Source organism: Haladaptatus sp. ZSTT2 (assembly GCF_037081775.1).
Lineage (GTDB): Archaea > Halobacteriota > Halobacteria > Halobacteriales > Halococcaceae > QDMS2.
Genome location: NZ_JBAMHQ010000003.1, coordinates 1 through 52,063, shown reverse-complemented (window position 1 = coordinate 52,063; position 52,063 = coordinate 1). Strand labels below are relative to the sequence as shown.

Here is a 52,063-nt window from a genome sequence, read left to right as displayed (position 1 = left end):
TTCGACTTGAAGTGGACGCTACCTACTCTAGTGAGTAACTCGGGAAAACCGCTGTGTAAGAGGTAGAACCGTCTCTGGTACCCCCACCTTCGTGTGGGTAACTCAGGAAAACCGCTGTGTGAGAGGTGGGGTTTTCGGGCAACTCAGGAAACTCATGAAACTCGGGAAAGATTAATGTCGTTGGATACGTCAGTCTTTCCTATCATGGACGACGTCGATTCAATCTTCGCCGATGATGTCGAGCTGATCAGGAACGCCGACGTACTCGAAGAAGATTACACTCCCGATGAAATCCTCTGTCGGGACGACGTCCTCCAGCAGTACACGAGTGTTTTCAAGCCAATCTACAAGGGTCGACCACCGCAGAACGCGTTTCTCTACGGCGATACGGGCGTCGGGAAGACCGCGGCGACGAAGTACCTTCGAGAAAATCTCGAACATGACATCGAGCGGAAGAACGAACAACTTCCCGAAGACGAACAGATCACCCTCAACGTCGTTTGGATTAACTGCGAGAATTTCACCACGGGAGACCACAAGACCTCGTCGTACCAAGTCGCCGTGGGGATCGTAAATCGACTCCGAGATAAAGGAAATCGGATCACGGGGACTGGCTATGCCCCACAGGACGTCTATGACATCATGTACGAGGAGCTCGACAACCTCGAGGGAACCGTCCTCGTGATTTTAGACGAAGTCGACAAGATCGGGAACGACGATACACTCCTCTACGAACTCCCACGCTCTCGCGATATCGGCTATGTCGAAAACGTCCGCGTTGGCGTTATCGGCATCAGTAACGATTACACTTTCCGAAAGAACCTCTCTCCGAAGGTGAAAGACAGCCTGTGTGAAACCGAGATCAAATTCCCTGCATACAACGCGACAGAGCTCTCTGACATCCTCAGCGCACGTGCAAAACTCGCTCTCTACGATGATGCCTATACTGAGGAGACGATTTCTCTCTGTTCAGCGCTCGCCTATCAGGAGGCGTCAGGAAGTGCTCGTCGGGCGATCCGACTCCTTCGCCGATCTGCGGAGACCGCTGAAGAAAATGGCTCGGACCTAATCGAAGAGAGTCATATTCGACAAGCCGACAAGGACTTGGAGTATGGCAACATCGTCGAATCGATCGTTGACCAGGACGACGAGAAGCTCTACATTCTGAAGGCACTTGCTCATCTCGATAGAGCTGGCCTTACGCCAGCTCGGACACGTACGATTCACGCTGCCTACTCTCGTGTGGTCCGTTCCTATAATACGACGACGGGGAAGGATCCGCTCACTCAACGCGGGATGTTCAATCATCTCTCGAAACTAGTGATGTTCGGGTTTGTGAATACCATCGATCACAACAAAGGCGTGGGCGGTGGACAGTGGAATGAACACCAGTTCAGCGATGATGTTGACCCGCAGAAGGTGAGGGATGCGTTTGAGGATCGCAACCTCGAATGGCTGAATATCGATGTCCGCGGAATCAAAGAGTAACTCAGGAAAACCGCTGTGGGGACCCCACTGGAGGATCATTCTGAGTATCAAACTCTGGCGGTCGACATTAGCGCAATCTTATTTAACCAACGAAACTGTTGAAAGGCAGCTTTTTGTTGGTTAACTGGATGGAGAGGCACAAATCGCCTTGTAATCGGTGACAGAGGGAGTGCGCGCACCAACGCTATAGTAACGTAGATCCTGATGAATTCATTCTAATCACCTGAATGCAGAGGCTCACCCTATCGACTTGTTCATCGAGACCACTCGTGTACCCATAGTCGCCTTTATCGATTTGTTCTCTCAGGAAAAGGTGGCGCGTGGGCAGTTTGGAACCGGGGGATTTTATGGAATATACCGTGATTAGAAACTCTTCTCGAATTCCATCCTTTTATAACCATCTCTCTGGCATTTTCGAGGGACAGAATCAATGCAGAACAAATCGATAGGGGCGAGGGTGCTGCAGCGGTCTAGTTTTCTCGACATCGATAACAAGTCGATAGGGGTGCGTCTCTAGGGTTTGGTGGTCTCTATCACAACAAATCGATAGAGGTGTGTCCCTTCCAAATCCAGAATTCTGGATGACCGTCGCCTAATGGAAACCTGGTATAAGTAGGCGTCCAGCGCTCATGTTGCCAAATCTCACGAAGTGACTCTCGGAGCAAACAGTGGGTGAAATTTGCACTTCAATGCCCGTAACGCTTGATTTCGATCCCTTAGCGTCTCTTCTTGGTCATGCAAGCGTTTATACGTTAGAAGGGTCAAGATTAGGTTGACCAATGAGTCTTGATGAGGCGGTTGACGAAGCGCTCGCGACGTACAATATGTCGCGCAGCGAAGAGGCCGAGGAAACGGGCCGAACAGTCGCCACGCTTCAAGACTAACAGCGCCGCTTAGTCGAGGTTCCGAATCTTTTCAGCAAACTCTGCTTTCGATAGCCCCGGCGTTTCCTTCAGCTCCGGATAGCCTGCGCGTTCGACGGCCTCCTCGACGAACTCGATCCAGAGGTTTTCGTGCTGCTCCGCGTAGACGACCTTCGCCTCGCTCGGGTACATATCCAGCTCGTATGCAGTCAGGTCGATTTCGACCGCGTGTTTCCGCTCAAGAGTTCTCGCGCCGAAGCGGTACAGGTGCGTCAACTACCCCACCCTACTTCGCTCACCTTGACGGGGTCGCTCGTGGAGGGTGGGGCTTGTCCATGAACTCGGCCTCGAACCCATCAGGGTGGGCGGTGAACCCGCCGCTCGGCGTCACAGTTCCAGACTTCAGGGCAAGCTGACTGTTGCCCGTCCGCCGAGACGACTGATGGCCTCGACGGACGTATCGCATCCCGATGTTCTTTGCCGCGTTGTAATCTGCATTCGCTTCGGCCCCGCACTTCACACACCGGAAATCGTCACGAGTCAAGCGATTCTCGTTCGCTGTGAAGCCACACTCGGCGCACCGCTTCGACGTGTACGCCGACCCGACTTGCTTCACCGAGATACCGACAGCTTCGGCTTTATATTCTACCTGTTCGTACAACGTTCGGAACGCCCATTTGTGACCCCACGACGCACCCGTCCGCTCACGGATATGGGTTAAGTCCTCGAACGCGATCACGTTACATTCGTACCGAAGTGCTTCGTTCACTATCGCGTTCGACGCTCGGTGCAGTACGTCACGGACGTAGCGAAGTTCCCGACCACTCGACTGTTCGAGCGTTCGGTGAGCGCTTCGAGTGCCTGTCTGTTGGAGTCCGGCGCGTACTTTCTCGAACTCGCGGAGGTCGTGGGTCAACTCCCGCCCGTTGAAGAAGAAGGCGGTGCTGGTGACGGCGAGGTTTTCGATACCGAGGTCAACCCCGAGAACCGTTCCGTCCTCGGCGGTGGTCCGTTCAGTGTCGTTCTTGGCTCGGCGGAAGCCGATGTGCAAGAAGTAGTTGCCGTCACGGGGGGTGAGTGTACTTTCCGTGACGCTCCATTTGTCGGAGTCGAGGTACTGCCGTTGGTAGCCATCGTTGGCGTCGGGAAGAACAAGTGGACACCGGACTCGGCTCTCCGTAGTGGAGAGAGACACCGTATCGTCGTCAAACAGCGTCATTGTCCGGGTGTCGTACTTCACCGTGGGTGCGGTGAAAGTCGGCTTGCTGGCCTTCTTGCCTTTCGAGCGGCGTTCGATGCAACCGGTGATGGCTTGGGCGGCTTGGTGGGTGGCGAGAATCGCGTGCTGACTACCGAGGTCTGTGCATTCGCGCACGTCGTCGTAGGCGAGGGGCTGTACGTCGCTTTTGGCGTTGCACTTTCCCCACGCCATATCGGTGGCGAGTTGGCAACCACGCTTCCACTCGGAGATGGTCTCTTCGAGGAGATCACGTTGCTCGTCAGTAACTTCGAGACGAGTGATTGCCGTCCGACGCACGTAGTCGTCTGCCACAGTTTCAATGTAGACGAGCAGCTACTTGTTGGTTGGCGTTTGTAACCGATCTGAACGCGCTCCTCTCCTCCTTACTCACTCCCTTCAGTCGCTTCTTGAGGAAGGACTCCGCACGACCGCTATCGGTTGAACAACACCTTAACCAACATAGGATGTCTACACGAAGTCTGTTGGTTAAGGCTGGTGCAGGGCTTCAGCGGGAGACATCAGCGTACCTGCTTCGTTTTTCTGCGTCCCCAGAACGCAGAGCGTTCTGGTGTGCGAACGAGACGCTTTGCGTCTCGTTAACGCCAGAAGTCGGCGGAGGCGTACATCATGGACCCACGAGACACACCAGGATACCGACTGCATCGCGCACTCAGCAACCTCAACAGCATCGACATCGAGCAACTGGACTCACCCGACCGAGAGCGAATCGTTGAGGCCACCACGCTTCTGGAACAAGTAGGACTGCTCACCCGGCCAGGTGCTTCGGAGAAAGCAAACACCAAGGTCGAATCCTGAGGAAAGGATCGGTCGAACAGCACCGATTTAGCCTCTCTCTCAATCGGTTCTGTTGGAACCCTCTGACTTTGTCGACAGCATTATTTTCTCGGCTACAGCAGTAGTAACAGTGTCCCTTCATACGAGACGCCGACTACTTGCGGCCATCGGGGTCGCCGGTGGCGCCGCCCTCGCCGGCTGCTCAACCGAGCGGTTCGGCGGTGGCTGGCCCCGAACTACTGAGACGACAACCGACCCACTTCCCGGTGAGGAACGCGGCTGGGCGCAGTTCGGACGCACGCCCGGCCATGCGGGGTTCGCCCCCGAGGTCCGGGTCGATGACCCTGACCCGGTCTGGTCGGTCAGCTTCGAGGGGGGCCTGACCTCCCCGGCCGTGGTCGAGGATCGAGTGTTCGTTCACGCCGGGCCGGCCCCGGAGTCGGGCGAAGCTGGCACGGTGCTCGCCCTCGACGGGGACGGCGAAGAACGCTGGCGGCGGACGCTGCCGGGTGGAGGCGGCGGGTCATCTGGGTGTCCCCCGGTCGTCCACCGTGGCTCTGTGTACGTCGGCGGCCTAGATGGGGTGTACGCGCTCGACGCCCGCGACGGGAGTCCGCGGTGGAGTCGGGAAACTTCCGGATCGGTGAACGAGGCAGTCCTCGGCCGCGATGGTCGGGTATTCGCCTCTACTGGCGAGACGCTGCTGGCCCTCGACACGCGCGGCCAAGAGGGCTGGACCTACACCACCGGCGACGACCGGTTCTCGACGGCCGTCCCCGCTGCTGGCAGCGGCTACGTCCTCTACACGACACGGGTGCTTGGGAGCGTCGTCGCCATCCAGCCCGGCACTGTTGGGGACCCGCTGACGGAGTGGCGGTACGCACCCGGAGAGACCGACTTCGAGACCCCAACCGTGGTTGATGGCGACGCATATATCCCTGGCGACCAGCTCCACGCACTGTCGGCCACGACCGGGGAGGTTCGCTGGACGGCCCCCGTACGATCGACAGCCGGCGTCTCGACCGACGGGGACCGGCTCTACCTCCCGACCGATGACGGGGCGCTGGTGGCGCTCGACACCGCGGATGGCACCGAGCGCTGGCGTGTCTCCCTTGCCTCCGAAGAGGGCGTCTTCCTCCGGACTCGCCCGCTCGTGACCGAACGGTCTGTCATCGTCACTACTGAGAAGCCGGGAGTTGATGAGCCGGCAAACACGTTCGCCGTCGACCGCCGGAACGGGGAGGTCCGCTGGCGACGCGAACAGCCCGGGAACATCGGCTACGACGCGGTCGCAGCGGACGGACGGCTCTACGTTCCGGTCCTTTGGGACTTCACCCTCGACAGAGAGAGCGGCGGGACACTAGTGGCACTGGCCAACTGAACCGGGTCTCGCAACAGTGAGTCCATCAGCATCGCACACGAGAATTGGCTGAATCGAAACGACATGAGAGATGGTGAGTCCGACGCGTGCAGAGGATAAACGTTCCACGTTCGCTTCGTTGCTCTTCGACAGCAACGAGGAAAGCAAAGAGCTAGAGCACGCGCTCGCAGATCTCGTCACCGAATAACTAAATCGTCAACCTAAATCAAGAAACGTATTTATACGAATGAGGTTTAGAGTAGACATAGATGCTCACCAAGGCCGGACTCGCCGTCATTGACGCATTGAGTACTGGCCGGGAAGCGACAGCAGCCGAGCTGGCGACAGAAATCGAGTATTCGCAGGTACACCTCTACGACGTCCTCGATGAGTTGCTCGAAGCGGGACTTCTCGCCGAACGTCGTGGGCCCAATAACCAGCGGTGGGTCCATGTCACGGACCATCCGGTCGTCGAAGCGTACCGGACCCTCCAGTCGGAACTCGACCACGTCGAGTGGGCCGACCTCCTCTCGCCGGCCACACTCCGAGTGTGCTGGTACCTCGACGAGCCTCGTCGGGTGTCCGAGATCGCAGCGCGACTCGAGATTACACGCCAGGGCGTTCACAAGGCGCTGTCGCCGCTCAAGCATCGGGCGATGCTGTCCCCGTCCGGCCCGGAGTACGCGTTGAGTGAAGATCTCTCTCCGCTGCTGGCGTTCGCCCGTGCTGTCGTACGACACGAGCACCGGGCGCGAGTCCGGGCACTCGCGCCGAGTGCGACCCTCGAATGGTGTGATCCGAAACGGGCGCTCATCCGCGTCCAGACAGCCGCGGATACGGAGGCACTTGAGGCAGCCTCCGACTGGCAACTGACCGGACTCGCTCGGTTTGCAGCGTACGGCCTGCAGTTCTTCCTCGCGGGCGAACCCGCGTTCTGGTATGCCCCCGACGAGGAACTCACACCTGCCGACGTGGTGTGCCACACGCTCGTCCTCGATAGCGGCTCCCGCCGCGTCAGTTATGCAATGCTCTTGATCGAGAAGCTGGACATCGACCAAGAGACGCTGACGGAGACTGCACAGTGGTACGAGTTGGAATCCACAGTAGCTGCGATGTATCGACCACTTGAGGGAGCGTTCGATGTGTCGGATGACTCCCCCGTCGTCCTCCCGAGTGAAGCAGAATTCATGGCGCTCAAAGAGCAGTACGAAGTATCATGACTGCATTCAGGGGTGGCGAGGCGATCAAAGCGTTTCTCGAGGAGTTCGACAACTGGCTCTCAGAGTCTGTAACTGTGTATCTCCTTGGTGGGTCTGCGATGACGGTTCGGGGCTTAAAGGACCAGACCGAGGATATCGATCTCGCGTTGGGTGTGGTATCCGAATTCGAGCACGTCTACCAGACACTCACGTCGCAGGGATTCGCGGTCGTCAGCGAGCCAACGGAGTCGTTTGAGGGTGTCGGGAAAACTGTCGAGCTGCACCACAAGGAGCGCGGCTTCCAGATCGATATCTTCGAACGGCAAGTCGTCGGGAAAGTGTGGATCACCAACCGGATGCACGACCGAGCGGAGGAGTTCTGGACGGGGAATCGCGCAATGGCATTCGTCCTCGCCGATGAAGATATGTTCTTGCTCAAAGCGGTTTCCGGTGGTGACCTAGCGAGTGGTCGTCGACGCGACATCGAAGACATGCGGACGTACGCCCAGCGGGGGTTGGACTACGATGTGATTCTGACCGAAATCGACGAGCAGCGACCGTTCAACACCGGCGCGACTGAAGCACGGCAGATCCGTGACCGCTCACACCCGCTGTTCGCGATCGAGATGGCGGTGAACTCACTCTCGGGACTTCCAAACACGTTCACTGCTCGTATCGAAGAGTTTGCGACCGAGTTCGAAGTCGAATGCACTGTGCTGGGGGCTGTTGACGATGGGATCAGTGACGTCGAAGCAATCCGGGAGCGAGTCCTCGCGAATGTACGGGCGCTTTCGGACGAGCAAGAAGGTGCCGTCGACGGCGCGATTGACCGACTCATTGCAAAGCAGATTCTCGAGCGCGGCGGAGATACGATTCGACTCCGGTAGCTAGGCACCCCGACCGCGGTTGTTGTTTTTCGTCCCACGAGGGGGTGCGGGGGTAGGAAAGCGCCCTCGAGGACTAACAATGGCAACACTCCAAGCAACGACGACATCGACCGGCGCGACCGTAACCGATGCACAGGCAGTCCGCCAGCTCTGCGAAGCACATTGCTTCGGGACCCTGAATTGGGAAGTAGACGAAGAAGGAGAGCTCATCATCTGGGGCTACGACGCCTTCGAGATCTACGAAACTCGTGAGGATGGACTTCCGGACTACGAAGGTGGTCTCGTCACTCACGAGTTCCTCCGAAAGCTGGCCAACTATCTCGAGCCCGGTGAAGAACTCGACATCCAGACCGCGGGGTACACGAAGTGTCGGTTCCCGGTTCTGGCGAAGCGATACGTGGTTCGCGACGGCGAGGTCCTCTACGCGGACCTCAGCACCCTCAATCCGATAGAGGAGTAGCTGAAAACAGATTTCACTACGGAATGTAGAAATCGGGATATTTTGAAGCATTTTTCAAGATAGGACAGCCGGGACAGGTGAGCTATACCAGAGACCTATACGCTTTGCCGACAGTCCGAATGTATGCACGTCAACGGTGTCCATCACCTCGTTCTGCTTGTTGACGACGTTCCAGGCGGTGAATCGTACTACAAAGAACTGTTCGATCTTGAGCTACTATTCCGCGAGGCAGCGCTCGATGGTGAACCTGGAACCGTTCCAGACGACCTCTCTTGGGACGAAGCTCTTAGAGAGGGAGTCACACCGTATATGTCGTTCCTTGGGCGCGATGAGTTTTATCTCGCGGTCGCCGGTGCATCAGATCAACAGGGAACTGGCCGACTCGACCACATCGCGCTGGCCGTTGATGAGGAAGCATTTGACGCGATTACTGAACGTGCCAACACCCTTGGGTGCAACGTAGAGGAGAACGCTCCTCACCACCGGATCTTTCTTGACAGGTACGACGTGGAGTGGGAACTGAACGCAAAACCCCGACCACCTGGACAGGCATTCGACGAATTGGACCTATAGTGGCGCTGGCCTACGCTTCCTGACCCAAACAAATCCCAGGCGTCTGATTCTCACTGCTGTGTATGCAGCACGGCCTCAACAAACCACCAGCAACAGAGCCAGATATCCTGTTTTTCGAGGGCTGAATGACTGAGCCCTCAGGGCTTCGTGATTCAATGTCTGAACAACCATCGAACGATCCGTTTGAGGAGTGTGAACTGAGCCCCGACGCGATCCTCGGCACTCACACCTTCGAAGACGTACTATTCACAGACGAGACGGAAACACCCGTGAATGTGTTGACCGGTGAGACACCAGCACATTCGCAAGCAAGCGTCGACGAAGCTCGAGCCTTCGCCGCCGGAATCGACAGTGACACGCCGCACATCGCACTCCCAGCATCAGTCGAAGCGCAAATCGAAACAGCAAGCAAACCCTACACAGCTGCTGCCTTCTTCCACTTCAAGGCGACCGGGTCGCTCAAGCGACATCGTGCGTACCACGCCGCCTACAACTCGGATACGTTCTCAGTTGAGTTCGAGGCCGACTACGAGAGCGGAGACCTGACGATCACCGTCGAGGAGGAGGATTGCCAGTCGGAGTTCGAGAACGTCTAGCCAGCGTCGTCAGCACTATTTTTTGAGCGCCGGCGATGGGTGCCGGCGCATCACGTAGCGAGGCAGTGTGCAGTCGCGTGCGTCGGCAGACGAAGGTGAAAACCGATGCACATGGTCATTTACGCACTGGTAGAGGCATCGACACAGAACGACGCGTTGGCCACTGGGAAGACGGTGTTCGACCGACTAGTGGGAGCGGATCCACATTCATCCGCCGTGTTCGACTACTATGTGTCCTTCGACGAGGAGAACACGACGGTTGCGGGCAAGGCTCGATGGGGTGAGTTACCGACCGCAGCCCCCGTTGACTCGGACGATGGGCAGGACCTACTCGACCAAGGGTGGGAAGCGACGAAAGAAGAGTTCGAGCGCAATCTCGAACGCGTAAAGGAAGCCATCAACGAACTCTCCGACGAGGAAATCATGCGCGATGAGAACCTCTCTCGGCATGCGTTCCACCAAGTCGGTGCGTACGACGGGCCGTCGGTGTTCCTGTACGATCAGCATGCGAGCGGCATCCGGCATCGTGGACAGCTGGATCGACTCCTCGAAGAGAGTGAAGACCTCTGGATCGTCCCCGCCGACGTTCATTATTGACGAATTAATAAGAGTGCAGTAACCTCTCCGTTTTCTCAGAGTAGGTGTGACTTCCGTTGTCAACGACAGCAATTGTACGTAATTCGTAGACAACATCACAGATGCCGATAGATATCGGGATTATCCTATTCACTGGTCTATTTTCTATTCTTAGACCCATGCTTCAAACGAGTTTTAGTTATGCTAACAGTCATCTACCTAGGCATCCTTACCAAATAATATTTTAAACATCAAAATAGAAATTATTATATATTTAAATTTTTAATATTATATTGTATGGACATTACAACAAGACGAAGCGTTCTCGCAGGATTGGGTCTAGCCATTGGGAGTAACACAGTTGGAAAGTTGCCACTGGTACTTCAGGCGGGGGCAAGTGAGAACCTCCTCATCAAAAATATTGAATTTGTTAAACTAGAGATGCGAGCAGATGACAAAGCGTATCAGGGTAGACTCTTGTCAACATGTACTGATTTTCCGCAAGTTCAGCCGCTGCATGGAAATGTTGAGGATTCGCAAACTCTCGTGATATCCTCGTACGATTCTGCGTCTCAACAACTCCAACACGCAGATGTAGTTCTTGAAACGACAACTGGAATCGAGGCTGTTTCCCGTAACAAAGTTATTCGAAATCTCCCAGTCCTCCCACTAAATCCAGCCTATCACACCCAATTAGATGAGATCGACGCTCCGCCAGTTTCAATCAAGTATGCTGGAGCCGACATTGAGCTGTCGGTGGACGGCGACACTAAGCGTATTCCTGCCGGAGAAAGTGCTCAAACTACTCGTACAGACTTGGGAGTTGAAGCACATGTGCGTAACTACGGTCAGAAAACCATTCTTGCGCATCCGTCTCAAACGCTATTCCCAAAAACGCCCACCTCAATTAAATCATTAGACATTATGAAGAAGAACTTCACCGACGAATCTGTCTCCACCTCAGTCACTGGAAGCGCGACACACAGGTCACTCGAAATTACAGAGTATCCAGACCAAAACGTCTACGGGATTCAAGTAGTTAACGGAGGTAAATAAATGACCAATTTACTCGTGCTCCCGACTCAAGAGTATAAAAATGACGGATACTCAAGCGGGCAACTGTCGGATGTGGCAACCCATATCGAAACGAACTGGAACAGCTACATTAAGGATTCCACAGGAAAATACCAGATGTTCGCCACGTCCGATTATTCCTCTCCAGTTGTACTCAACTCACCATCTGATATTAGTGATGCAAGGAGGCAAGCTGTGGATTATATGGACACCAATTATCAATCTGAGTTGCACACGTACGATGCTATACTCGTAAGAGATTCCCGTAATTTCCCCGGTGCTACTGCCGGACTTGCTCCGGGCGGTGGACCAACGCCATTTGATTCGCGTATATGGTTTGCTGCAGGTAGCATTGATGCAGATGATTGTGTAGCGTATAGCTCATTCACACTTTCTGCAGACTTAGAAACTCATGAGGTAGGTCATTTATACGGTGGCCGACATCCTCGACATGAAATTTGGGGGGTCGCTGAACACACTGTTATGGGGAACCGAGGGAACGAGACTTGCTCGGGTGGAACCAGCGACTATAGAACCCGTCGAGGTGATTTCCATAGTTGTTCAGTAACCGACATCCGGTATTATATGGATTATTGGGGTTTAGACTAAGCACATTATGAGAATATTTTACGCATGCTGATCTCATTTTCTGAGAGGAATATTTCGATATAACACCCACTATCACCTTGCCGGCAGGCCGTAAATGTATCTGTTTCTTTCAATCCAAGATTTGTTTCAACAATAAACGTATACTCAATACCTCTTTCAAGAATTCCGTCAAACCGTTCATCTTCTTCTGGAGAGATAATCAATTGCTCTTCAAAAATTGGAGCATCATTACCGGACTTAGAGGGAGTAATTTTGATATTTGCCGTAATGCTCTTATCAGTTCCGTTAACAACGATTAATCGAGCGTATTCGTCGTCGTTTGTAGAGGAAGTGAATTGGGAAACACACCCGGAACTAATTGCAATAAGTCCGGCAGTAGATCCAAGGAATGTGCGACGGGATAATTCCATATATTATTTTTTGAATTTATCACAACATGAACTTTTTGGTCATCTATTCAAATATCGTAATTTTCAGGTATTAGTGGGGAGAGTGTCTCGGTTGAGGTGATGGAACTGGTAGTGTTGTTATTATTTCTGATGTCAAAAATTACGAACGAGACTCGGAGATAAAGCCGTACTCCCTTTACCAGAACTCTCCGGATCGTGCCCGCCGACGTCCACTTCTAACCGATGCCCCGAATCACCAACTGGACACGGGAAAGTCGAACGCCGTCGTTCGCGTATCGAAACACCGAGACTGAAGCCCGAGCCGTTCTCCATCGTGCACCCGGATCGTACCGGTACACGTGGCGGGCAGCAATCCTTGTCGACGGCTACCCGGTCTGGTCACGTGGCTTCGAAACCAAGCAGGCGACAGTCTTTCGGGACGCTCTTCGAGACAGACCACTCCCCGAGTTGAGCTGCCCTGAGTGCCCGAACGGCGACGTTCTCGTCGGTGAGAAGGCATCTGACGGGGCGAAGGTCCAGCGTTGGTTCGACTGTCCCGATTGTGGCTACGAAGCTCGCTCGAAGATCGTCTACGGCGCGGAACGATGAAACCCCGAACCGCCAGCGAGAGTGTTTTTCTGGGGCCAGAAGGGGTGGCCTGAGTCACACGGGCCCGATCTACAGATGAGTCTGGACGTCATCAACCGTCACAGCGAAGCACTGTTCGAGTTCCTCTGGTGTCCCGTCTGCGGGCACGAGGTGTTCAGCCACATCCCCTTCGAGGGCGTGTTCTGCCAGGACTGCAACACTCAGGTGGAACTCCAAGAGTCGCAAGAGGCTCGTGGCTACGAGGAAGCTGTCCTCGCCTGCTTCGATACCGACACGACCTGGAATCTCCACGTCGACGAGAAACTGCGCCGCAACCTGCCTGATGGGTCGGCGCGGGTGAAGATCTTCGGCGCACCGGGTGCCTACGAGATCGACTGGTGGAGTCCAAAACCGGACGAGGACTGGGAGCCGGTCGAGCGCGGTGAGTTCGACAACATCGAAGAACCTGCTGAGGTGTCTCACTTGGCGTGAGGAGAGGGGTTTCTGTGGAAATCCTCAGATCTTGATAGATATGGCGTGCTGAATAGAGAGGTTACATTCATCATATCAGATGAATAAGGGATATTATGAGAGCAGCCGAGAGGTGGGCACGGAGGGACGCCGATACGCCGCCAGTATCGAAGACTCCTGACTGTGTAATCCGATGACTCGCCTCCCGCTACTGTTCGCTGTCTTCGCCCTCATCGGACTTACCGCTATTTCCGGCTGCACGTACCCGTCGGCGAGCGAGAATAGCGTTGAGTTCAGCGGCGACATTGAGCGCATTGACGGGCAGTTCCGCATGGCGGGTACCGTGTTCGTCGATGGAACGAATAGGCGGGATGTAACCGACGTGGCCGTGGTGCTGTATGACGAGAACCAGACGGTCATCGACCGCATGCCCGTAGGGTCGATTTCGAGTCACTCCGAAGGACCGTATCCGACCAGACAACCGGTCAACATCACGACCGACCGCTTGCCAACTTACGTCATCATCGAATCGCCCGACATCTGGACACCCAACATCTGGGGGAACAGTGTTCCATCAAGGGCATCCCGCTGGACTCGGTACGGATACTACCAAGATTACTGGGTCGCGAGTGAGGACGAACGATTCCCATCGGCATGAGCCACATAATTCGAACCATACCTACGCTCTGCAAGATATGCGCGCTGTATACAGCACAGCCTCAACAACCTACCAGTAATTAGGGAGTTCAACAGAGCCAGATAGCTGTTCGTTGGGCAGTTTTTCACCCCCAGAGGGGTGCGGGGGTGCTCAAACGAGCATCTCGCGAACTGAACTATGACGAACACGGAAACACCGTGGAGAGATGAATCGCTCCTTTACGAACTCTACTGGCAACAGCATCTGAGTACGAATGAGATCGCCGACGAGTTGGGGTGTGAGCAAGCGACCATCTGGAGTTGGATGGAACGCTTCGACATTCCCCGTCGCAGTTCGTACGAGGCAGCCACGAATAGACGTCTTCACCCAGCTGTTTTCACCGACCGCGGATACGTGATCTGCGCGTCGAACTACCGTGGATCGACCAAATCAGTCGGCATCCACCGGCTGGTTATGGTTGCCGAGCACGGATTCGACGCCGTCGCCGGGAAAGACGTCCACCACGGAAACGGGATTCGGTTTGACAACCGTCCGGAAAATCTCGAACTCCTCACACGGGGCGAGCACGCCCAGCGACACGGCTTTGGGACGGATATTCGCCCCTCAAAAAGGAATGAGGGGATCTTCAACGAGAACGCGATGAACGGGGGCGGTTCAAATGACACCGGAGGCCTACGTCGGCGAACGACGCCGAGGACAGCTGATTGTCACGCGAGTGCCTGAAGGAACACGGCTGACACCAGAGAGAAGCCTTGAACTCGCCAATCACAGTCCGAGTGGGTTCGAGTCAGGATACTGTGGCAGTGGCCCAGCGCAACTCGCGCTCGCCCTCCTGCTCGATTACACCGACGACGAGGACGTCGCACTGGCGGAGTACATGGCGTTCAAGGACGAAGTAGTGAGCCGATTGGAGTGTGGTGGTCCCAAACAGCGCTGGGGACTCACAGGACACGAGATAGATGCGGCGCTTCGCGAGACAGTCGACGAGCCAGTCGCACCGTCCGTCAACTAACAGTCAGAGAGTAATCTATGTCAGACCACACCCAGCGGTCCCGTACGAACGTAGAATCGACCGAGAACAATGCGCAACAGACTCCTACTGAATACGTCGAGCGAAGCGATGTCGGGGTCTCCCTCACCGTGAAGCTGACTCGCGGTACTGGGACTCGCGATCAGGACAAGATCACTGCCAAAGTGAAAGCGAAAACGCTCGAAGAGGCTCGCGAGGACATGGAGACGCTTCGGAGGTACATCCACGACCTCGCCGAAGACGCCCGCCAAATCCAACCGGGGGAAGACGACGAGTAGCGGGCAGGTGCGGTCTATTTCGCCTCTATAGGAGCGGAGGCGATCATCAGTGAGCGACACAGGAGAGCAAAAACGAGAGTCGAACGAACTGTCGCCGGCACAGCGACTCGAACCGCCAAACTCGCGACTCATCAACGCGGGAATCGTGACGATTCACGATATGGAGACGCTGCGAGCGTGTGTCGCCTACGAGAACGCGAATCAGCAGCGTGTTCGGATTCTTCGCCAGTTCAAGCAGCAGGCCGACGATATCTGCTCAACAGACTGAATCTGTTATTGGGTTGTTGGTCAGCGTTGTTATGGGTGGAGACTCAATCAAATTAGCGACCGGCCGAGATCGAAATCCAGCGACAGGTCGCGTTTGGAGTTGATGGCCAAGTCCAAGTCACAGAGACGAGCGTCGAAACCTCACTCGAATCACCAACAACTAACACTTGAATTGATACCAGTCGTGACATACGGAAATATAAATATTTAAATAATTTAATTTAATAACGAAATTTTATTTTTGTTTTCCATTAACTATATTAAAACTCCCACAAATAATTACCAGAAATTGATTAAATATTGGATATATGGTCTAAAAATCAAATTTAGATATAAGTTGGATTAGACACAATAACTTCAAATAAACAATATATTTATATGTAAGAATATATTTATTAGGTCTTAATCATATTTTCTGAGGTATGACGAAGGAACGTCTGGAGATTGGAGAACCGGTCCATTTGAGCCAACTGTCACGTCGACACTTCCTCAAATTCCTAGGGGCAAGCGGAGCAGGTGTAATTGGACTGCAGCAAGCAATTACTGAAGTCTATGGAAAAGAACCAGAAGGAACGCCCATCGTTCACACGTACGACACGAAGGGGAACCCCAATCGAGTTCGGATAATCCCCGAAGAACGTTATCGAAGGATTATGGCACTGAAAAACTTCCCAGACCAGTTCCTACAGCGAGAAGGAATTAACGGCGTCGGAATCAAGCCGCTTTCTAACGACGCCACTGACCTCGCGATTGAAGTGTTCGTCGAGGAAGATCACGAGGATGAGATTTCACAAATTCGTCAAGCCGCGAAAGCGAAGGTTACGAACATCCCCATCGAAATGACTACTGAGCAAACTAAGACCGGAGATGACTGTTCCAGCCGGAACAATCAATATACCTACATGCAGGGTGGAATCAAGGTTAACGGAGACAGTTCGACATCGGCTGGAGGGACACTCACTCTTGCCTGTTACAATTCAGATGGGGATGAAGTATTAGTAGGGTCCGGTCACGTGATGGATGGCGCATCCGAGATGTACCAACCTGCGGGTAGCAGTAGAACTGTCGGGAGTTTCCATCAATGGAGTCCCAAAGACACCGGAGAAGACGTCGCTTCATACATCTTGGAAAGTGGCATTAGCGCATTCTCACGAAGCATCATCTCTGTTCCCAACGCCACGGGAACGTGGGACTTCTTCGGATTGGCTGATGAGATCTACAATAATGGTCCCGTCGGATGTACCGTTTCTGGCGCTGGGAGCTGTACTGCTAACAACGAAGCAGTCGGAACCCGGCGAGGTGGCCTCAGAGTATATCATCAGGTGAACATGGGTAGCCGAAACGCTACTGGTGGAGACTCAGGTGGCCCGTGGATGGATAACAATGGAAATCTAGTCGCCGTACACAGTGGATGGGTTGATCCGTGGTTAGGTAGTATATACGATGTGGGTTCAGCGGGCCACCAGGCCCTTAGCGCCGTAGATGCACAACTCTACCCATAGGTGAGTAAAGTCTCTACCTATCTTCAGCCATTGAAGCTGGTTTTAGAATACTTTGTGGGGGTCGTATTGAGATAGCGCTGGAATCCTCAAAGAATTCACAACCGAGTCTCAAGAAACAGAGAGCACAACTAATGAGCCGACATTAAATACATGTATGGCGACAATGATGAATGTAGAGAAGACAACTCGTATCACGAAATCAACTAAATCTCAAGTCGTTATCGTCGAAGCACAGGAGCATGAGATTGGGAATAGTGCATCTGTTATCGATACAGCCAATCTCTCGGGAAACGTGAAGGAGATTATCATTGAAGCGATCTTACAAGGAGAATTACAAGTGGATAATGTTTCTGAAGAACTTAAAGAGGTTCTTGCAAACTTCGAGTACGTGACGTGTGAATCATGTGGAGATAGATATAAGGGTTACTTCAAACTATCAAGCTACGATATGACGTCATGTGATGACTCCGCACTTAATTTCAATATAGATATTCGAGAGGGGAGTTTTGAGGGTGAGGACCCTGCGATAATAGATTTTACTGTGAGAAATCAGCTTGGAGATCCTATCATGATTAAAAGCGGGCCACCTGCACCGTTCGGTGTTCTTTCAGCGGACGCGCCAGATAATCGTCATATTCCACTTTGGAGTGAATCATACACAGAAAGCGAATATGTCGAGATTAGTGAAGAAGGAATTTCAAGTGCAGATATCGAGCTAACAACAAAACTCGATGGGGGTGAGAGTATGACGGAACGGTACGAGATCCGTGAGAAATGGCCAGGAATTTCTCAGAGTATTGAGTTCCCCATCGGAAAATACCACCTTGTGATAGAGATGCCCTATGTAAGAGGTGACGAAAGCCTGGAAACTCTGCGATGTACCGTAACTTGGGAGATCATCAATTAAAATGGTAACACGCTGGAACAAGACATCACAAGCCATGATTTAATTACATTAGAACTGAAAAATTGAGTATGAACCAGAAATGGAGGGGGCGGTTGGCAGTAGTAGGAATTCTATTAATTCTACTTGCCCCTCCATTTTTTTGGAGAACGTGCGATGATTTGGGGGTCGATGAGCCTACAACGGAGGGGATAGAAATTATCGGCTTTACAGGATTCACCATCACATACGCAATAGACGAAGTGCGCGTCTGTACAGTAGGAATGGGGCCAGTATTCTTTATTGTTGGAGTAGGGACTCTAGGGTATCTATTCATTAATAAGCCACAATAATCTATTGATGATTCGAGAACGAAGCAAAAGAGCAGTTGGAACACCTAAGCTCCCAATCGATACTGAATAGAGCCTTCTTGACACTCTTATAGCACTGGGATGTGAAAATGCCAAGATTACCTATACTTCAGAAAGTCAGACAAATATCTGTTTCAGACGTCGAACACTCTCGCAAAGTCGGATTGGTAGTAGATAGATTAGTTCTTCGGCGTGAAGCACGTCGACGCGGGATTCGACTCCTCCTGACGTTCGTTCGCGCCGATTTCGAGGGATCGATGGTGAAAGCACTCCGGGCCAAGGGCTGGCACTGTACGAGAAAGACGGGGACAGGCCAAGCAGGGAATCGACCGGACAAGCAGATTCGTGAGACGCCAAAATGGCGATTCGTGTGTGAGGTGCCCGCCGGTCACGACCGGAGGCAGACGACAGTTGAGCAGTGGTCAGCATGACTCAGAAAGCGACTCTCGATCACTTCGCGACGAGTGCGGCCGAGGAATCCAGCTCGTTCGCGTTATAGGAATTCGCAGAAGTCTTGCATACTCCTCGTCATTGCAGATTTCCTATCTGTTGAAATCGGCGTGCTGAATATAGAGGATGTATGTTGCAGAAAAATTGGGCTGGACGACGTGGTTTCTATTGTGGTATTGATATTTTATATGCGGCAGAGAATATACACGTATGATTGATCGCCGTACCTATGCACGAATTGCTTTCGTAGGACAACTAATTCGCTTGATTCACGAGGTGAGTAAGCAACAGACAGCACGGAAAGAAGGAATCCCGTTGCGAAGAGAATGGCTTGTTGCTGGTGTAATATACGCTATCAGCAGTTCATGGGCCCGTGACCGTGACGTGAGAGGGATTCGATCAAACTGGAAACATCGTGGATTGCTTGGGTTATTGCTAGCTATCGTTGGCGTGGTATTAGGCTCATTGACATCGAAATCGACGTTCCATGATTTCGCACTCGGCGATAGTCTTGGAAGACTTTGCTACCGGTTCTGGTATGGCGTACTTCGTCCACTTCCAACTGATGGTCAATGACCGACTTGCGCTCTCTATTCAGCACGTTCGCAGAAACCTCACCAAACACTGCCAGAAGTCGCCTGCAAGACTCAGAGAGTGTATCGGTCATGATCAACTTCGGGATGCTAGCAGATTTGTGCGAATTACCAGAGATTATATTTTCACCGGCGCAGTAGACTTGGTTCTCCTATGCCGCTTCCTCCACAGCAACGAATCTCATCCAACAGGGTTGGTGATTGAGTAACAATGTTCTCTGACCGAGTCAATGCTGATGACCCGACACACAAGCTCGTTACTCGGAATCTTTCCGGAGTTAAAGACTGGGACGAAGCCGGAGGGGTAACCGTTGAGAACCAAGTCATAGCGATTCTGCTGGAGTATGGCACTACTGTCCACCTCTGTCTTGACCCAAAGCACAGTCGGTTCAAGACTGTCCAAAACAAATTCACACGGGTTCCAGAGTCGGAGCGAACCATCATTGGGTCTGATCAGGAGTATCAAGTGTCGATTCGAAAAAACCGTGCGCTCGTCGAATCCTTACTGGAAATTTCCACTGGTGAAACCGATGAATGGGTTGACCGCACCTTCTACCTAACCGAATTTGCGATTCTGAACGGGCGGTCATGGGTGTATCGCTCAGTTCCACATGAGGCTCACACTCGAGAAATAAACGCCACAGAACACGACGGGGTGATACAGAAACTGAACGAGGCGCTGGAACAAGTGAGAGGATCGGCCGTTGTGCCATTCGATGGGCTCGTCTCGTGGACAACTGAAGCCAAAGAGTACAAGCTAGATTGGAACGCTCTCTACCAGCACACTGGAAAAGATGCTTACGTTGGGTATGATTTGGAGCGACTACAACACGTTGTCGTTCAATTCTCGGAAAATGCCCTGTACCTTGATTGGAGACCGTCGTCTGAGGAGTCGCTAGTTCGTCGAACAATCTGGCGAGTTCTCGATTCCGAGGCAGCAACTCCACCAGATCAAATTGGACTGCCTCACGGGGAGCAGGGGAAGAAAGTGGTTTCTGCACTCCATTGGCTACGTGTGAACCTCGATTATTCATACGACATCAAAGACTAGTTCTTCAGTGTGCAGCTATCTGGGTGGAGTTACAGAACTGTATTTTCATCAAAAAGGACAGCATCTGAGCTTCGACGGAACCGGTGAGTCACCCCCACTGACCGATTTGCGCGCTGTATTCAGCACGGCCCATTTATCAACCACAGTGAAGCACGTCAATCGATTGTATGAGAACTTCTGCTTATAGAAGAGCAGCTTCGCACGCTGGGAGACCCATCCCTGGGTGCCGAATCCGGAGTAGGTACGCCGACGACACCCCTCCAGCGAGTAATCGGTGAAGGGCAGTCTAGCTTTGGCTTCGTTCAGGTTGTTAACCAATAGACACCCCATCTCTACCGCTTGTGTTGGTTAACATCTTCTAGTAACCCAGTTATATATTCCCCGGAAGGGGGTGCGGGGCGGCCAGAAGTGGCCGTTCCGGGCCCTACTCATGTCGCTCGATATCAGTCCCAGCAGCAGCACTGCACGTGAGATTGACGCTGCAAAGCAAACTGACTACGTGGCGTTCCTCCATCGGGGTCCACAAGCAAATATAGGGATAAATATTGCCACTATATTCGTTTTTATTACAATTAGTTAGATAATATACATTATGAAGAGAAGGGCTGCATTAAAGTCTCTTGGTGGAATTGCACTCAGTAATACCCTCTTTGGAACCGCAAACGCCGCTTCTACGAAAGATGGTGGGTTAGTGGATTACGAAAAATACTGCAAAGAACTAGTTCACAGACACGGCAGAATTCAAGATCAGGATGGAGCAATAAGTAGAAGAGGTGACGTTCATATCGTCGATGAAATGCCGGAGATGGGTGACGTTTCTAAACTGTATGATCCAGATCTAGATTTGGTATCTGTCGAGGAACAAGAGTTCGACGATGGAACCATCATCCCTCAATCCCTAGTTAGTGACGACGGCTCTGTAATCGAGATTCATATCGATGATCGTCTATTCAAGATGGGCTGTGCTGAAGTTGAGAGAGTGTTGAACAAACGTATGAGAAAGGCAAAAGAAGAAATCGGACTACCCCACTCAATTTCTGAATTTCAAGATGAATCTAACTCACCTCAAACCACTATGTGGTCGGAAACTAGTGAAACAGACTTAGTTACCAGTGACGTGAGTGCCCAGTCTACCACGTATTGGGGGTTTGATGATTCATACGAAACGAGCCTATCAATTCCATTCTTGGGTGGCGCGTATAACGATGCAGGGTATGACTACGCAAATACGGCCGCTGATGCTTCCGTAGCTGGGTACGGTTCTGGGTACGCTCAGGCATGGAGTAGCCATCAATGGTCAAATGGCCCTCTGGTAATAAATTTCAAAGGAGAATATGATGCCGCGGCTTGGAACGCACTAGCCAACTCAGAGATTGAATTACAATTCTATATTAAGTCAAACAACCAGACAATCGCTCAAACATATGCGTTAAAAAGGAGTACATTCCTCGGTGACTATTGGCATGTGGTAAAAGAGTATGAAAAAGGGATATACCTCTCTAATCCTCCATCAACCTTTGATGTTTATATGCAGGGATCTTCACTCGCAGCAGCGATTGGAACCTCTCAAACCGCAATTTCTGCGGCGGATATGCCTGGTGGCGCTCATAATGGCCATTTCAATCTATTAAATTACCAACTAATAGAAGTATAGTATATCTTGAAATGGTAAGGAGGCGAATTTACGAAGAAGTGTTAAATATTCGTGGGCTGACTTGATATATCCAGAGATACCCGACTACTACACCTACAGGAGCAAGATACAGCATAGAGTATGCCGCCGAAAACGGGTCTAGGGGAGTTAAAGACTGCGCTAAAAGTACCGTGAATATACTCCCAACGCCAAGAATACCAGCGACTTTTTGAACGAGTTTGATTTCAGTAGTACGTGGCCCGATTCTATTTCTATAGAAGAGATACACCAGAATAGCTGGTATAAATACTGCCACAATTGCAGCGATAATCTCTGCGTAGACGGCATTGCGGCTATCTGCGTCGAGATACGTCCAAACACCTACTGAGATTCCCATTAACACCGTGAAAAAAATCGGGATGGCTAGAATTGAGCCATTCATTGTACGTTAAATAAATTCGTTTATTTACTATCAACTTTTCCCTTGCTCAGTAGTCGAAATAAAGGAGTGGGATAATGATAGAAACAATCGAAATATGTTGTGTCGGAATTATCTAATCTGTTGGTTTCATTGATGATTTCAAAATGTACTAAATTCATCCAATTTTCCAAGGCAATACAAGCACATCAGTAGTCTAGACTACTCTAATTTGTCAATCAATCGTATTATTTTTCTCAACGGTCTGTTGCACGACATCTCACCAAGATGTTTGTAAGCGTTCCTGCATCGGGCCCCGTTCGCGCTGGACGCCTTCACACTCGGCTTCCTGCCCGGCTATCGTGAAGACTGTAGTTATCAGCAATCCCAATTTCAGGGGTTAGAGATTCCCGTCGGGATGCTCGATAACGACTTTCGAAATCCCGACCTGACTCGATACGTCGACCGGTTTTTCGAACACGATCCGCGAGTCGGCGTTATTGGGGACGCATACGAGCCCGACGATGTCGATGACTACGTCGCTGCCCCTCGCGAAATCCAAGCGAGCTACACCGATGCAGAGCTCGTCATCGTGCCCAAGTGCCAGGAGGTGATCGAGATGATTCCAGACGACATCGTGCTCGGCTACTCCCGGGGCTACGCTGATCGGTTGGCCCACGAGTTCTCCGAGCCGACCGACTGGCGTGGCCGACGCGTCCACATCCTCGGGGGGAGCCCGCCGAAACAGCTTGACGTCATTCAGCAGTTGACCCGACCGACGCTCACGAATGACCCACCCGCAGATATCGTCGGCCTCGACTGGAATGGTCTGCATCGCGGGGCGCAGTTCGGAGAGTTCTGGACAGCTGCCGGATGGGACGACAGCGGCCGGGACGCTGACCACGTCACGGTTCGGAAGACCGTTCGTCACAGCCTTGGTCGACTCCGAGAGTTCTGGCAGCAACACGGCGTCTGGCCAGATTCGACACCGCAAGATGCCGGTCTGGATGTAGAGTACGAGGGGCCGTCACCGAGTGAGCTCGACGGTGCTGCCTGTACTGGATGCGGGGCGAATGTCTGGCGAGCCCCTCGTGGTCCCTTTGTTGCCGAATATGATACGGGAGATGTCTGTGGATACTGCAGCTACGACTGCTACTTCTCGCATCGCCATCGGAACAATCTCGAGGAGATTGCCGGTGATCAGGGCACCCACTTCCCACCGGCGTGACTCGGAGAGTGTTTTTCGAGCCCCTGAGAGGCCGAAGGCTCCATCGAGAGTCTTCATCCAGAGGTGAATCAAGTGAGTCAGCGATAGCATGCGAACGACGTTTCGGTCGATGAGATTCCAATCGATATCTCGAACACACAGTCCGGGGAAATCGATCCAGGTGATGTTCCTGCGGAGATCGAATCCATCACTCGCGGACTGGCGAGTGAACAGCCGCCGACGAATCCACTCGTGGTTCTCAAAGCAGCTCGGTGGTGGTACATCCACGGCAAAGGTGGGTCCGATCCCGCGTTCCGGTGGGCCATCGAGTGGACACGGCACCTCGCGATAGACACGCCGAGCGACGTCGAGCGGTTCGACGCGTATCTCGAATATCTCGTTACAGTCGGATTCGCGGACGAACCATACGAACTCCGGTAACTCTCAAGGGGAGTTGTTTTTCGCGCCCTGAAGGGTGCGGCGCGGACTGAATCGAAGCGATCGCAGTAAGGCGAATCTCAGAACATCATGGCTACGACTAGCGACTCGTCGGCCTCCTTCGAGGAGACCGACACACGAACAGACGAGATGCACAGTACGATTAAAGCATGGATCGACGAACTCGTTGGCGACGTTGATGCGGCACAGACCAGCGATGAGTTCCAAGAGTGGCTCGACGTCCAGAGTCGGTTCCACGATTACTCCCATCGCAACACGCTGCTCATCAAACTCCAGTGTCCCGAGGCGACGAAGGTCGCTGGCTTCAACACCTGGCGGAATGAGTTCGACCGGCACGTCCAGGAGGGCGAACAGGCGATCTGGATCTGGGCACCGATCATCATCAAGCGATGTCCAGAGTGTGAGAATTCGCCCAGCTACCACGAGAACAGCGGTTGTGAGTACGACGAGACGCCACCCGAGGAGTGGTCGAAAGGGCTCGTGGGATTCAAACCAGCCGCTGTCTTCGATGTCTCGCAGACCGAGGGAGAGCCGCTTCCCGAGCTAGAAACGGAGGCGACAGGCGATGCTGAGGACCTCGTACCAGCACTCACAGCAGCAGCGGATGAGCTCGGCGTGACGGTTCGCATCGTCGACGCTGACGAGTGGGAGCACGGCGACGCAAAGGGGGTCTGCAAACAGCGGGATATCCATGATTTCACGCCGATCGTTGAGGCGAAAGGACGGACGAACCAGGCCGACCTCGCGGTCACGCTCATTCACGAGTTCGCGCACGCGCTGCTCCATTTCGACGTCGACGATGAGGCCGAACGGGCAAAGCGCGAAGTCGAAGCAGAAGCCGTCGCGTACATCGTTGGTCGGTATTGCGGCCTTGAAACGAGCGGCTCAGCGTTCTATCTCGCCGCGTGGCAGGATGACGAACCAGAGTCGATCCAAGATCGTTTCGGACGGATTAGCAGCACCGCAGAGGAGATCATCGACGTGATCGATGGGTAGGTCAGTATAGCGCGTCGATGAACGGCTCTCCACATCGCCGTGAGTTTCTATTGCGCCGCGGAAGGGTGGCGGCGCGCGTGATCGTGCGTCGACCGGGATAGAACGAATCCATGACTCAACAGTACCTCACGACGGTTCTCAACGAAGCCCGCCAGACAATCGAGAGCCATCCGCAAGTCGGCTACGGAACCGAACAGCCACTCCACGAACACCTGCGTTTCGCGGTACTCCGGCTGCTGGAGAACGAGGCTGAAGACACCCATACGGGCGAATCACGTGTTCCAGGGATCACGGTCGGGTATGGGAACGATGCGGCGATGTTCGATCACTGGAGAGACGAGGTTGAGTGGTGGACCGACATCGAACCGCAAGAGCACTGTACTCGGTTTCGCATCTTCTACGAGCAGTTAGACCAGGACGAGTTGCCGCGACGGGCGTTGGAGGTGATGACGGCACTCGGCGCGTGGCGCGTCTGGGAGGGGCCAGCTGCAGCGTGTGGCTCCTACGATCATCGCGGTCGACGCGAAGCACACTTTCTCCTCCACTACAATCACCCGATTGAGGAGCACCTGGCTCGCCTCGTGGAACCAAACGACCCCGATCTCGCCCCGGACGGTGGATGGGTGGCAACTAGAGACACCCAAAGCGCCATCAAACCAGAGACAGATACGGTTTCGGCAGAACCTTCAGCCGATGAGCTCGCACCGCGAACGCGGCGAGCATGCGACGAAGAGATGGACGTCTCACTCTTGAAGAAGGGCGGCGTGTACGAGGTTCATTCAGAGTCCGGGAATTTCTACGATGTCGATGTCGCCGCTGAGACGTGTACATGTCTCGACTGGCAGCGACGCGAACCTGAGGGGGGCTGTAAGCATATGCGCCGCGTCGATATCGAAATCGATGCAGGGCACGTTCCCCGACCAGACGGACGCCTCCCTCGCACAGAATCGGAACAAAAGCCAAATTCGATACTGTAGGATGTCAGCAGTACTTAATCTTATTCTTAATGTTAAGAATGGGCTAGACCAAAGCCCTGGGAAGCTAGCGTTGCGTCAGCTGCTCCTCAATATCACGCATGAACGTGTTTGACCAGCGGATTACCGATCTCGTGGAACTCGCTGATGCCGCCTCTTGGGAAAACGACCGGCCACGAGTTCCAAACCAAGCAGTGCGTTAACACTATTTCTGGGACTCGTCGCTCATACGAGTGAACTCCGCTGTCCCATACGTCGTCTTTTGGCCATCGCCTTGCTCCGAAGCACGGGCAGGCCCAGTGTAGTAATAGCCCACGAGTCGGTCGTTCGATTCCCGATACGTGAACCGTGTCGTCCCGTCGTATGGTCCTTCGTCTGCCGCCTGCTCGTCAACATCTGCACCCTCGTTCTCGAATAGGTATGAGAGCTTTGGATGGAGCGTCCCCTCGGTCTGGAAGTTGGCCGCCGTGCTGACCGACTGAGAACGATCTGTTTCGAAGTGGATGATGATCTTGCTCCACGTCTGCTCGATGTCCAGTGTAGCCGTCATCGGCCGATGGCCTCCGTCGGCGAGGTAGTCGTCTGAGATTTCACCCTCGTAGCTGGTCTTGATTCCGCCCTCCCAGTGGCCAGTGAGATCGGGAACGGCGGCAATGAAGTCTGGCATCCAGGCCTTGTTCCACAGCCGTCGGTCGAACACTCGGCGAAACAGGCCGAACACAACCCCGAAGGCGAGACCGGGAACTATCAGTGATGGAATTTCGAACGGGATTTGCTGGTAGAGCCACGGGAAGACGTAAGCGTTCAGTGCGATCACGACGACGAACGCGACGACGCCCAGGGTCGCTAGGAACGTCGGGCGGAACTCGTTATCGCTAGAATAGACGTGCATTTATGCTGTTGGTGCTGGCGTTCTCCCAGTACGTTTCCAAAGCATCGACGAACAGCTTGGCGTGCCAGGTGTCCCACTTCGTGCGGCCACGCCCGAAGAGATCGGTCACACCATTTTGGCACTTCCACCCGGAGAAGTCCGCGTCCTTCAGGTAATCGACGATCTTGACATACCGTTCTTGCAGGTCGTCCACGTACCGGCCCGGTGGGACGTTGTACAGGAGACACTCGATGAAGTAGGACGCTACGATGTCGTCGGTGATGTACCCGTCCGCGACGATCTCCTTGCGGGCGTTCTTGAACATCCGCACAGTCTCTTTATACAGGTCGTCGGTGTCGTCCTGCTTGTCCGATCCGTGGTCCTTGTGTCGCGTCGGATAGTTCACGACCGAGGAGATCGAATCGGTCGGCCAGAAAAGGATCCCATCGTACCCTTGGGGATAGTTGTAGTAGTGCTTGTACTGAACGCATACCAGCACGTCGGCGTCGAGTGGTAGACCCGGTGCCGAAATCTCGATAGCGTTCCCGGACGGGTCGAACGTCCCCTCAGGGTAGGTGTCCTGCAGAACGCTCAGCACGTCGTCTCGGAACTCGTCGTAGTCGTAATCGTAATCTTCGACATCTACATCCTCCTGGTCTTCCGGGTCGAGGTCGTGGAGGTTGAAGTACTGGAACTCGTCGAGGCGAACGACGATATCGACGTCGCTCGAATCGCGGATGATCGTGTGGTTCGCGTACGACCCTTGGAGGAAGTCGTGGAACTCGACGTCAGCGAGCGTATCGCTGTCGTTGAGCGCGTTCCGGATCTTCTTGTGAGTTTTCTCCGCTGATTTCACGGCGGCTCGCTTCGGGTCGGTCCAGCTTTCGAGGGTATCCTCATCGATTGCCATAGCCACCACCAAGAGAAATTGGCAGAGTTTCGATAGGAGACGGGACGGTCACGATTCTAATTGCCTGCTACGGTCCCTTAACGGTTCGCAGAGCACGGTGGAAGTGGAATCGGGGGGGTTTTAGCGGTCGGTCAGAAAGAGGCGTGTAACTCCCATTAATGCCGATAGATACAGGGACACTGGAATCGTGGGCGCAATACGAGAGCGCCCCCATCGATTCCGCGAAGCGGACCCACAGCCGAATCCAGAAGGAATTGCAGTCCAGCGAAACGCTCGCCCACGCGGACTTCGACACCTATCTGCAGGGCTCCTATGCGAACTACACCATCGTCCGGGCCAGTTCCGATGTGGACATCGTGGTCCAGCTTACGGACATGTACTACGTTGATCTGTCCGGGCTCAGCCCCGCCGAGCGGGATCATTGGCGGCGCAACTCCGGCGACCCGGACTACAGCTGGCACGAGTTCCGGTCCGATGTCGTTGACGTACTGGAGTCGCGCTTCGGCTCCTCGGCTGTCGATCCGGTCGGGAAAGCAATCGAAGTGGAAGCGGGTAAACTGCCGCTGGACGCCGACGTGCTCGTCTGTGCGGACCACCGCGACTACTACCACTATCCGAACGGCTACCACTCGGGCATCGCGTTCTTCAACCTCAACAACACGAAGATCGTAAACTACCCGAAACAACACATCAACAACGGCAGCACCAGGCAGTCAAGCACCAGCAACCGGTTCAAAGAGACCGTGCGCATCTTCAAGCGCGCACGGAACTACCTCGTCGATAATAACGAACTGAACAAGGAGAACGTCCCATCGTACTTCATCGAGAACCTCCTGTACAACGTCCCAGACGGACGATATACCTATAACAAACAGGACCGAGTCGCGAAAATTCTCCGATACCTGAATTCGACGGACTATAGTGACTGGACCTGCCAGAACGGCATCACCGACATATTCGGGTCGGGCCCCGCGGAGTGGAACACCCGGTACGCGGGCCGGTACATCGACGCGATGGTCACACTCTGGGACAACTGGTAACCTATGCACACGTACTCCACGGACAATGATCTCCGCCCGAAGATATACGGCGGCCTGGCTTTGCTCGCCTACGGCATCACGATCCTCGTCGAGCTGGTTACCTCGGCGCTCTCAACTGTCCTTCCATTTGCGGCGGGATTCGTTGTCTCATGGGGACTCGCCTTCGCTGCTGTCTGGAAGATCCACGACCGGTGGTTCTGGAAGACTCGAATCGCCCAGGCGCTCGGTATCACTTGCGTTCCAAATCTTAACGGGAAGTGGGAGGGGTGGATCGTCACATCGTATGAAGGAGAAATCCCCGACGAGGCGCTTCATCCCGATAACGACCACAGCCAGGATGGCCAGAAACTGAAGGCCTGGCTTGACATCGATCAGACGTGGCGAAAGATCAACGTCCACTTCGAGACGACGCAGACGCCTTCAGACAGCAACGGTGCGACGATGCTGACTGACGAAGGAAAGTGGCCAAGTGTCAGTTACCAGTACGAGAACGAGGGCTCGCCACTCGTCAAGGGGCTGAACATGCACTTCGGAACTGCGTCCCTCGAATACCGTGATGAGAGCGACACAGAGACCCTCGAAGGGCTCTACTACACTGGCCCTGGACGTGAGAACAACGGTCTCATGTACTTCGAACGGGCCGACTGACCGGAACATCTTTGCCATCTTGACAGACACTACCGATTATGACTGAGACGAAGAAGTGCCCCACCTGCAACGGGAGTGGTGCAACGGCTGACCCGCAGACAGGCTACGGTGACTGTCCCAAGTGCAACGGATCGGGGACTGTCAGTCGCGGGATGCACGAGAAGTTGACGCAGGGCCAGCGCCAGACACTCGGGGGTGCGGGCGGGGCCGCGGCTGGTTTCGCCATCGGTGGGCCAGCCGGTGCGTTGATCGGCGGTCTGGCGGGTCTCGTCCTCTCGACTGACGACGATGACGATGGCGTTGGCGGTGTCTGACCCTCTGAGTCTGGTTCGAAGCCCGACCGAACAGTACGATTTTTGTGTTTGAAAACCACGGCGAGTGATAATGGATACGTATTTGGAAGATATCGCGGCTCAACTACGTTCTAACTCGCCAACTCAAATAGAACTTTCAACAGACGACGCGGAGATTTGCGATCTCTGGCAGAACGGTGACCCCGATGTGGCTCTCGACCACCTCGTTACCGTGTTTAACCGGCGGGGGCTTGGAACGGGTGATGTCGTTATGCTTCCGGTCCATGAGACAGACCACCCCGAGCTGACGGGTGAGTATATCGCCTATCGGAAGGACGAGTACGGCGAAGCACTGCATTACTACGACACAGAAGGAGATCTCGACGAATTTATTGAGTTCGAAGAGGCTGCTCGGTCGGGATTGGCTTACAGACTCAGATTTTGGGATCGCCATTTCGATCTGCCAGACGACGTCGAGTTGGATTTGATCGATGATCGACCTCCGTACAGATCTGAGCCGATTACCGCTCAGCAGGCCTTGGACGACGAGGACTACACCGATTACGTCAACGATACGCTTCAATTCGTTCGGACTGAACTCCTTCGAACCCATGAAGAGGAGTTAGACACGGTCGTTAGCCGAGGGGTAGAAGTTGAGAGTTCGGGTGGTGGGAAGATCCAGTCCGCGCGACCGAGAGTCCAAGGTAGCGAAATCTCCTGTAGCGTCTACGTCCCACCTGCGAATTCGCCCGGGCAGAGGTATAATCAGGTTCAAAGCGAGTACGGTGTTTTCGAAGGGAATACCGTGCTACTTGTGTGGGAGTCCAATACGGGTGAGGAGACGTATCTCGATGGACTGGTAACGGCGATTGGATCATCGTCTATTACTATCGACCCTGCTTTCGGTGCGGTTGACTTCAGTGACGTCAACCTTGGTGGAATCGATGAGTGCTCTCTTCGTGTGATAACGAAAGGGATCGCCGAAAAACGAGAGTACGAAGCATTTGAGTCGATTGCGGCCAACCACCGTGATCTTCTCGCTGGGAACCGCGAGATCTCGTTCTGCTCACCTCTACGGGAAAAGTTCGAGTCGTTCCTCAACTTGAACACGTATCAAGAACGCGCCGCTGTGGACGCACTACGAACGGATGACGTCTTTTGTATTCATGGCCCACCGGGGACGGGGAAAACACGGACGCTTGTCACGGTTGTCGCTCATGCAGTGAAGCAGGGCCAACGAGTGCTTGTCTGCGCTCATTCTAACCAGGCAGTCGATAACATCGTAGCCGGGGAAAGCACTGAGAACGAAATTGATCGGGCGTCGCTCCACAACGTGGTAGAGGAATTTGACGATCTCGATGTATCGATGGCTCGAGTCGGAAGTTCAAGGCGAGATGTCAATAGCTTCGTAGGCAGGCGGTATTTCCAACAGTCAAACCAGTTGAATGGGAACCTTGGTGATACTGATATCATTGCTTCAACGACCAATACTGCTGCGACGCTGGAAAACCAGAGCGAGATCGCATTCGACTTGGTGGTGATTGACGAAGCGACGCAAGCTTCAGGGCCTGCAACGGCAGTTCCATTCGGTCGGGGACGCCGACTAGACGAGGATGAGGAGTACCCCCGTCCATATGGTCTCCGGACCGTGCTTGCGGGTGATCACAAACAACTCCCACCATTTGTGTCTGACCCTGAGATGCGAGATCAAGAGCTACACACGTCGCTTTTCGAGCACCTCTTGAACGTATACGGGGACGACCTCGCGCAGACCCTCCATCGGCAATACCGTATGCATGAGGACATTGCAGCGTTCGCCAGTCAGGAGTTCTACGACGGGAACCTCGAACATGGAGAAGCAAATCGGGCCGAGACCATTGATGGGCTCACACCGCTGCTTGGGATCGATGATTCTGGCGATGAGCAACAGGACGATTATTCCTACTACAACCCTACAGAAGCACAATACGTGGTTGCGCAAGTGAACAAGGCGCTTCAACATGGTGTGGCTCCATCAGATGTCGGGGTGATTACTGGGTATAGCGCGCAACGGGATTACATTCGTAGTCAAATTCGGACGGAACTTGATAGCGAAGTCGGGAACGGTGTTGACGTCGAAACCATTGACAAGTTCCAGGGTGGTCAGCGAGAAGTGATTATCGTGTCGTTTGTCCGGTCGAATGCAAGCAACGATTCTGGATTCCTTGAATCACCTCGGGATGATGGCCGCAAACGGCTGAACGTTGCCCTCACTCGTGCGAAAAAGCGACTTGTGGTGATCGGTGATTGGGACACGCTCTCGAACACCGCAGCGTTTCGAGACGAGGAAGACAGTTGTGCGGACACATTCGCCCGTCTTAGTGAGTACTTTATCGAAAAGGACGTGCTGGTATCGAGATCACGTTGATCTCTCAGCGCCCATAGTCCGCCAACCAGGGGGAGAAAGTATATACGAGCACATTTTGTCGTTCGATTTGATGGGAGATATCCTGACAGAAGCGCAAATTCAGCTCGAAGACGCGTACGAAGCGTTCGAGAACGTCCAATCCGTCCACCAAGTCGTGTATGTATCGCAGGATACCATGTCGGCGCTCTTGTACTTACAACTCGTCGCAGCCCATCACGACGAGAAGCTGAAAGCAGACGTGACTGAACTCAGTCAAAACCTCATCAGTAACATTTCAGCGCTAACAAACACCGAGATCGGCAACCACGGCGAGCTAGAGAATCCGACCGCTGTTGACGACGTCCGGTTGACAATCGACGAGGCTCGCAGTGTGGCGTGGGAACTTCGAGACTACCGCGATGACCCCGACTTCGATCTAGAAGAGATACGAAACTGGACCACGGCTGACGAACGCTTCCAAACAATCGGCCGGGCGATGTACCGCCACCCAGAAATTACCAAAAGCACATTGGAAGAATTATTCCGCTTAGAGTCCGATCTAGAACCGCCGTTCGGCCGTATTCAAACGGATTGACCGCATTCCAATACTCTCGAAAAGGTTGTCTCGGCAGCCAAATACCACATGTGCGGGAATCGTGACCGACTGGAGGCTGTATTAGGGATTCACGTCGTCTTCATCAAGGATGAATCCGCCAATCCCTCGCTCCCTACCGATTAGGCGTCTTTTTCGCAGCCAGTCGGCCATGATGATGATGATTTGTAGCTACGAATCCTCCGAATCTGTGGCCTCAGCCCACCCGGCATTTTGTATAGCCACATACAGTTCATAAAATAGAATATCACCGTTATAGCCTGTGTACCCTTCGATATAGGAAGAATTTAAGAATTTAGAATTGCTGTGTATTATCCCAGTTGTACACAGTAGATTTACATGGGTCGCCGCCGTCGGTCGAGCACGAACCATGGAACCCGACGAGGGCGACGCTACACCCGGGGGAACACCGGTCGAGACGGCCATCCAGCAGTACCTCGACAGTGTCGAGGCTGGTAACTCCAGGAAGAACTTCGCGTCGACCCTCGCGACGTGGCGAACCTGGCTGCGCGAGGAGCGCGGTGTGACGGACCTCGAGGACCTGGACGTCCTCGACTGCCGCCGATACGCGCGTCATCTCAAAAAGCAGGCCCGCGACGGTGATTTGAAAGCGAGTACCGCGACCACCTACTACGCGTACGTCCGCGCGTTCCTCACGTTCTGCGTGGCAGACGAACTCCTCGATACGAATCCGGCCAAAGCGAAGCGTGCCACCGACGAGCTCCCCGAGGATCTCGGTGACGCCGACCGGCAGTTCTGGCGGGAAAAGGAGCGGCGGGCGATCATGCGCTATGTCGACGAACGTGTCGACCACGCCCTTGACGAGGAAGCGGACGTGAGTCGTGAGCGGGCCTTTCGCGACCGAGCAATCGTCTATCTCCTGGGACTCTCGGGCGTTCGCGGCGCGGAGGTGTTCGCTGAACCCTCGGACGACAAGCGCAACGGCATCACCTGGGGAGACGTCCAACTCGACTCCGGTGCCGTCCGCGTCCTCGGGAAGTCACGAGAGTACGAGTACGCACAGCTTCCCGAGCGGGCCGCCACGGCATTAGAGCGGTACAGGACTGTCCTCGATCCACCGACTGACGAGTGGCCGGTCTTTCCCAGCGGCCACGTCCCGTCGAAATATCGCGCCGTTCGCGAGCAGCTTGCCCACGAGGGAGTTTCGGACGACGAGATCGAGACCATTCTCGAGCGCAGCGATATCGAGACGGTGCTCCGAGAACATGGGATCATCCCACCAGCGCTCTCGACGAACGGTGCTCGCAACCTGATGAAGCGGCTGTGTGATGACGCTGACCTCGACGTCGACGGTGACTACCTGAAGCCACACGGTGCCCGTCGAGGGCTTGGTCACGAACTCTACGCGAGCGGCCACGCCGAACTCGCCCAATCAGCACTCCGACACGCGAGCATCGAGACGACCCACGAGTCGTACTCCGACATCCAAGCAGCTGAAACCGCGAAGCAAGTCGACGACCTTCTTGGCGAGTGACTCAACCAACGCATGGATGCAGCAGTAGGACGTTGGTTGAGGAGGCGTCATAACCCTAATGTTAATCCTAATATTAAGATTACGGGTATTAGCTGCCTTTAGAGGGCCCCGAGAGAATCCAGAGACGCACCTGGGAAACCCCTATATAAAACACAGTGCCCGTATTATCTGAATCTGGCTCTACTCCTCCTAGAAATCGATAACACAGGTTTGACCCTATATGTCCTCCCGGGTTTATAGCAAGCATATGGGTCTCAGAGACCTGATCAAACAGCGTCGGAGTAGAGTTCTCCCCGAAGAAGTGGGAGACGCAGCAGCAGACGTCATTCCGGGATTCTTCATTGAGGGCCGAGTTGCTCCGAAGTACAGAGAACACCTGCTAGAGAGCTACCGGAAACGCGATGGGAATCCACCGAGGCGAGATGACAACGGACATCTCCGCTCGATTGATGAGACACGAATGGACAGAGCCTGGAACGATGTTGCCGAGGCTATGGATCGGAGTGAAGGTGATATTCGAGCCTGTGTTCTCAACATATACGAGGATGCTGGCGAGTATGAAACCAAACCGGCCCGCCTCCGTCACGATTTCAATAGAATACTGAATCGTGCCGCGACTGAAATCGAGGATTGAGCCTGCCACGGCGTCCATCACTGTCGAGCCTTACCGGATTCCTATTCACCTAGCCCTTCGGACAGAGGATCTCCGTTTGAGCGGGTATGGTTAATCTTAAGAATAAGATTAAACCTTTGAGATTAGTAATCCGGTGATTATGGAGTAGACTGAATCGTCAGTAATTCACTACTAGTCGCCCATGTGAACGACAGACCTGTATTGGGGCTACAGGATCACAAAGTAGTAGATAGCTGGTTTAATCTTATTCTTAAGATTAGATTCTGTGGTTTACGTCGTCTCTTCTCGCAGTCCCACTTGAGACTCACCAAAATCTACAAGAGTATTGGTAGCTAAGAGCGACCATGGTAGCCCTCAGCGAACAAACTTCAGGGATGGAGCTTACAATCCCAGTACCGGTGCCGAACAGCCGGCTATTCCGATACGCAGCAACAGGCGACATCCTCACACTGCTCGCAAACAACCCACATACACGGTTCAGCATCAGGGACATCCGACGGGCGACCGATCATAGCCCAAGCAGCGTGACCGATACAGTCGACCTGTTAGCTGAAACCGACCTCGTCCATATTACACGAGAAGGGAACAGGAAGCTCGTCCAGATCAATCGCGAACGCCTCACAAAGCCAGACGACCCAGTTCTCCAGATCCCGCAATCCGAGTTCCACGATCCGGTTCGAACCCTCGTGGACAGGTTGCGCAGCCGGATTGACAACATTGCTGGCATCCTCGTCTTCGGCAGTGTCGCTCGTGGCGAGGCTGACCGGTCGAGCGACGTCGACTGCTTTGTTCTCGTCACCGAGGAGAAGGCGACTGCCCAGCGAATCGCTCACGAAGTCGCACGCGACTTAGAGGAGGAGCGATTCGCTGGCGACCGCTACCAGTTCCAGGTACTCGCCGAATCAGTAGAGAGCGTTACCAACATCGGCGATCGACTCCGCGAGATCTTCACCGAGGGTATCGTTCTCCACGGAACTGAGGACCTCCAAACCGCCAAGCAAGAGGTACTGACGAATGGACAGTAGTTACGTTGAAGATGCACTCACGGACGCTCAGCGAGCGTTCGAGCGTGAACCAGTGCGCAAAGAGTCCGGACTCGACACCGACGACGATGCACTCCTGCAGCTCCGGAAGGCATGTCGCCTCCTCGATGCAGCCCGCTTCCTGCGAACACAGAACGGGTACTACACCGTCGTCATCGAAAGTTCATTCATCGCCATCGAACGCAGTATTCACTTCTATCTCCTTCACGCAACTGGGATGGACAGCACGGAGTTCGTCACCCATTCGGACGTCTACGAACGGGGTGCCGAGGCGAACTTGTACAGCGAGTCGCTGGGAGACCAATTCCTCCAACTCTGGCGGGAGAATCGTTCGAAAACCTACTATCGACAGGCCGTCGGCGGAGAGACACAGGCCGACGCCATGCTCGAGCTCGCGACCGCGGTTCACCAGTATATTCTCGACTATCTCTCGATCGGCCACGAGTGCATCTGCACACGAGGGTGACAAGCTTAAGTCTAATATTAAGGTTAACCCATCAGCTACGGTCTCTTTTATTGGCTCTGAGTGAAAGTAAGGTAAGGGCAAGGGTCGATCACGTGACGGTCTCGGGGTTGGATGAAGAGGAATTGGACGGAACCGCTCTACTAGAGGTCGGTTGGCGGGAGGAGGTCACAGAGGATGGGCGCTTGTTCAAGCAGGGAGTCAAAGAGGCGCTCAGTGGGCCGATATAACGCATGATGTTCATCAACGGTGCAGGTGGCCTCCTCATCGTCCGTCCACGAGAGGAAGCCATTGTCGAGAAGCGGAGCTAGCGTCGCATCTAGCGCGGCACCGGTACGCCCAGACTCGACCTCGAGTGTATGACGTGGAAATTGGGAAAGAAAACTGCGGGTACAGCAGCTTAGCAAGTGGGCGCGTCGAGCAGCGAATAACTCATCGAGCGCAATACGGTGGGTGCGTGTCCAAAAATCGTCGAGCTTGACGTAGGTGCGAACAATCGGAGAGAGATCATTGAGGGTACCATTTGCGTGGACGATGCCGAGGTCGTTGAGGGCGTGCCGATCGTGGGTCTCGAGAGACTCACCGAGCGGATGGAGGACAGTTTGAAGGGCGTCGTGGTACCGTGACGTGAGAAATTCGCCAGCGACGACGTGGGCGTTGCCGATATTCCGGGTTGGGTGGAGTGCCTCGTGGTGATCGGGATTGCGATGGTCGACATGAGTGCGTGGGCAGGTCATGTTGCACCCCCACAACGAGGCGTCGAGGATTAACATTCCGAGCGTTCAGGAACTGCTTATCGAAGTTCCCGCGTAAAGTCGGGTCAAGTTGAATTCGTTCTACCTTTTCGAAATCCACGAGCGGTGTCATCCCTGAACAACTGAGAACGCGTAGCTCGCTAAGACGGACGAGGTTCCAGGGCTCCGAGATTAAAACGGAGAGAGTGGTAGCAATTTAATATTAGGATTAAGATTAAGTGGCAGGTGGAGAACGCCAGAGATACAATCGGTCTGCTTCGCTGTGATCGGGTCTGCCGGTGGGCGCTATCTTGGCTATGATAGTCCCTGTCCAAAATATCGCACTGTCTCTTCGACAGTATGTTTAAACACTCAGGATTGTCAACATCAGATATGGGAATATTTGACAAGATATTTGGTAAGCGCTCTTCCTCCAAATCGGAAAAGTCAGCGGAGCCGAGTCCCGATATAGTAATCGAGGATTCTCTGAGTTCTGAGTTTATCTCCGGTAACTTCCGTGGATCAAGAGTGATGTTCCAGTCGGTGGAATCTCCCAACGGTGAATGGCACTGCCTCTATGCCAGTTCTGGATCAGATGATGGCGCACCAATTGTGCTAGTGAACTCTTCCAGCCAAGTTGCACACGCCTTCAGCGTCACTCGTGTAGAGGATGCTGCTGTAGCCAACAATGGAACTATAGTAGTAACTGACATCGGTGACGCTACCGACCAGGATCTACGTGGGACACTTGTTGTCGTCGATTCTAATGGTGAGCCGATCGTTGAACACGAGTTCGACGCAAACATCTGGAGGTGTGCGATCACTGACAACGGACGATACGCTTCAACGGCGACCCACAACCCAGATCGGACGGTGTACATCTTCGACACTGATACGGGCGAAGTTGTGACGGAATACGAGACGCCCAATCTGAACGGCCCACAACAGAAGTTTGGAAGTCACGAAGGCGAAGAGGTATTGTATCTGCTGGATGGTGACTCTCGGTATCGTGCAATAAATCTCGACGGTGAAACGGTGTGGCGGAGCGAGGAACTTGTACGGAAGGATCGTTATGAAGAACTTCGAGCAAGTGGGGAAGAAGCTGATCTGGAGGAAGCTCTAGAACTTCTTGAGGAGGCCTACGAACTTGCGAACGGCGAGTACGAGAAAAAGCCGGTGGCTCGGGAACTCGCAGAGACACACTGGAAGCTTGCCAAAGAGATATGGAAAGAAGAGGGTGACACCGACGAGTGGTGGGCAAATCTCAACCAAGCCAAGATGTACTACATGGAGATTCTTCCATGGCACGATGGGAAAAAAGGCGTTGCCAAGGTTCAGCGGAAGCAGGCCAAGTACCACCTCAAGAAGGGTAACGAAAACATGGCCCTTGAACTCCTCCAGAACATTGCTACGATGGAGGACGAATACGACGTCCAACTCCTCACAGACCACGACAAGAAGACGATAAAGGAACTTTCCTAAGTGGCGCTCGTTCGATATTTTCTAACGAAGCAATGGATTTGAAACCGATATTGCAATTGCGGCTAAGCTGGCGTCGACAACAATAGCGAATGACCAACTCGAGGTGAGTCGAAAAAATCGACAGCAGCTTAGTGAGTTTGGCTGCAGGACAGGCTACGGTGGGGACACCACTGGCAGTGATCGCCCGCAGTGTAGTCGTCAAAGGTCGAGTCTTCAGCCGCTTGTAACCGTGTGAGGAGGTCTTCTCGGCATTGCGCTAATTCATCATCAGAGAACGCACGAGTACTCATGTCGGGGCCAACCGACCCGACATAGACATAGCCAGCTTCCTCGATTCGTTCGTCGAAGAGCTGTTGGCAGGCGAGCAGATAGATCGGTAACTGGAGGTTGTCATCGAGCGAGCGCTGCATCGTGGTCGCCTTGTAATCGAGGACGACGAGGTTGCCAGCCGAGTTGCGACAGACAGCGTCAATTTTCCCCGTAATCGTATGACCATCAATGTCGAGCGTGAACGACCGTTCTGCACTGAGGATCTCCCACGAACTTGCCCCAGTGCTGAAGTACCGGTCGATGCAGTCCTTGGCCTGATCAACGATATCAGCAGAGTAACTCTCCTGGCGGCCGAGTTCGTCGCAGACATCGTTCCATTCCTCAGGAGATGTCAGACTCCGTTTCGCAGCTAGCTCAGCCGTATCGTGGAAGAGGATACCCGTATCACGAATCGACACGGTGTCGGAACCGGTGGCACCTCGCTGGGGATCCTCGAACGCACGAACCAGATAATCGAGATAGTGACGCCGGGAACACTGGCTGTACTTCTCGAGCGAAGTATAGCTGTGCCGGTGACTCAGCGCAGGACCACCATCCGTCGATAGCGCTTCAACGGCAAATCCAGCCGTTGCAGGTGAGACAGAGTCGAGGTCCCCGTTCAGTAAACCACGAGCAAGTGCCAGGACGCGGTCCCGGGCCGCTGACTGGGGTACTGGTTCGCCGTCCACAGAGATAGTCGGATCGACGCTGCCATCGGTCGGAGCAACCTTGTCCGTCCAATCTGTGGCTGCCGGTGGAAGTCCAGCAGTGACCTCTTGCCAGATGGGGAAGGATGCGCCGGTGGCCCGCCAAGGGATTTGCTCGGGGAGCCAGGAGTCGATGAACGATAGCGAGAGATCGCTGTCATCAACTCCGCCGTCGTCGGCGTGCCGACCAACGAGTACGAGTTGTTCTTCCGCACGCGTCATGGCGACGTGGAAAATGCGGCGCGCTTCGTACTCGTCGCGCTTTTCGAAGTCTTGGTCGAGCGGGGTAGCAGCTGTCTCTTCGAGCGTGTGGCCGAGTGTATCGTACGAGCGCGTACTCGGTTCCCACTGGTCAGCAGAAAGGTTCGGGAGGAAGACGACCGGGAACTCCAGTCCCTTGCTCTTGTGCACGGTCATGATGTTGACCGCGTCACGCACCGTGTCAGCCTGGTCTTGGACGCCAGCGATGCTATCGTCGAGTGACCCCATGAGGGAGAGCAGTTCGAGGAACGACTCGTCTAATGCTGGCTGGAGCGCGCCCTCTCCGAAGGAGTCGATAAGTGACTCCAGGGTTCGTAGGTCTCGTCGTTCTTGTGGCGACAGGTACCAGTGGATATTCGTCTGCTCTTTCAACTCGCGGAACAGACGAGCTACGGAGTAGATCTCTCGCTTGGCACGTAGCGCCTGGAAATCTTCACGGGCACGACGAACGCGCTCAGGTTCACGAAACTGGTCGAGTGGAAGCGACTGCAAGGCCTCCGATAACGAATCAGAGGCAGTGTTGAGTAGTCGTATATCAGCGTCGTGAAGCCGATAGCGCATCGTCAACACACGATTCAGACTGACCTCGTCCGTTGGGTTCGCAAGTGCTTTGAGATACGCGAGGACGGTCTCAACACCAACCGAATCGGCCGCGAGTCCACCAGCGAGTTGATACGGGATGCCGCGCTCTTCAAGCGCCCGTACGATCGGCTTTGCATGGCGATTTTTCCGTACGAGAAGTGCGATGTCGCCCGCATCATACGTTTCATCGACGTCACCGAGTGACCCTGAAAGGAGGTGGCCGATTGCAGTCGCAATCTGTTCAGCCTGCACTTCATCGTCCTCAGCTGCCGTTATCGTCGCAATGCCATCGCTCGCATCCGCAGCGTCACCGACTGCGGTGAGTTCCTTCTCGCTTCCACGGGCCTCTAGCTGTGCAATGACGTTGTTCGCGACATCCAGAATCGGTTGCTTGGAGCGGAAGTTCTCCTCAAGCGTTTCTGGAACCAGCGTCTCGTAGCGTTCCTCGAGTCGGTGCCCGATGTTCTCGACTGCCGCCCCACGCCACTCGTAGATCGCCTGGTCATCATCACCGACCACGAACAGTTTGTCATCGTCCGCGAGCTGGTCGACCAGCTCGAATTGGACAGCATCTGTGTCCTGGAATTCGTCACAGAACACGTAATCATACTGTCCCGCAATCTCGGCACGGATGTCCGGATCCTCAAGGAGATCGAGCGTCGCACCGATCAAGTCGGCAAAGTCGACCAGCGATGCCTCGCGGAGGCGTTGCTCGTACGCGGTATAGCCAGCGACCAGATCGGCTGCTTCCTGGCATTCCTCGACGAACGACCGAAGTTTCCCGGTGAGCGTGACGGACATCGAGTCGGGGATACCGCTCGGTGGACTGGAGTACGTCCCGAACAGATAGGCCGGTAGACGGAACGCGGGCTTGTGCTCACCATCGATAATCGACGCCTCCTCCGTTTCTAATAGCTCGTCGAGGGAGGTACAGGTCTCCTCCATGCCGCGCAGATACGTCGCGACCGACTGTTCGACACCGGTTTGGCCGAGCGCGGTTCGTTCGGATGCTATCGATTGCTGGAGGTCGGCGAGGCCGTCACGCATCTCCTCGAGGCGGTCTGTAGACGGGGCCCGCCAGCTGACCCGGACTGTCTCATTCGCCCGGTCGACAATTCGGTCGACGAGTGCCTCCAGTTCCAGGAGTCGGTCAGCGTCACCAAGGAATGTGTCGATGGTGCCTGGCGAGATTCCTTTGCTCTTCATCGTGGAGATGAATTTGAGCAGGCTACCTGCTGCCCCATCAGCATGTGAGTCGGGGCCATAGACTTCAGGGCTGGTGAATCGATAGGTGATTTCGTCGAGCGCTTCGTGAATGAGGGCGGTTCGATCAGCGTTATTCACGACATCGAATTGCGGATCGATTGCAGCGTGATACGCATACTCTCGAAGGATATCGTGACAGATTGAGTGATAGGTGTATGCGTTCACGTCGTATCCCGGTGCGCCAAGCTTCTCATTCAGCTTCTCGCGCATCGAGTCTGCAGCCTTGTTCGTGAACGTTAATGCGAGGATTCGATCCGGTGAGACGTCGTGTTCGTCGATCAGGTGCTCGATTTTCCGAACCATCGTGAACGTCTTCCCGGTCCCAGCTCCGGCCAGCACCCGCATTGGGTATTCTCCAGACTCGATGATACGCTGTTGGGGAATCCGCGGCGACGGCTCATCGTCGGGGTCGTCTTCAGCGGGAGGAGGCGACATCAGAACTGCACCTCCTCTGCGAGTGCATCGGTACACATAGAGCGGTAATCACACCGGTCACAGGCGTTCTCACGAATTGCGTCCCACCGTATGGGTTCGTAGTTGTCCTCACGGATCCCATCGTGTGCCCGCTGTATCAGCCCCCAGATCGTTTCTTCTTCGCTGTAATAGGTTTCCTCGACATCGCGACCGTAGCCCGAAACACGGGGTTGGACGCCGGCAGTACTCTTTTCGAGATCCGTGTTGGCGATCAGTCCATAGTACGTGAAGACGACCTCCATCCCCGGTTCGTAGACGGTTGTATTCTGGATCCCCTCGATGTAGGTCGCTGCCTGAATTGCGCTCTTGACGATACGAGGGTGGTAGTCCTCGCCGGCAAGGTGCTCGCGGAGCTTCTCCTTTGCGCGGTCGCTCGTCGAGAGCTCGTATCTGACGGATGGTTTGTAGTCGATGATCTGAAGGCCGTCGTCAGTACCGACGACGTTATCAGCGTATCCGTGGAGGGAAATCCCATCTCGTTCACATTCGAGTTCGACCTCAGTGAGAACGGATCCACGAACGTGATCGAGCCCTGGACCGGTCGAGAAGTAAGCCTCAATAGCGGCACGGGCGAGCTGTTTATCGTACTCGTAGTGGGCAGCAGTGGCGTACTCAGTGCGACTCGTACGACCGTCCCACTCGTCGGCGAAGGCATCGAGCGCGAGCGCACGAATCTCTTCATCCGACTCTCCTGCTATGGTCTCACAAACATACTCAATAGTGCCGTGCAGCGCCAGCCCACGGTCTAAATATCGGCGCGTTTGATCGGGGTTCGCGACAGAGAGGTCGTGCTTATATTCGTACTGACGCGGACACCGAGTGTACGTTCCCAGACGGGAGGGAGACAACGGTCGCGACCGGCCAGAATCAGTCACGGCGAACCCTCCCTTCAGCGAAGTCGACATGTGCTTCGAATGCGGCTTCAAGTTCGGGGTCATCCGTCTCATCCAACAGCTGCTGAATCGCTCCGAACTGCGTCTCAACCGCGTCCAGGTCGACGTCGTCGCCAGTGACGGGTGCTGTCCGTACGTCCTGGAGAGCACGCTCAACGCTGGAGAGGACCCTCGTTGCAGCACGACCCTGGCTATGGACGTCCTCGTGGGTGATCGAGTCGAACTCGAACTGGTCCCGAAGTTGTTGCAAGAAGCGGGACGGCTGTTTGTACTTTCCTGGATCTGCTGCGTTCTCTGCATAGGTACAGAAGTACAGTTGATCCGTCGCCGCGTTGGCGCCAACCGCGAGGAGCCGTCGGCTCAGCTCAGTATAGTACGCCGAGAACGGATGGATGATGTCGTCGTCTGCGGTCGGGAAGGTCTCACGAACCTCGTTCCGAGTCGGACTCGTGACAGCAGGATATTCGGGAAGCGATTTGAGCTGCGCAATCGGAAAGAGCGACGAAAACCGTGGGACTGCAGGGTACTCCTCCTCGACGACGTTCAAGACGAACACCGCCTTCCAGGAAGCGTTTTTGACCACGCGGGCAGAGTCGACGAGGACCCCGCCCTCCTTCACGTCGACCTCACTGTAGAAGTCGGGCGCGGAGTATCGGAATGCTCGCTCCAGTGCTTGACAGAACGCGTCCCACGAAGAGTCCAGCAGCGGGCAGTCCTCAACGAACCGTGCGAGGTCGAGAACACGCTCGATGTGCTGGAACTGGATGCGAGCCTCCAGCCGTGATTCGTTCGAAGCGACCCGTTGCTTGAGGTCTGTGTCGAGAACCCAGGTCGTCAAGGCGTCCGAAACCGATGCAGTCGCCAGCTCGTCGTCGAGAATCGTCGTGAAGTCCGGGACTCTGGCTTCGAGCAGCGTTCGGGATTGGTCGTCTCCGCCCGACTCGAGATATCGAGCAACGTGATACAGCTCCCGAGCAGCGGGGTCATCAGAGAGCGCACTCGTGGTGATGGACGCCGTCGGAATGCCTGCCTGCTGTAAGATACGGACAGTCTCTTGGATAGGCGAACTCGAATCTTTGAGGACGACCGCGAACTCATCGTACGACCACCCCTCTGTCGTTCGCCGGCGTTCGATTTCTTCTGCGACGGTCTGTACCTGATCGGCGAACGTTCCCTCGATTATCTCGAAGAGACCGTCCGGAGCTTCCGGTTGTGGCGCTTCGCCGGTCGCGAGATGCGCTGCTACCTGGGCAGGGCCCGAGATGGGAGACGAGGAATCGTGGACGACGGTTTCCATCTGGAGATAGTCGGTGATGTCTCCAGGTTCGTTCCTGATCCGCTGAATACTCCCATGTCGTTCTCCGACACACACCAGTTCAGTGTCCGTCGACGCGGCTGCCAAGAATCGGCGTTCCAGAGCGGAGAACTCCTCGACCTCTACTGTCAGAATCACGTCGAACCGATCGAGAATCGGTGGACTTGCGGTCTCCGTCTCCATGTACTCCAATGCTCGTGGGATGATGCTCGCACGTTCAGCATACCCGTTCGTCGCAAGAACCTCCTGCAGATGCGCCGTGAAATCGAATAATTCGGCGAGCGACGAATCGGTCGCGTCGACATTCTGATTTTGCCACGCTGCTGCCAAGGTAAAGCGACCGACGTCGTCTTCGAAGGCATCGAATGCCGACGCTTGTTGCAGAAACGAGTCGGTCCATTCGTACTCGGAGAGGACCGACGCGAGAACTGCAGCACGTTCATGCTGGGAGACGAGCGTCGGGTTCTCTGGGCTCGCTTCGAGGATTGTCCGTGCGAACCGCGTGAGCGACATCACTTCTGGTCGTTCAACCGAGTCGACGTGAGTGGCCAAGACATCCGTAAACGTCTCGATGCCAGTCGGGAACCGCTTCAACACGAGGATATCGCCGACATCGTGTTCATGCAGACACTCGGCGAAGATAGGTGCGACTCGCTCCTCAATCGGGGGGCCGGTTGGAGAGAACAGATGAAGCTCACCGGGAAGCTCCGTCATTGTGTGACCAATTGCAGACATAGTACTGTCGTCTGCATCCCATTTGATAAATCTTCAGCACGCGACTATACGATGACGGAGATATAACGCGAGAAACCATGTTCCGCCGATTACTGCGTGCCCTCGGAAGCAAAGGAGATGCTAGCCCAAAGAAGGATTCAGCGACGGCTTCCTCGGTTGGTTCGTTCGATCACTACACCGGTGCAGTCGATACGATCAAACAGCTAAAGCGCGAGCAGCGCCACGACGAGGCCGAATCGTTGCTCCTCTGGTGCATTGAGCAAACTGAACAGGAGGAGTTTGGCGATCCAGCGCCGTGGTATTACAAACATCTCGCAATCGTCTATCGGAAGGAGACCCGATACGACGACGAGATTCAAATCATCGAGCGTTACCTCAACAACGCTTGCTCACCCCGAGACGACCTACAGAAACGACTGCATCGGGCAAAAGAGCTAGCAGAGAACAAATCGGGATAGCTACGACCAGGTTGGCTCCAGCAGTTCGCAGGGTTTGTCTGGCTCAGAGTAAGGCCCATCGAACTGACCATCGTCAAGACCCCAGTACTGGGCGCTATCTGTGTGCGTATCGACTCGTTCAAGAAGTTCCGGGTGGCACGTCAGCAGGAAAACCTGGTTCGTATCCGCCAACTCGGAGATCGTCTGCAGCGTTCGAACGTGGTGAGCGGGGTCGAAATTCGTCATCGAGTCATCGAGCAACACAGGGAGCGACGATTCATGGCGACGAATCCGAGCAAGGCGAATCGCGAGGAACAGCTGCTCGGCGGTGGCTCGCGATAATTCCGCGGTACGTTGTGTCTGGCCATCAGCGAGCACCGACTGGAAGTCGAGATTGTCGAACTCGTTAGTGGAGTCAACCTCGGTATAGGCGTTGTCAGTGATTCGCGCGAAAATCTCGCTGGCTTCGTCGAGGAGTGGACCTGTCGTCCGGTCAATAAAGCGTTCGTGGAGTTCGTTCAGCAGGTACTCGGCGATGCGAGACGTCGCATACTCCTCGGCTAGCGGTTCGAGCCGACGTCGTCCCGCCTCGATCGTCGCATGTGCCTCGCGAACATCGTCATCAGAGGCGAGCTCTTCGAGCTCTCTCGTGAGCTCAACCCGGTCTTCAACACAATCCGATCGTTCCGTTTCAAGGCTCTCGATGGTTTCCCCAATCGTATCAAGTCGCTCCTCGATCGCCTCTCTATCAGCGTACGCCTCAACGACACGCTCGAACGCGGCAAGCGCCCAGTCGTCATCGTCGTCCTCTGAATCGCGGTACGACTCAAACGCTGGTTCGATGGCTGACGCCGTCAGTCGGCGCTTGAGTCGGACGCGAATCTCGTCGCGCTGTTCCCGCGCTTCTACGAGCTCGGTGACGCTCTCACCGCGTTCGAGGAACTGGTCGGCCGTACGAACGACAGTAGCTGAATCAGCAGTGGTGAGATCTGGTGCATCGTCCCACTCGGTTAAGAGATCACGGAGGTCATCTTTGTGACTGGTGACGGTCCGTTGGGCTGTCGTGACCGCCTGTGCGAGGTCGAGGTCGTCTTCGGTATTTTCGATCGTCGCGAACAATTTCTCTGCGTCTTCGAGCGGGTCGATATCGTCAGTATCGAGAACACCGAGTTCGGACATGGTATCGGCGGCTGCTGCGAGGTCTGAACGGAGGGTTTCCTCCTTCTCATCGAGGGCTTCGACGTCTCCTTCCAGCGTCGTGAGATCGCCTCGGAGCGAGGAGATGTCAGCATAGAACTCTCGTACGGCAGCAGGACTCGTATCGTTTGAGAGTCCGAGCTTCTCTCGGAGGGAGTCCAATTGCTCGGTCGGGGTCGAATACTCTGTTTCGAGATCCGCTTTTCGAGAGCGCAGTCCTTCAATATCGGCAGTCAGGCTGCGTTTGTCTGCTCGAAGCGTCTCGACAGATACGCCATCGACTCCAGGGGACTCGAATTCAAGCCGTGACGCGGCATACGCGCCGACGATCAGGGTTATCACGAGCGTGATGACGACACCAGGAATCGCGCCACCAACAACGCCCACCGCACTCCCCACAATCAGCGCGACTACCGTCCCACCCGCAGCGACGGGAAGCTGGTCACGAAGTGTGTGAGACGCCTCAGATGATGAGTCGGTTGCAGTGTCGATTTCCTGTTCCAGCTGTTCGTGACGAGCCGTTTTCTCGTTCAGGTTGCGCTTGACCTCATCTAATTCGGATTTGAGATCCTCACAGGAGCGCGTAATCGACCGAACCTCATCGCGAGAGAACAGGTCGGTCTCAACATCACGAACCCGGTCAAGCAAGGACTCGCCATCCCACCCAGGTTGCAAGTCCGCAGCCTGGGAGCGAAGTTTTCGACGCTCTTTCGCAAGCTCAGACCGTTGCTCTTGTAGTGAATTTACCCGCTCACGCCAGCCAGCGATTTCCCTGTTGTACGCCCGTATCGTAGACGTGGCATCCAGTAACCGGTCGCGATACGCTTCGTGATCCTCCGCACTAACCTGTCGAGCGAACGCTTCTTCCGCAGTCGTCAATTCCTCCTGCCCTTCCGCTAGCTGACTTTGCAGTTGCCGAGCGCGGTCAAGTTGGTCTGTCGGGAACGCATCGACTTTGTCAAGGTCGGCCCCATCAAGTTCAAGATTCAGCTCCTGAAGCGACTCGAACTCCTCGTATTCCGTGAGGACCGTGTTGAGACGGGTTTGTTCCGTTGTTAGATCAGCAATCTCCTCATCAAGTTCCGCGATGCGGGAATTCACATCGTCACGAGCAGCCTGTTTCCGGTCGTGCTCGTCGACCTGGGCGACGGCGGCGTCTCGTGCATCGACCCCCGACTGAATCGCATTAATTGGTCCTTTGAGGTCATAGACCGATCGTCCGTGTTTGCCTCCGATCGATTTCGCCCGATCACTGAATGCCTCTTGAATCTGTGGGATTTTGAGGACGTCACCATATGCTGCACCGAGTAGGATTGCTGACAGGCTAACGTCGTCATCAAGACTCGTTGGCAACCGCCGGAGTTCGTCGAGACTAATGGTGAAGAGCTGCTGGTACTGTGCGGGCCCTAGATTGCCGAACACATCCGAGAGTGCTCGATCGGGGGCACCATTGACAGGCGCTAGTGCAGGATCACCATAGCCAGTGAGTGCCAGTTCGTATTCAGCGCCGTCGACGACGACGTCGGCCGTGAGGTCATACTGGTCCGTTGCTGGCGGGAGACCATTGCCGCGAGGAATCCCATAGCCGAGATGGCGAACCGCTTCCATAAACGTCGTTTTCCCCGCTCGTTGCGGGCCAGCGATGACGGTCAATCCATCATCGACATTTTGGAGTCGAGCTCGCCTGAAGCATCCGAAATCGTCCAGATCGAAGTTCTTAATTCGCATTGTCCCTCCGCGTCGCAAGTTCGTCGATTGACCGAGTGACGGCGCGGTCAATCAGGTCGTCTAGCCGTTCCTCGTCCAACGCAATCCGGTCCTCTGAAACGTCTTCGTGTTCTTCGTCCGTCCGCCACTCCCAGACGTCACCTGTCCTCGCTCGCAGCGCAGCTCGTGCCGCGTCGTCCGCTCGTATCTCGTTGGAAAGCTCAACCAATTCGCTGATGATCTCGTCCGACTCTACTAACGTCTCAAGGTCTGGAAGCGGTGGCGCAGAGTAATCACGGACGGACTCGGTCCACACAAAGGGTGAAGCGCTACTGCTGCGCTCCCGCAGACGGTTGGCAAGCACATCCGTCGCTTCCTCATCAAGCGCTTCAGATAGCTCTCCACGGCCACTCAGCGTCCATCGACACACGAACCCCTCTGGCATCCAGTCTGTCTCAGCCACCGGCATCGGAAGGGTGTCAGTGAGAGAGTCCTGGTCCGCTACCCGAAGGTCTAACATACGCTCCTCGAGGTACCCTTCCGCATCTGCAAGGTTGCGAAGGGGAGTATCGTCGTCTGTGCTCGCAGTGCCGAGGTCGACTACGATTTCCTGCCAGACGATCGGGCTCGTCGGAACGAACTCGATGTCAGGGTCGCCACCTGCATCCACGTCGACGAGCAAACACCCGCCGATGGCAGTTTCACCAATATTTCGTCCTTGTGGTATCCCAGCGTACGCCGCTGGCGCTCCGTCGACGAGCCGTGGCGTATGGATGTGCCCGAGCGCCCAGTAATCGATCTGCTTTTGTGCTAAGTCGCTGGGCCCACAGGGGGCGTACCGCCGACCATCCGGATTCAGGCCCGTGTGGAGCAGGCCAATATTCGGGATTGCTGTATCCGGCGGTGTGTAGTGATAGTACAGAGAGTTGCTCTCCCACTGGCTTCCATAGGATTGTCCCATGATGCGGGCCTCCGGCTCGTCGTCGTTGGGGTACAGAACCGTCTCGACGTCGTCTGCACCGAACACGTGGACGTTATCGGGTAAGGGGAGTTTCTCTGCCCCTGCTCCCAGTGGATCGTGATTCCCGTGGACAACATAACACGGGATATCGGCGTCTTCGAGCCGTTCGAATTGATTGACGAGAAATTCATTCGCGTAGACTGAGCGCGCTTGCTGATCGTAGAGGTCGCCAGCGACAACGACGAAGTCGACGTCCTCGTCGAGGGCGACCTGGATAACTCGACGGAGGGCTTCGTGCGTCGCTCGCTGCAGGCGCTCAGCCAATGATTCAGATGCCGCTTCCACAGCGCGGAGTGGACTTCCGAGATGGAAATCCGCGGTGTGGAGGAACGTAACTCCCATTCAGTTGACTGTCATGTGAAGCTCATATCAAAGTTTCCTGTCTATCGAGACGACAGAACAAGTCCAATCGTATTAACCAACAGAATTATGCGAACCCCCCGATATTGTTGGTTAAGTCCTGTCCGGACGGTGAGTCCGATGCCGTACTCCGAACCGACAACCCCACCAGAACTGCCAGCCCAACTCGTAGAGCAACTCGACAACTGTGATATTGAGACACTCCGCGCAGCTGGCAGCTACGCCGAGGCACTTGCAGAATATCGAGAACGTGAAGCGCGATTACGCGACGCTGAGGAGGGCAACGCAGAAGGCGTCGACGAGCGTCCTGAAGATCTTCCGAATGACGTTCCAACGAAAGCCACTCTCACGGTAAAGGAGATCAACGACAACCAGTACTACTACTGGCAATGGAGAGATGGAGAGAAGATCAAGTCGAAGTATAAGGGGCCGGTGAGTCAGAGCGAATAATTAACCAACAAAATTGATGTCGTGCGTGGGTTGTTGGTTAAGATGGTGGCATCGATTGTCGGCCGAAGTAGGTCAAAAACAGTTATAGCTTAATCTTAAGATTAATCTTCAGCTTAGATTTAAGTCGGAGCAGTATGATGAGCCACTATGAGCGATCAATTCACCGACGCCCTTGACCAGACGGAGGAGGCACAAGCGGCGTACGCGAAACAGCTGGGGATTAAGCCAGATCGGATTCCCTTCACTGCCGAAACCCTTCCGAACGCCAGTATCGCCGTGCGAGTCAATCAAGATCTGCTCAATGAAGTAGCGAGTCACATACTCAATCGTGCTGGCCACATCTCGATCATCGATGAACGGGGTGCTGGGAAATCTCACTTCCGTGATCTCGTGTACGACGCTCTTTCAGATGGCCCTCGGAGCGAAGACTTTCGAGTCGCTCGAATACGCGAAGTGGAGTCCATCACAACACGTCGCTTCTATACACGCCTTCTCGACGAGCTCAATGAGTACGATGACCTTGAGATTCCAGAGTCCTACCCGCACGCCACAGACGAAGTTCGACAGATCGTCGAGGGGGTTGCCGACCAGCTCGAAGCCCTCGATATCGCGTGTATTATTCAGGTCGATCAACTCGAGGATGCAGCTCGGAATACACGGACCTTCGAGCAGCTACTAGCCGCGTTGCAAAGCGTTGGTGATCTCGGAGAAAGTGAGCCTGTATTCATTCTCTTCCTGTTCGGAACGGAACGTGCCGGTAATCGTATAGACGAACTGCGCGAGACACTCAGTTCGCGACTCGTCGCGAAGGATCGGACGCTGGAGCGGTTCGGGTTCGCAGAAACAGAAGAACTCATTGCCAGGTGGCTTGCCTGGGCCCGTGAGGAAGAGTACGATTCTGGATATCCGTCTGACCCCTACACGGCGAGTGCTATCGAGACCGTCGTCGAAGTCAGCGATGGGACTCCGCGTAATACTCGACAGAAGTGCTATCACGCATTCCGGGCTGGTGCGCAGCAATTCTCAGCCAAAAAGGACGTCGAGATTACGGATGAGACGTTAGACGAATATCTTTAATATTAAGCTTAAGAATAAGAGTGTATGAGCAACGACAATCCATTCGGCGAAGCGATGGATGACGCAGCGGAGGAAAAAGACCGAGTGGATCAGCAAGGTTCGTCGGACTTCGATACAGAACCCTACTACGACGCACTCAACACTGGCGTGAAGGACCACACGATTGGCGTCTCCGTAAGCGAAGAAATGCATCAGTTCTGGCGTGAACTCCAGGACACAGATGATGTCGACCTCAATCCGGCCCAGTCCATTCGGAATCATCTCGAGAATCTCGCCCATCGTCACCCGGACGTATTCGAACGAGCCATGCGGAAGCTCGAAATCGATCGGGAGATGTGACCGGACGGGATGACGAATATCTAACCGAGGTCGCGATTCCGCCCCTCTCACACAGCGGTTTTCCTGAGTCAACGTCAATTGTCCGTACGGTGGTGAATGTCTCCAACTCCCCTACACATATATAAATGAGCGGTGGACCAGCAACACCTAACTCAGGAAAACTGCTGTCAGACGACTCCAACTCTATCAGTTTCTCTCTAATCACCTAGCGGCAACTACTACTACTACCGTTACAGTTATGATAGCTAGTAGTAGTACCGCAGGTTCGACTTGAAGTGGACGCTACCTACTCTAGTGAGTAACTCGGGAAAACCGCTGTGTAAGAGGTAGAACCGTCTCTGGTACCCCCACCTTCGTGTGGGTAACTCAGGAAAACCGCTGTG

General features: G+C 54.6%; 52 protein-coding genes and 1 pseudogene. 41 read left to right on the top strand and 12 right to left on the bottom strand.

Annotated features, from left to right (window positions below; genetic code table 11):
• The first annotated feature begins 204 nt into the window (after positions 1 to 204).
• A complete protein-coding gene (locus V5N13_RS16955) occupies positions 205 to 1,488 on the top strand; it encodes a Cdc6/Cdc18 family protein (protein ID WP_336361783.1) in 1,284 nt (427 codons plus the stop codon).
• 893 nt (positions 1,489 to 2,381) lie between these two features.
• On the opposite strand, the gene V5N13_RS16950 is transcribed toward V5N13_RS16955, so the two are convergent.
• Together V5N13_RS16950 and V5N13_RS16945 are read right to left on the bottom strand one after the other, a co-directional pair.
• Positions 2,382 to 2,627 carry a hypothetical protein gene (locus V5N13_RS16950; protein WP_332900400.1) on the bottom strand — a complete coding sequence of 82 codons (246 nt, stop codon included), beginning with the start codon at positions 2,625 to 2,627 and terminating at the stop codon, positions 2,382 to 2,384.
• Positions 2,628 to 2,646: 19 nt separating this feature from the next.
• Entirely contained in the window at positions 2,647 to 3,903 is a 1,257-nt protein-coding gene (locus V5N13_RS16945; protein WP_336361782.1) for an RNA-guided endonuclease InsQ/TnpB family protein, read from the bottom strand.
• A 315-nt stretch (positions 3,904 to 4,218) separates the two neighbouring features.
• On the opposite strand from V5N13_RS16945, the gene V5N13_RS16940 reads away from it, so the two are divergent.
• Complete coding sequence (locus V5N13_RS16940) at positions 4,219 to 4,407, top strand: hypothetical protein (RefSeq protein ID WP_336361781.1); 189 nt, start codon at positions 4,219 to 4,221, stop codon at positions 4,405 to 4,407.
• 181 nt (positions 4,408 to 4,588) lie between these two features.
• Here the strand turns inward: V5N13_RS16940 and V5N13_RS16935 are convergent, their stop codons facing one another.
• Positions 4,589 to 4,807, bottom strand: a complete 219-nt coding sequence (locus V5N13_RS16935) for a hypothetical protein (protein ID WP_336361780.1) — start codon at positions 4,805 to 4,807, stop codon at positions 4,589 to 4,591.
• Between the two features lie 36 nt (positions 4,808 to 4,843).
• On the opposite strand from V5N13_RS16935, the gene V5N13_RS16930 reads away from it, so the two are divergent.
• The 9 genes from V5N13_RS16930 to V5N13_RS16890 all read left to right on the top strand — a co-directional run bounded on the left by V5N13_RS16930 (position 4,844) and on the right by V5N13_RS16890 (position 11,720).
• Entirely contained in the window at positions 4,844 to 5,767 is a 924-nt protein-coding gene (locus V5N13_RS16930) for an outer membrane protein assembly factor BamB family protein (RefSeq protein WP_336361779.1), read from the top strand.
• A gap of 248 nt (positions 5,768 to 6,015) precedes the next feature.
• A complete protein-coding gene (locus V5N13_RS16925) occupies positions 6,016 to 6,966 on the top strand; it encodes a MarR family transcriptional regulator (protein ID WP_336361778.1) in 951 nt (316 codons plus the stop codon).
• Positions 6,963 to 7,832, top strand: coding sequence for a hypothetical protein (locus tag V5N13_RS16920; protein WP_336361777.1), 870 nt, complete (start codon positions 6,963 to 6,965; stop codon positions 7,830 to 7,832). Before V5N13_RS16925 ends, V5N13_RS16920 begins: the two co-directional genes overlap by 4 nt.
• A 79-nt stretch (positions 7,833 to 7,911) precedes the next feature.
• The gene (locus V5N13_RS16915; protein WP_336361776.1) at positions 7,912 to 8,292 is read left to right on the top strand and encodes a hypothetical protein; all 381 of its coding nucleotides are present in this window, start codon (positions 7,912 to 7,914) and stop codon (positions 8,290 to 8,292) included.
• Positions 8,293 to 8,415: 123 nt separating this feature from the next.
• Entirely contained in the window at positions 8,416 to 8,865 is a 450-nt protein-coding gene (locus V5N13_RS16910) for a VOC family protein (protein WP_336361775.1), read from the top strand.
• 155 nt (positions 8,866 to 9,020) lie between these two features.
• On the top strand, positions 9,021 to 9,461 hold the full coding sequence (locus V5N13_RS16905; protein WP_336361774.1) for a hypothetical protein: 441 nt from the start codon (positions 9,021 to 9,023) through the stop codon (positions 9,459 to 9,461).
• A 105-nt stretch (positions 9,462 to 9,566) separates the two neighbouring features.
• Positions 9,567 to 10,058 (top strand): hypothetical protein, encoded by a 492-nt coding sequence (locus tag V5N13_RS16900; RefSeq protein ID WP_336361773.1) that lies wholly within the window; start codon positions 9,567 to 9,569, stop codon positions 10,056 to 10,058.
• Positions 10,059 to 10,334: 276 nt separating this feature from the next.
• Complete coding sequence (locus tag V5N13_RS16895; protein WP_332900343.1) at positions 10,335 to 11,093, top strand: hypothetical protein; 759 nt, start codon at positions 10,335 to 10,337, stop codon at positions 11,091 to 11,093.
• Positions 11,094 to 11,720, top strand: coding sequence for a hypothetical protein (locus tag V5N13_RS16890; protein ID WP_332900342.1), 627 nt, complete (start codon positions 11,094 to 11,096; stop codon positions 11,718 to 11,720). It abuts the gene before it with no gap.
• 5 nt (positions 11,721 to 11,725) lie between these two features.
• Here V5N13_RS16890 and V5N13_RS16885 read toward each other — a convergent pair whose 3' ends face one another.
• Positions 11,726 to 12,130: a hypothetical protein gene (locus V5N13_RS16885; RefSeq protein ID WP_332900341.1), complete on the bottom strand. Its 405-nt coding sequence runs from the start codon at positions 12,128 to 12,130 to the stop codon at positions 11,726 to 11,728.
• A gap of 222 nt (positions 12,131 to 12,352) precedes the next feature.
• Between V5N13_RS16885 and V5N13_RS16880 the strand changes: the two genes are divergently transcribed.
• The 16 genes and pseudogenes from V5N13_RS16880 (at position 12,353) to V5N13_RS16805 (ending at position 25,941) form a co-directional block, all read left to right on the top strand.
• Entirely contained in the window at positions 12,353 to 12,718 is a 366-nt protein-coding gene (locus tag V5N13_RS16880) for a DUF7568 family protein (protein ID WP_336361772.1), read from the top strand.
• A gap of 75 nt (positions 12,719 to 12,793) precedes the next feature.
• A complete protein-coding gene (locus V5N13_RS16875; RefSeq protein ID WP_336361771.1) occupies positions 12,794 to 13,189 on the top strand; it encodes a DUF7567 family protein in 396 nt (131 codons plus the stop codon).
• A gap of 172 nt (positions 13,190 to 13,361) precedes the next feature.
• Positions 13,362 to 13,826 (top strand): hypothetical protein, encoded by a 465-nt coding sequence (locus V5N13_RS16870; RefSeq protein ID WP_276274594.1) that lies wholly within the window; start codon positions 13,362 to 13,364, stop codon positions 13,824 to 13,826.
• Between the two features lie 177 nt (positions 13,827 to 14,003).
• A complete protein-coding gene (locus tag V5N13_RS17210; protein ID WP_442905111.1) occupies positions 14,004 to 14,549 on the top strand; it encodes an HNH endonuclease in 546 nt (181 codons plus the stop codon).
• On the top strand, positions 14,485 to 14,838 hold the full coding sequence (locus tag V5N13_RS16860) for a DUF6166 domain-containing protein (RefSeq protein ID WP_336361769.1): 354 nt from the start codon (positions 14,485 to 14,487) through the stop codon (positions 14,836 to 14,838). The genes V5N13_RS17210 and V5N13_RS16860 overlap by 65 nt, the downstream gene beginning before the upstream one ends.
• Positions 14,839 to 14,855: 17 nt before the next feature.
• Positions 14,856 to 15,134 (top strand): DUF7389 domain-containing protein, encoded by a 279-nt coding sequence (locus tag V5N13_RS16855; protein WP_336361768.1) that lies wholly within the window; start codon positions 14,856 to 14,858, stop codon positions 15,132 to 15,134.
• 49 nt (positions 15,135 to 15,183) lie between these two features.
• Entirely contained in the window at positions 15,184 to 15,402 is a 219-nt protein-coding gene (locus V5N13_RS16850; protein ID WP_336361767.1) for a hypothetical protein, read from the top strand.
• A 421-nt stretch (positions 15,403 to 15,823) separates the two neighbouring features.
• Entirely contained in the window at positions 15,824 to 16,903 is a 1,080-nt protein-coding gene (locus V5N13_RS16845; RefSeq protein ID WP_336361766.1) for a twin-arginine translocation signal domain-containing protein, read from the top strand.
• Positions 16,904 to 17,057: 154 nt separating this feature from the next.
• The gene (locus tag V5N13_RS16840; RefSeq protein WP_336361765.1) at positions 17,058 to 17,810 is read left to right on the top strand and encodes a hypothetical protein; all 753 of its coding nucleotides are present in this window, start codon (positions 17,058 to 17,060) and stop codon (positions 17,808 to 17,810) included.
• A gap of 68 nt (positions 17,811 to 17,878) precedes the next feature.
• Positions 17,879 to 18,139: a hypothetical protein gene (locus V5N13_RS16835; RefSeq protein ID WP_336361764.1), complete on the top strand. Its 261-nt coding sequence runs from the start codon at positions 17,879 to 17,881 to the stop codon at positions 18,137 to 18,139.
• Between the two features lie 1,272 nt (positions 18,140 to 19,411).
• Positions 19,412 to 20,251 carry a hypothetical protein gene (locus V5N13_RS16830; protein WP_336361763.1) on the top strand — a complete coding sequence of 280 codons (840 nt, stop codon included), beginning with the start codon at positions 19,412 to 19,414 and terminating at the stop codon, positions 20,249 to 20,251.
• 592 nt (positions 20,252 to 20,843) lie between these two features.
• Positions 20,844 to 21,905 (top strand): hypothetical protein, encoded by a 1,062-nt coding sequence (locus tag V5N13_RS16825; protein WP_336361762.1) that lies wholly within the window; start codon positions 20,844 to 20,846, stop codon positions 21,903 to 21,905.
• A 695-nt stretch (positions 21,906 to 22,600) separates the two neighbouring features.
• A pseudogene (locus V5N13_RS16820) lies at positions 22,601 to 23,530 on the top strand (DUF6610 family protein); the annotation flags it as partial.
• Positions 23,531 to 23,644: 114 nt separating this feature from the next.
• A complete protein-coding gene (locus tag V5N13_RS16815; protein ID WP_336361784.1) occupies positions 23,645 to 23,950 on the top strand; it encodes a hypothetical protein in 306 nt (101 codons plus the stop codon).
• An 87-nt stretch (positions 23,951 to 24,037) separates the two neighbouring features.
• Complete coding sequence (locus V5N13_RS16810) at positions 24,038 to 24,964, top strand: DUF955 domain-containing protein (RefSeq protein WP_336361761.1); 927 nt, start codon at positions 24,038 to 24,040, stop codon at positions 24,962 to 24,964.
• A gap of 110 nt (positions 24,965 to 25,074) precedes the next feature.
• Positions 25,075 to 25,941, top strand: coding sequence for a hypothetical protein (locus V5N13_RS16805; RefSeq protein ID WP_336361760.1), 867 nt, complete (start codon positions 25,075 to 25,077; stop codon positions 25,939 to 25,941).
• Positions 25,942 to 26,143: 202 nt separating this feature from the next.
• Here V5N13_RS16805 and V5N13_RS16800 read toward each other — a convergent pair whose 3' ends face one another.
• Both V5N13_RS16800 and V5N13_RS16795 read right to left on the bottom strand, forming a co-directional pair.
• Positions 26,144 to 26,830 carry a hypothetical protein gene (locus tag V5N13_RS16800; protein WP_336361759.1) on the bottom strand — a complete coding sequence of 229 codons (687 nt, stop codon included), beginning with the start codon at positions 26,828 to 26,830 and terminating at the stop codon, positions 26,144 to 26,146.
• Positions 26,814 to 27,719 carry a nucleotidyltransferase domain-containing protein gene (locus V5N13_RS16795; RefSeq protein WP_267623133.1) on the bottom strand — a complete coding sequence of 302 codons (906 nt, stop codon included), beginning with the start codon at positions 27,717 to 27,719 and terminating at the stop codon, positions 26,814 to 26,816. Before V5N13_RS16795 ends, V5N13_RS16800 begins: the two co-directional genes overlap by 17 nt.
• Positions 27,720 to 27,877: 158 nt before the next feature.
• On the opposite strand from V5N13_RS16795, the gene V5N13_RS16790 reads away from it, so the two are divergent.
• The 9 genes from V5N13_RS16790 to V5N13_RS16750 all read left to right on the top strand — a co-directional run bounded on the left by V5N13_RS16790 (position 27,878) and on the right by V5N13_RS16750 (position 36,337).
• A complete protein-coding gene (locus tag V5N13_RS16790) occupies positions 27,878 to 28,759 on the top strand; it encodes a nucleotidyltransferase domain-containing protein (protein WP_336361758.1) in 882 nt (293 codons plus the stop codon).
• A gap of 3 nt (positions 28,760 to 28,762) precedes the next feature.
• On the top strand, positions 28,763 to 29,407 hold the full coding sequence (locus V5N13_RS16785) for a hypothetical protein (protein ID WP_267623135.1): 645 nt from the start codon (positions 28,763 to 28,765) through the stop codon (positions 29,405 to 29,407).
• A gap of 38 nt (positions 29,408 to 29,445) precedes the next feature.
• Entirely contained in the window at positions 29,446 to 29,721 is a 276-nt protein-coding gene (locus V5N13_RS16780) for a hypothetical protein (protein WP_267623136.1), read from the top strand.
• 70 nt (positions 29,722 to 29,791) lie between these two features.
• Positions 29,792 to 32,107, top strand: coding sequence for an AAA domain-containing protein (locus tag V5N13_RS16775; protein WP_336361757.1), 2,316 nt, complete (start codon positions 29,792 to 29,794; stop codon positions 32,105 to 32,107).
• Positions 32,108 to 32,177: 70 nt separating this feature from the next.
• Positions 32,178 to 32,681: a hypothetical protein gene (locus V5N13_RS16770; protein ID WP_336361756.1), complete on the top strand. Its 504-nt coding sequence runs from the start codon at positions 32,178 to 32,180 to the stop codon at positions 32,679 to 32,681.
• 388 nt (positions 32,682 to 33,069) lie between these two features.
• Positions 33,070 to 34,194: a tyrosine-type recombinase/integrase gene (locus tag V5N13_RS16765; RefSeq protein ID WP_336361755.1), complete on the top strand. Its 1,125-nt coding sequence runs from the start codon at positions 33,070 to 33,072 to the stop codon at positions 34,192 to 34,194.
• Positions 34,195 to 34,441: 247 nt separating this feature from the next.
• On the top strand, positions 34,442 to 34,828 hold the full coding sequence (locus tag V5N13_RS16760; RefSeq protein ID WP_336361754.1) for a hypothetical protein: 387 nt from the start codon (positions 34,442 to 34,444) through the stop codon (positions 34,826 to 34,828).
• A 344-nt stretch (positions 34,829 to 35,172) separates the two neighbouring features.
• Positions 35,173 to 35,853, top strand: a complete 681-nt coding sequence (locus tag V5N13_RS16755) for a nucleotidyltransferase domain-containing protein (RefSeq protein WP_336361753.1) — start codon at positions 35,173 to 35,175, stop codon at positions 35,851 to 35,853.
• Complete coding sequence (locus V5N13_RS16750; protein WP_336361752.1) at positions 35,843 to 36,337, top strand: hypothetical protein; 495 nt, start codon at positions 35,843 to 35,845, stop codon at positions 36,335 to 36,337. The genes V5N13_RS16755 and V5N13_RS16750 overlap by 11 nt, the downstream gene beginning before the upstream one ends.
• 140 nt (positions 36,338 to 36,477) lie before the next feature.
• Here the strand turns inward: V5N13_RS16750 and V5N13_RS16745 are convergent, their stop codons facing one another.
• Positions 36,478 to 37,071: a hypothetical protein gene (locus V5N13_RS16745; protein WP_336361751.1), complete on the bottom strand. Its 594-nt coding sequence runs from the start codon at positions 37,069 to 37,071 to the stop codon at positions 36,478 to 36,480.
• Positions 37,072 to 37,461: 390 nt separating this feature from the next.
• Here V5N13_RS16745 and V5N13_RS16740 point away from each other — a divergent pair, with 390 nt between their 5' ends.
• Positions 37,462 to 38,550, top strand: coding sequence for a hypothetical protein (locus V5N13_RS16740; RefSeq protein ID WP_336361750.1), 1,089 nt, complete (start codon positions 37,462 to 37,464; stop codon positions 38,548 to 38,550).
• A gap of 128 nt (positions 38,551 to 38,678) precedes the next feature.
• Here the strand turns inward: V5N13_RS16740 and V5N13_RS16735 are convergent, their stop codons facing one another.
• From V5N13_RS16735 to V5N13_RS16725, 3 genes are read right to left on the bottom strand one after another with little or no spacing between them, the layout of a single operon-like run.
• Complete coding sequence (locus V5N13_RS16735; RefSeq protein ID WP_336361749.1) at positions 38,679 to 42,110, bottom strand: ATP-dependent helicase; 3,432 nt, start codon at positions 42,108 to 42,110, stop codon at positions 38,679 to 38,681.
• The gene (locus V5N13_RS16730; protein ID WP_336361748.1) at positions 42,110 to 43,024 is read right to left on the bottom strand and encodes a RecB family exonuclease; all 915 of its coding nucleotides are present in this window, start codon (positions 43,022 to 43,024) and stop codon (positions 42,110 to 42,112) included. The genes V5N13_RS16735 and V5N13_RS16730 overlap by 1 nt, the downstream gene beginning before the upstream one ends.
• Positions 43,017 to 45,092 carry a hypothetical protein gene (locus V5N13_RS16725; RefSeq protein ID WP_336361747.1) on the bottom strand — a complete coding sequence of 692 codons (2,076 nt, stop codon included), beginning with the start codon at positions 45,090 to 45,092 and terminating at the stop codon, positions 43,017 to 43,019. Before V5N13_RS16725 ends, V5N13_RS16730 begins: the two co-directional genes overlap by 8 nt.
• 77 nt (positions 45,093 to 45,169) lie before the next feature.
• Here V5N13_RS16725 and V5N13_RS16720 point away from each other — a divergent pair, with 77 nt between their 5' ends.
• Entirely contained in the window at positions 45,170 to 45,550 is a 381-nt protein-coding gene (locus V5N13_RS16720) for a hypothetical protein (RefSeq protein ID WP_336361746.1), read from the top strand.
• Here the strand turns inward: V5N13_RS16720 and V5N13_RS16715 are convergent, their stop codons facing one another.
• Both V5N13_RS16715 and V5N13_RS16710 read right to left on the bottom strand, forming a co-directional pair.
• Positions 45,551 to 48,454, bottom strand: a complete 2,904-nt coding sequence (locus V5N13_RS16715) for an AAA family ATPase (protein WP_336361745.1) — start codon at positions 48,452 to 48,454, stop codon at positions 45,551 to 45,553.
• The gene (locus V5N13_RS16710; RefSeq protein ID WP_336361744.1) at positions 48,444 to 49,796 is read right to left on the bottom strand and encodes a metallophosphoesterase family protein; all 1,353 of its coding nucleotides are present in this window, start codon (positions 49,794 to 49,796) and stop codon (positions 48,444 to 48,446) included. The genes V5N13_RS16715 and V5N13_RS16710 overlap by 11 nt, the downstream gene beginning before the upstream one ends.
• A 138-nt stretch (positions 49,797 to 49,934) precedes the next feature.
• Between V5N13_RS16710 and V5N13_RS16705 the strand changes: the two genes are divergently transcribed.
• The 3 genes from V5N13_RS16705 to V5N13_RS16695 all read left to right on the top strand — a co-directional run bounded on the left by V5N13_RS16705 (position 49,935) and on the right by V5N13_RS16695 (position 51,680).
• A complete protein-coding gene (locus V5N13_RS16705) occupies positions 49,935 to 50,264 on the top strand; it encodes a hypothetical protein (protein ID WP_336361743.1) in 330 nt (109 codons plus the stop codon).
• A 147-nt stretch (positions 50,265 to 50,411) separates the two neighbouring features.
• The gene (locus tag V5N13_RS16700) at positions 50,412 to 51,341 is read left to right on the top strand and encodes a hypothetical protein (RefSeq protein WP_336361742.1); all 930 of its coding nucleotides are present in this window, start codon (positions 50,412 to 50,414) and stop codon (positions 51,339 to 51,341) included.
• Positions 51,342 to 51,365: 24 nt separating this feature from the next.
• Positions 51,366 to 51,680, top strand: coding sequence for a hypothetical protein (locus V5N13_RS16695; RefSeq protein WP_336361741.1), 315 nt, complete (start codon positions 51,366 to 51,368; stop codon positions 51,678 to 51,680).
• Positions 51,681 to 52,063 lie beyond the last annotated feature (383 nt).

Excerpts from the sequence above, each read along its gene's own strand:
- V5N13_RS16955 (WP_336361783.1), top strand. The coding sequence starts at position 205 with ATGGACGACGTCGATTCAATCTTCGCCGATGATGTCGAGCTGATCAGG.
- V5N13_RS16940 (WP_336361781.1), top strand. The coding sequence starts at position 4,219 with ATGGACCCACGAGACACACCAGGATACCGACTGCATCGCGCACTCAGC.
- V5N13_RS16925 (WP_336361778.1), top strand. The coding sequence starts at position 6,016 with ATGCTCACCAAGGCCGGACTCGCCGTCATTGACGCATTGAGTACTGGC.
- V5N13_RS16920 (WP_336361777.1), top strand. The coding sequence starts at position 6,963 with ATGACTGCATTCAGGGGTGGCGAGGCGATCAAAGCGTTTCTCGAGGAG.
- V5N13_RS16915 (WP_336361776.1), top strand. The coding sequence starts at position 7,912 with ATGGCAACACTCCAAGCAACGACGACATCGACCGGCGCGACCGTAACC.
- V5N13_RS16910 (WP_336361775.1), top strand. The coding sequence starts at position 8,416 with ATGCACGTCAACGGTGTCCATCACCTCGTTCTGCTTGTTGACGACGTT.
- V5N13_RS16905 (WP_336361774.1), top strand. The coding sequence starts at position 9,021 with ATGTCTGAACAACCATCGAACGATCCGTTTGAGGAGTGTGAACTGAGC.
- V5N13_RS16900 (WP_336361773.1), top strand. The coding sequence starts at position 9,567 with ATGCACATGGTCATTTACGCACTGGTAGAGGCATCGACACAGAACGAC.
- V5N13_RS16895 (WP_332900343.1), top strand. The coding sequence starts at position 10,335 with ATGGACATTACAACAAGACGAAGCGTTCTCGCAGGATTGGGTCTAGCC.
- V5N13_RS16890 (WP_332900342.1), top strand. The coding sequence starts at position 11,094 with ATGACCAATTTACTCGTGCTCCCGACTCAAGAGTATAAAAATGACGGA.
- V5N13_RS16885 (WP_332900341.1), bottom strand. The coding sequence starts at position 12,130 with ATGGAATTATCCCGTCGCACATTCCTTGGATCTACTGCCGGACTTATT.
- V5N13_RS16880 (WP_336361772.1), top strand. The coding sequence starts at position 12,353 with ATGCCCCGAATCACCAACTGGACACGGGAAAGTCGAACGCCGTCGTTC.
- V5N13_RS16875 (WP_336361771.1), top strand. The coding sequence starts at position 12,794 with ATGAGTCTGGACGTCATCAACCGTCACAGCGAAGCACTGTTCGAGTTC.
- V5N13_RS16870 (WP_276274594.1), top strand. The coding sequence starts at position 13,362 with ATGACTCGCCTCCCGCTACTGTTCGCTGTCTTCGCCCTCATCGGACTT.
- V5N13_RS17210 (WP_442905111.1), top strand. The coding sequence starts at position 14,004 with ATGACGAACACGGAAACACCGTGGAGAGATGAATCGCTCCTTTACGAA.
- V5N13_RS16860 (WP_336361769.1), top strand. The coding sequence starts at position 14,485 with ATGACACCGGAGGCCTACGTCGGCGAACGACGCCGAGGACAGCTGATT.
- V5N13_RS16855 (WP_336361768.1), top strand. The coding sequence starts at position 14,856 with ATGTCAGACCACACCCAGCGGTCCCGTACGAACGTAGAATCGACCGAG.
- V5N13_RS16845 (WP_336361766.1), top strand. The coding sequence starts at position 15,824 with ATGACGAAGGAACGTCTGGAGATTGGAGAACCGGTCCATTTGAGCCAA.
- V5N13_RS16840 (WP_336361765.1), top strand. The coding sequence starts at position 17,058 with ATGGCGACAATGATGAATGTAGAGAAGACAACTCGTATCACGAAATCA.
- V5N13_RS16835 (WP_336361764.1), top strand. The coding sequence starts at position 17,879 with ATGAACCAGAAATGGAGGGGGCGGTTGGCAGTAGTAGGAATTCTATTA.
- V5N13_RS16830 (WP_336361763.1), top strand. The coding sequence starts at position 19,412 with ATGTTCTCTGACCGAGTCAATGCTGATGACCCGACACACAAGCTCGTT.
- V5N13_RS16825 (WP_336361762.1), top strand. The coding sequence starts at position 20,844 with ATGAAGAGAAGGGCTGCATTAAAGTCTCTTGGTGGAATTGCACTCAGT.
- V5N13_RS16810 (WP_336361761.1), top strand. The coding sequence starts at position 24,038 with ATGGCTACGACTAGCGACTCGTCGGCCTCCTTCGAGGAGACCGACACA.
- V5N13_RS16805 (WP_336361760.1), top strand. The coding sequence starts at position 25,075 with ATGACTCAACAGTACCTCACGACGGTTCTCAACGAAGCCCGCCAGACA.
- V5N13_RS16800 (WP_336361759.1), bottom strand. The coding sequence starts at position 26,830 with ATGCACGTCTATTCTAGCGATAACGAGTTCCGCCCGACGTTCCTAGCG.
- V5N13_RS16795 (WP_267623133.1), bottom strand. The coding sequence starts at position 27,719 with ATGGCAATCGATGAGGATACCCTCGAAAGCTGGACCGACCCGAAGCGA.
- V5N13_RS16790 (WP_336361758.1), top strand. The coding sequence starts at position 27,878 with ATGCCGATAGATACAGGGACACTGGAATCGTGGGCGCAATACGAGAGC.
- V5N13_RS16785 (WP_267623135.1), top strand. The coding sequence starts at position 28,763 with ATGCACACGTACTCCACGGACAATGATCTCCGCCCGAAGATATACGGC.
- V5N13_RS16780 (WP_267623136.1), top strand. The coding sequence starts at position 29,446 with ATGACTGAGACGAAGAAGTGCCCCACCTGCAACGGGAGTGGTGCAACG.
- V5N13_RS16775 (WP_336361757.1), top strand. The coding sequence starts at position 29,792 with ATGGATACGTATTTGGAAGATATCGCGGCTCAACTACGTTCTAACTCG.
- V5N13_RS16770 (WP_336361756.1), top strand. The coding sequence starts at position 32,178 with ATGGGAGATATCCTGACAGAAGCGCAAATTCAGCTCGAAGACGCGTAC.
- V5N13_RS16765 (WP_336361755.1), top strand. The coding sequence starts at position 33,070 with ATGGAACCCGACGAGGGCGACGCTACACCCGGGGGAACACCGGTCGAG.
- V5N13_RS16760 (WP_336361754.1), top strand. The coding sequence starts at position 34,442 with ATGGGTCTCAGAGACCTGATCAAACAGCGTCGGAGTAGAGTTCTCCCC.
- V5N13_RS16755 (WP_336361753.1), top strand. The coding sequence starts at position 35,173 with ATGGTAGCCCTCAGCGAACAAACTTCAGGGATGGAGCTTACAATCCCA.
- V5N13_RS16750 (WP_336361752.1), top strand. The coding sequence starts at position 35,843 with ATGGACAGTAGTTACGTTGAAGATGCACTCACGGACGCTCAGCGAGCG.
- V5N13_RS16745 (WP_336361751.1), bottom strand. The coding sequence starts at position 37,071 with ATGACCTGCCCACGCACTCATGTCGACCATCGCAATCCCGATCACCAC.
- V5N13_RS16740 (WP_336361750.1), top strand. The coding sequence starts at position 37,462 with ATGGGAATATTTGACAAGATATTTGGTAAGCGCTCTTCCTCCAAATCG.
- V5N13_RS16735 (WP_336361749.1), bottom strand. The coding sequence starts at position 42,110 with ATGTCGCCTCCTCCCGCTGAAGACGACCCCGACGATGAGCCGTCGCCG.
- V5N13_RS16725 (WP_336361747.1), bottom strand. The coding sequence starts at position 45,092 with ATGTCTGCAATTGGTCACACAATGACGGAGCTTCCCGGTGAGCTTCAT.
- V5N13_RS16720 (WP_336361746.1), top strand. The coding sequence starts at position 45,170 with ATGTTCCGCCGATTACTGCGTGCCCTCGGAAGCAAAGGAGATGCTAGC.
- V5N13_RS16715 (WP_336361745.1), bottom strand. The coding sequence starts at position 48,454 with ATGCGAATTAAGAACTTCGATCTGGACGATTTCGGATGCTTCAGGCGA.
- V5N13_RS16710 (WP_336361744.1), bottom strand. The coding sequence starts at position 49,796 with ATGGGAGTTACGTTCCTCCACACCGCGGATTTCCATCTCGGAAGTCCA.
- V5N13_RS16705 (WP_336361743.1), top strand. The coding sequence starts at position 49,935 with ATGCCGTACTCCGAACCGACAACCCCACCAGAACTGCCAGCCCAACTC.
- V5N13_RS16700 (WP_336361742.1), top strand. The coding sequence starts at position 50,412 with ATGAGCGATCAATTCACCGACGCCCTTGACCAGACGGAGGAGGCACAA.
- V5N13_RS16695 (WP_336361741.1), top strand. The coding sequence starts at position 51,366 with ATGAGCAACGACAATCCATTCGGCGAAGCGATGGATGACGCAGCGGAG.